Source organism: Cupriavidus yeoncheonensis, assembly GCF_905397275.1.
GTDB classification, from domain to species: domain Bacteria; phylum Pseudomonadota; class Gammaproteobacteria; order Burkholderiales; family Burkholderiaceae; genus Cupriavidus; species Cupriavidus yeoncheonensis.
The window spans coordinates 170979-228417 of the sequence record NZ_CAJPUY010000002.1; the positions used below are offsets into that span (position 1 = coordinate 170979).

The 57439-nt window shown below is 65.7% G+C and carries 49 protein-coding genes, 1 tRNA gene and 1 pseudogene (2 of these 51 only partly in view); 22 read left to right on the forward strand and 29 right to left on the reverse strand.

Annotated features, from left to right (window positions below; genetic code table 11):
• On the forward strand, positions 1 to 4 hold the end of the coding sequence (locus tag KHO22_RS03030; protein WP_211945625.1) for an NAD(P)-dependent oxidoreductase. Its footprint begins 887 nt before the window's first position; the window shows 4 of its 891 coding nt (coding positions 888-891); its start codon lies off the left edge, out of view; it ends in the stop codon at positions 2 to 4.
• 9 nt (positions 5 to 13) lie between these two features.
• Here KHO22_RS03030 and KHO22_RS03035 read toward each other — a convergent pair whose 3' ends face one another.
• A complete protein-coding gene (locus KHO22_RS03035; RefSeq protein WP_211945626.1) occupies positions 14 to 919 on the reverse strand; it encodes an alpha/beta hydrolase in 906 nt (301 codons plus the stop codon).
• 90 nt (positions 920 to 1009) lie between these two features.
• Here KHO22_RS03035 and KHO22_RS03040 point away from each other — a divergent pair, with 90 nt between their 5' ends.
• From KHO22_RS03040 to cls, 8 genes are all read left to right on the forward strand, one after another.
• Positions 1010 to 1372 (forward strand): HNH endonuclease family protein, encoded by a 363-nt coding sequence (locus KHO22_RS03040; protein ID WP_211945627.1) that lies wholly within the window; start codon positions 1010 to 1012, stop codon positions 1370 to 1372.
• Between the two features lie 81 nt (positions 1373 to 1453).
• Positions 1454 to 1538, forward strand: a tRNA-Leu gene (locus KHO22_RS03045).
• 228 nt (positions 1539 to 1766) lie between these two features.
• Positions 1767 to 2555, forward strand: a complete 789-nt coding sequence (locus tag KHO22_RS03050; protein ID WP_211945628.1) for a class I SAM-dependent methyltransferase — start codon at positions 1767 to 1769, stop codon at positions 2553 to 2555.
• A 130-nt stretch (positions 2556 to 2685) separates the two neighbouring features.
• Complete coding sequence (loiP, locus tag KHO22_RS03055; RefSeq protein ID WP_211945629.1) at positions 2686 to 3435, forward strand: metalloprotease LoiP; 750 nt, start codon at positions 2686 to 2688, stop codon at positions 3433 to 3435.
• Between the two features lie 280 nt (positions 3436 to 3715).
• Positions 3716 to 5410, forward strand: coding sequence for an aspartate-alanine antiporter (gene aspT, locus KHO22_RS03060; protein WP_211945630.1), 1695 nt, complete (start codon positions 3716 to 3718; stop codon positions 5408 to 5410).
• A 108-nt stretch (positions 5411 to 5518) separates the two neighbouring features.
• Positions 5519 to 7204: an aspartate-alanine antiporter gene (gene aspT, locus KHO22_RS03065; protein ID WP_211945631.1), complete on the forward strand. Its 1686-nt coding sequence runs from the start codon at positions 5519 to 5521 to the stop codon at positions 7202 to 7204.
• A 101-nt stretch (positions 7205 to 7305) separates the two neighbouring features.
• Entirely contained in the window at positions 7306 to 8931 is a 1626-nt protein-coding gene (locus KHO22_RS03070) for a bifunctional aspartate transaminase/aspartate 4-decarboxylase (RefSeq protein ID WP_211945632.1), read from the forward strand.
• Between the two features lie 141 nt (positions 8932 to 9072).
• Positions 9073 to 10542 carry a cardiolipin synthase gene (gene cls / locus KHO22_RS03075; protein ID WP_211945633.1) on the forward strand — a complete coding sequence of 490 codons (1470 nt, stop codon included), beginning with the start codon at positions 9073 to 9075 and terminating at the stop codon, positions 10540 to 10542.
• Positions 10543 to 10593: 51 nt separating this feature from the next.
• On the opposite strand, the gene hutG is transcribed toward cls, so the two are convergent.
• From hutG to KHO22_RS03130, 11 genes are all read right to left on the reverse strand, one after another.
• Positions 10594 to 11406, reverse strand: coding sequence for an N-formylglutamate deformylase (hutG, locus tag KHO22_RS03080; protein WP_211945634.1), 813 nt, complete (start codon positions 11404 to 11406; stop codon positions 10594 to 10596).
• A gap of 51 nt (positions 11407 to 11457) precedes the next feature.
• On the reverse strand, positions 11458 to 12864 hold the full coding sequence (locus KHO22_RS03085) for a formimidoylglutamate deiminase (protein ID WP_211945635.1): 1407 nt from the start codon (positions 12862 to 12864) through the stop codon (positions 11458 to 11460).
• Positions 12865 to 12868: 4 nt separating this feature from the next.
• On the reverse strand, positions 12869 to 14140 hold the full coding sequence (hutI, locus tag KHO22_RS03090; RefSeq protein ID WP_211945636.1) for an imidazolonepropionase: 1272 nt from the start codon (positions 14138 to 14140) through the stop codon (positions 12869 to 12871).
• On the reverse strand, positions 14137 to 14730 hold the full coding sequence (locus KHO22_RS03095) for a HutD/Ves family protein (RefSeq protein WP_211945637.1): 594 nt from the start codon (positions 14728 to 14730) through the stop codon (positions 14137 to 14139). The genes hutI and KHO22_RS03095 overlap by 4 nt, the downstream gene beginning before the upstream one ends.
• Positions 14727 to 16427, reverse strand: a complete 1701-nt coding sequence (gene hutU, locus KHO22_RS03100; RefSeq protein WP_211945638.1) for a urocanate hydratase — start codon at positions 16425 to 16427, stop codon at positions 14727 to 14729. Before hutU ends, KHO22_RS03095 begins: the two co-directional genes overlap by 4 nt.
• A 63-nt stretch (positions 16428 to 16490) precedes the next feature.
• Positions 16491 to 18071, reverse strand: a complete 1581-nt coding sequence (gene hutH / locus KHO22_RS03105; RefSeq protein ID WP_211945639.1) for a histidine ammonia-lyase — start codon at positions 18069 to 18071, stop codon at positions 16491 to 16493.
• Between the two features lie 90 nt (positions 18072 to 18161).
• Positions 18162 to 18929, reverse strand: coding sequence for a histidine utilization repressor (hutC, locus tag KHO22_RS03110; protein WP_211945640.1), 768 nt, complete (start codon positions 18927 to 18929; stop codon positions 18162 to 18164).
• Between the two features lie 5 nt (positions 18930 to 18934).
• Positions 18935 to 19714 (reverse strand): ABC transporter ATP-binding protein, encoded by a 780-nt coding sequence (locus tag KHO22_RS03115; protein ID WP_211945641.1) that lies wholly within the window; start codon positions 19712 to 19714, stop codon positions 18935 to 18937.
• Positions 19714 to 20568 carry an ABC transporter permease gene (locus KHO22_RS03120; protein ID WP_211945642.1) on the reverse strand — a complete coding sequence of 285 codons (855 nt, stop codon included), beginning with the start codon at positions 20566 to 20568 and terminating at the stop codon, positions 19714 to 19716. Before KHO22_RS03120 ends, KHO22_RS03115 begins: the two co-directional genes overlap by 1 nt.
• Before the next feature lie 16 nt (positions 20569 to 20584).
• A complete protein-coding gene (locus tag KHO22_RS03125; RefSeq protein ID WP_211945643.1) occupies positions 20585 to 21562 on the reverse strand; it encodes an ABC transporter substrate-binding protein in 978 nt (325 codons plus the stop codon).
• A gap of 312 nt (positions 21563 to 21874) precedes the next feature.
• Positions 21875 to 22852, reverse strand: coding sequence for an NAD-dependent epimerase/dehydratase family protein (locus tag KHO22_RS03130; protein ID WP_211945644.1), 978 nt, complete (start codon positions 22850 to 22852; stop codon positions 21875 to 21877).
• A 9-nt stretch (positions 22853 to 22861) separates the two neighbouring features.
• On the opposite strand from KHO22_RS03130, the gene KHO22_RS03135 reads away from it, so the two are divergent.
• Together KHO22_RS03135 and KHO22_RS03140 are read left to right on the forward strand one after the other, a co-directional pair.
• Complete coding sequence (locus KHO22_RS03135) at positions 22862 to 23926, forward strand: CDP-6-deoxy-delta-3,4-glucoseen reductase (protein WP_211945645.1); 1065 nt, start codon at positions 22862 to 22864, stop codon at positions 23924 to 23926.
• Positions 23927 to 24246: 320 nt separating this feature from the next.
• Positions 24247 to 25434: an acetylornithine transaminase gene (locus KHO22_RS03140; protein ID WP_211945646.1), complete on the forward strand. Its 1188-nt coding sequence runs from the start codon at positions 24247 to 24249 to the stop codon at positions 25432 to 25434.
• Between the two features lie 61 nt (positions 25435 to 25495).
• Here the strand turns inward: KHO22_RS03140 and KHO22_RS03145 are convergent, their stop codons facing one another.
• From KHO22_RS03145 to ltrA, 8 genes and pseudogenes are all read right to left on the reverse strand, one after another.
• On the reverse strand, positions 25496 to 26212 hold the full coding sequence (locus KHO22_RS03145) for an ABC transporter ATP-binding protein (RefSeq protein WP_211945647.1): 717 nt from the start codon (positions 26210 to 26212) through the stop codon (positions 25496 to 25498).
• 17 nt (positions 26213 to 26229) lie between these two features.
• Complete coding sequence (locus tag KHO22_RS03150) at positions 26230 to 27006, reverse strand: ABC transporter ATP-binding protein (protein ID WP_211945648.1); 777 nt, start codon at positions 27004 to 27006, stop codon at positions 26230 to 26232.
• Positions 27007 to 27019: 13 nt separating this feature from the next.
• Entirely contained in the window at positions 27020 to 28177 is a 1158-nt protein-coding gene (locus KHO22_RS03155; protein ID WP_211945649.1) for an ABC transporter permease subunit, read from the reverse strand.
• A gap of 11 nt (positions 28178 to 28188) precedes the next feature.
• Positions 28189 to 29124: a branched-chain amino acid ABC transporter permease gene (locus KHO22_RS03160; RefSeq protein ID WP_211945650.1), complete on the reverse strand. Its 936-nt coding sequence runs from the start codon at positions 29122 to 29124 to the stop codon at positions 28189 to 28191.
• A gap of 212 nt (positions 29125 to 29336) precedes the next feature.
• Positions 29337 to 30539 (reverse strand): branched-chain amino acid ABC transporter substrate-binding protein, encoded by a 1203-nt coding sequence (locus tag KHO22_RS03165; protein WP_211945651.1) that lies wholly within the window; start codon positions 30537 to 30539, stop codon positions 29337 to 29339.
• A gap of 611 nt (positions 30540 to 31150) precedes the next feature.
• Complete coding sequence (gene ispH, locus KHO22_RS03170; RefSeq protein ID WP_211945652.1) at positions 31151 to 32125, reverse strand: 4-hydroxy-3-methylbut-2-enyl diphosphate reductase; 975 nt, start codon at positions 32123 to 32125, stop codon at positions 31151 to 31153.
• 28 nt (positions 32126 to 32153) lie between these two features.
• The gene (locus KHO22_RS03175) at positions 32154 to 32642 is read right to left on the reverse strand and encodes an FKBP-type peptidyl-prolyl cis-trans isomerase (RefSeq protein WP_211945653.1); all 489 of its coding nucleotides are present in this window, start codon (positions 32640 to 32642) and stop codon (positions 32154 to 32156) included.
• Between the two features lie 109 nt (positions 32643 to 32751).
• A pseudogene (gene ltrA, locus KHO22_RS03180) lies at positions 32752 to 34454 on the reverse strand (group II intron reverse transcriptase/maturase).
• A gap of 1175 nt (positions 34455 to 35629) precedes the next feature.
• Between ltrA and radC the strand changes: the two are divergent.
• The 4 genes from radC (at position 35630) to nadB (ending at position 38720) form a co-directional block, all read left to right on the forward strand.
• Entirely contained in the window at positions 35630 to 36316 is a 687-nt protein-coding gene (gene radC / locus KHO22_RS03185; RefSeq protein WP_211945654.1) for a RadC family protein, read from the forward strand.
• A gap of 178 nt (positions 36317 to 36494) precedes the next feature.
• Positions 36495 to 36728: a 50S ribosomal protein L28 gene (gene rpmB, locus KHO22_RS03190; RefSeq protein WP_006575661.1), complete on the forward strand. Its 234-nt coding sequence runs from the start codon at positions 36495 to 36497 to the stop codon at positions 36726 to 36728.
• A 27-nt stretch (positions 36729 to 36755) separates the two neighbouring features.
• Positions 36756 to 36926, forward strand: a complete 171-nt coding sequence (rpmG, locus tag KHO22_RS03195; RefSeq protein WP_010814980.1) for a 50S ribosomal protein L33 — start codon at positions 36756 to 36758, stop codon at positions 36924 to 36926.
• Between the two features lie 207 nt (positions 36927 to 37133).
• Positions 37134 to 38720, forward strand: a complete 1587-nt coding sequence (gene nadB / locus KHO22_RS03200; protein WP_211945655.1) for an L-aspartate oxidase — start codon at positions 37134 to 37136, stop codon at positions 38718 to 38720.
• An 86-nt stretch (positions 38721 to 38806) separates the two neighbouring features.
• Here nadB and nadC read toward each other — a convergent pair whose 3' ends face one another.
• The 6 genes from nadC to purN all read right to left on the reverse strand — a co-directional run bounded on the left by nadC (position 38807) and on the right by purN (position 46041).
• The gene (gene nadC / locus KHO22_RS03205) at positions 38807 to 39670 is read right to left on the reverse strand and encodes a carboxylating nicotinate-nucleotide diphosphorylase (protein WP_211945656.1); all 864 of its coding nucleotides are present in this window, start codon (positions 39668 to 39670) and stop codon (positions 38807 to 38809) included.
• Complete coding sequence (gene nadA / locus KHO22_RS03210) at positions 39667 to 40821, reverse strand: quinolinate synthase NadA (protein WP_211945657.1); 1155 nt, start codon at positions 40819 to 40821, stop codon at positions 39667 to 39669. Before nadA ends, nadC begins: the two co-directional genes overlap by 4 nt.
• A 132-nt stretch (positions 40822 to 40953) precedes the next feature.
• Entirely contained in the window at positions 40954 to 42144 is a 1191-nt protein-coding gene (locus KHO22_RS03215) for a DesA family fatty acid desaturase (RefSeq protein ID WP_211945658.1), read from the reverse strand.
• Positions 42145 to 42506: 362 nt separating this feature from the next.
• Positions 42507 to 43883 carry a mechanosensitive ion channel family protein gene (locus tag KHO22_RS03220; RefSeq protein WP_211945659.1) on the reverse strand — a complete coding sequence of 459 codons (1377 nt, stop codon included), beginning with the start codon at positions 43881 to 43883 and terminating at the stop codon, positions 42507 to 42509.
• A 74-nt stretch (positions 43884 to 43957) separates the two neighbouring features.
• On the reverse strand, positions 43958 to 45379 hold the full coding sequence (locus KHO22_RS03225) for an RsmB/NOP family class I SAM-dependent RNA methyltransferase (RefSeq protein ID WP_211945660.1): 1422 nt from the start codon (positions 45377 to 45379) through the stop codon (positions 43958 to 43960).
• Positions 45376 to 46041: a phosphoribosylglycinamide formyltransferase gene (purN, locus tag KHO22_RS03230; protein ID WP_211945661.1), complete on the reverse strand. Its 666-nt coding sequence runs from the start codon at positions 46039 to 46041 to the stop codon at positions 45376 to 45378. The genes KHO22_RS03225 and purN overlap by 4 nt, the downstream gene beginning before the upstream one ends.
• Positions 46042 to 46278: 237 nt before the next feature.
• On the opposite strand from purN, the gene KHO22_RS03235 reads away from it, so the two are divergent.
• Positions 46279 to 46938: a response regulator gene (locus KHO22_RS03235; RefSeq protein WP_211945662.1), complete on the forward strand. Its 660-nt coding sequence runs from the start codon at positions 46279 to 46281 to the stop codon at positions 46936 to 46938.
• A 27-nt stretch (positions 46939 to 46965) separates the two neighbouring features.
• On the opposite strand, the gene KHO22_RS03240 is transcribed toward KHO22_RS03235, so the two are convergent.
• Complete coding sequence (locus KHO22_RS03240) at positions 46966 to 48771, reverse strand: hybrid sensor histidine kinase/response regulator (RefSeq protein ID WP_211945663.1); 1806 nt, start codon at positions 48769 to 48771, stop codon at positions 46966 to 46968.
• Between the two features lie 218 nt (positions 48772 to 48989).
• Here KHO22_RS03240 and KHO22_RS03245 point away from each other — a divergent pair, with 218 nt between their 5' ends.
• The 6 genes from KHO22_RS03245 (at position 48990) to dut (ending at position 56419) form a co-directional block, all read left to right on the forward strand.
• Positions 48990 to 49997: a bifunctional riboflavin kinase/FAD synthetase gene (locus KHO22_RS03245; protein ID WP_211945664.1), complete on the forward strand. Its 1008-nt coding sequence runs from the start codon at positions 48990 to 48992 to the stop codon at positions 49995 to 49997.
• 133 nt (positions 49998 to 50130) lie between these two features.
• Entirely contained in the window at positions 50131 to 53022 is a 2892-nt protein-coding gene (gene ileS, locus KHO22_RS03250; protein WP_211945665.1) for an isoleucine--tRNA ligase, read from the forward strand.
• A complete protein-coding gene (lspA, locus tag KHO22_RS03255) occupies positions 53022 to 53555 on the forward strand; it encodes a signal peptidase II (protein ID WP_211945666.1) in 534 nt (177 codons plus the stop codon). Before ileS ends, lspA begins: the two co-directional genes overlap by 1 nt.
• A gap of 78 nt (positions 53556 to 53633) precedes the next feature.
• Positions 53634 to 54836, forward strand: coding sequence for a bifunctional phosphopantothenoylcysteine decarboxylase/phosphopantothenate--cysteine ligase CoaBC (gene coaBC / locus KHO22_RS03260; RefSeq protein ID WP_211945667.1), 1203 nt, complete (start codon positions 53634 to 53636; stop codon positions 54834 to 54836).
• A gap of 6 nt (positions 54837 to 54842) precedes the next feature.
• A complete protein-coding gene (locus KHO22_RS03265; RefSeq protein WP_211945668.1) occupies positions 54843 to 55868 on the forward strand; it encodes an LLM class flavin-dependent oxidoreductase in 1026 nt (341 codons plus the stop codon).
• A 50-nt stretch (positions 55869 to 55918) separates the two neighbouring features.
• A complete protein-coding gene (dut, locus tag KHO22_RS03270) occupies positions 55919 to 56419 on the forward strand; it encodes a dUTP diphosphatase (protein ID WP_211945669.1) in 501 nt (166 codons plus the stop codon).
• A 12-nt stretch (positions 56420 to 56431) separates the two neighbouring features.
• On the opposite strand, the gene KHO22_RS03275 is transcribed toward dut, so the two are convergent.
• Together KHO22_RS03275 and KHO22_RS03280 are read right to left on the reverse strand one after the other, a co-directional pair.
• Positions 56432 to 57280 carry a VOC family protein gene (locus tag KHO22_RS03275; protein WP_211945670.1) on the reverse strand — a complete coding sequence of 283 codons (849 nt, stop codon included), beginning with the start codon at positions 57278 to 57280 and terminating at the stop codon, positions 56432 to 56434.
• Positions 57280 to 57439, reverse strand: partial view of a tripartite tricarboxylate transporter substrate binding protein gene (locus tag KHO22_RS03280; protein WP_211945671.1) — the end only. The gene runs 851 nt beyond the window's last position; 160 of the gene's 1011 nt are visible here — the last part of the coding sequence; the start codon falls outside the window, past its right edge; it ends in the stop codon at positions 57280 to 57282. The genes KHO22_RS03275 and KHO22_RS03280 overlap by 1 nt, the downstream gene beginning before the upstream one ends.

The window sequence follows — 57439 nt, forward strand, 5'->3', positions numbered from 1 at the left end:
TTGAGCGTGGCAGCTATGTCCTGACGCCCGTCAGCGCCAGGACGGCCCGCAGCAGCGTGCTGTCGGGATTGGCCAGGTCGTCCATCACGTTGAAATGGTGGCGGCCCGGCAGCGGCACATCCTGCGCCGCATTGGCCGGCCACGCGGCGCGGATCAGGGCGTTCTGGCGGTGGTATTCGGCGGCTTCCAGTTCGCCCACGGCCGTCACCAGCGGCGCATGCGTCGCGGGCTGCATGAACGCCGGCGACAGGCGCGCTACGTCGGCCTCCGACAGGCGCAGGTCGCGCTGCAGGAATTCGGCGCGGCGCAGCGGCTCCAGGTCATACAGGCCGCTGATCGCCAGGCCGCCCTTGACCAGGTCGTCCGGCAGGTCGGGGCCCACCTGCGGCCACAGCGCCGCCATCAGCATGGCCACCAGGTGGCCGCCAACCGAATGGCCCGCCACGAAGATGCGCGAATGGTCATGGCCCAGCCGCTCCGATTGCCGGTAGAGCCACGCCAGGCTGCCCACCACCTGGCGCACGATCGCCGGCACCGTCACGGACGGGCACAGCGAATAGTTCACGACCGCCACGGACACGCCCAGCCGCGGCAGCTCGCTGGCCACGAAACTGTGGTCGCGCTTGTCCAGCGCGCGGAAATAGCCCCCGTGCACGAATACCAGCAGTGGCGGGCGCTCGCCGGCGCCCGGAAAGTAGTCCAGCCGCTCGTCCTGCGCGCGGGCCGAACCCGGTGCCGCGTAGCTGAGATCCTCCTGGTAGCCGCCGCGCGCGCGCACCTGCGCCGACAGCGTCGCCCAGCGCGCCATGTGCTCGGCGTTGTCGGGCACGCGCGCACGGTTGTTGTATTCTCGCTCGTAGAAGGCCGGGTCCTGCGAAGGCAACCGGGCCAGGCTGGCCAGGGAGGATTGTGCGGGCATGGCGTGCTCGGCGTGGGTGGCAAACCACCATCGTAGCCCCGGCCCGGCCCGCGCGGATATCCGTGCCAATACCACTCACCGGACCCCGCCATGGTCGTCAAACGCAGTCTCCGGAGCGGCCGGGGCGACCAGCTCGGCCCGCCAGACCCGGTGCCGGACGCGGCCGCGGGCCGCTGCCCGCTCTGCGGCCGGGAACTCGTGGAAGGCCCGAGCACCGACCTGCACCATCCGGTGCCGCGCAGCCACGGCGGCCGCGAAGCCGTACCGATGCACCGCGTCTGCCACCAGAAGATCCACTCGGTCTTCACCGAGGCCGAGCTGGCGGGCGGCTTCCACGACTGGGAAGCGCTGCGGCACCACCCGGCCATGGCCGACTTCATCCGCTGGATCGCCCGCAAACCGCCTGAATACTACGATCGCAGCCGCCACACCAACGCCCGCCGGGGCCGCTGAGCGCACCTGCAGGTTGTCGACAGGGGCGATTTCCGGCATAATTCGCGGCTCAGCGCGGTGCCGGCTCCGGCGCCCACACCTGCCCGGGTGGTGAAACAGGTAGACGCAGGGGACTCAAAATCCCCCGCCGCAAGGCGTGTCGGTTCGAGTCCGACCCCGGGCACCATCAATACCGATCAACCCTTTGATTGACAAAGGATTTCCGGATCGGCCCTCTCAGCTCTCATTGAAATGCCCCGCGCGCATGCATGGCTGCGCGCACGCGCCAAAAGGATTAGCCGTTCTGAGGCCTTCCGCACAAATGTCATCAGCCTTTGGGATGAAGCGGCCCGTCATTGTTACTAAGCTCGAACATCCGGAACCCTTCCACACCGGTACCCAGACAGGAGGCAACATGACGACAGCAGCCACTTCTCCACGCTCCGTGCTGGCGCAACGATTCAAGCAACGGCTGAAGCCCTTGATGCCGGCGTGGGTGCTGAAGTTCCACCGCGACCGTGTGATCCGCAGGGAAGGCTCGCTGTACGATGGCAAGTCACTGGGCGAGGTGTTCACCCATGTGTACGAAACCGGCGCCTGGGGCGTGGCCGAAGACCAGTCCGGGTTCTACAGCGGCAGCAGTTCCCATGATCCGAAGATCGTCGAACCCTATGTCGAGGCGGTGACGGCGTACCTCACGGCCATGCCGGAGCGGCCTTCCGTCGTCGATCTGGGCTGTGGCGACTTCAATGTCGGCAAGCGCCTTCGCGCCGTTTGCGGACGCTACATCGGCTGCGATGTCGTGGACGCGGCGGTCCAGTCGAACCGGACGCGGTTCGCCGATCTCGACGTGGACTTCCGCTGCGTCGACATCACGACCGACCCGCTGCCCCCGGGCGATATCGTATTCCTGCGCCAGGTGCTCGATCATCTGGACAACGCGCGCATTGCCACCGTGCTGTCGAAGCTGGGCCCGTACAAGGTGCTGGTGCTGACCGAGTACCTGCCGCAGAGCGCGAACTTCACGCCCAATCTCGACAAGACGATCGGCTCGCACCTGCGCCTGTTCGGGGCGCAACCGAGCGGGCTCGTGCTGACCGCGCCGCCGTTCAACCTGAAGGTACGGTCCGCGCGGATTCTCTGCGAGGTGCCAGACAGCGGTGGCGTCATCCGCACAATCGCCTACGAACTGCCGGGACAGTGAGCGCCATCGCCGGGAGCCGTCCCGGCGCATGCGCGAGACGGCCCTCCCCTTGTCGGACGGAATCCACTGGCGCATCCGCTCCCGGTTTTCCTATGCTATGCATTGGTCAATCTCGCCCTGGAGCCCAGCCATGACCCGATTCGCGCGATATGCCGTCCCTGCCGTTGCCTGCATTGCCCTGGCAGGTTGCGCCAACATGAACATGGACAGCATGACGCAAGCCGGCGGCAGCCTGTTCTCGGCCGCCTCGCTGACCGACGCCAACGTCAAGACCCTGTCCGACCAGTCCTGCGCGGAAATGGACAAGAAAAACACCGTTGCGGCGGCCGACAGCCCCTACACCAAGCGGCTCGCCAACGTGATGAGCGGCCTCGGCAACACCGGCCTGCCGCTCGACGCCAAGGTGTACATGACCAAGGACGTGAATGCCTGGGCCATGGCCAACGGCTGCGTGCGCGTCTACAGCGGCCTGATGGACCTGATGAGCGACGATGAAGTCCGCGGCGTGGTGGGCCACGAGATCGGCCACGTTGCGCTGGGCCATACCAAGCACGCCATGCAGGTGGCATACAGCACGGCGGCCGCGCGCGGCCTGCTTGGTTCGCTGGGCAGTCCGACCCTTACCGCGCTGACATCGTCGCAACTCGCCGACCTGGGCGAGCAGTTCGTCAATGCGCAGTTCTCGCAACGGCAGGAAAGCGCCGCCGACGACTATTCGTTCGACCTGCTCACCAAGAACGGCGCCAACCGGCAGGCGCTGGCGTCCGCATTCCGCAAGCTGGCGACACTCGATGGTGGCCAGTCCAGCATGCTCAGCAGCCACCCTGGATCGCTGGAACGCGCCAAGCACATCGACGCGCGGCTCGCCGGCGGCAAGTAGCGCGCCGCGCTGCCATTGCGGCGCCGCACCCAATCGGGGGAGGCGCAACTGGCTTGCCGCGTGCCGCCGCGCGGCGGCCACTGACCGCGTTTAATTATTTAATTCACGGACAAAAGCTTTCAGTACGCCGGTTGCAACCCGACAGTGATAATCCATCACGCTGCATCCCCTTGCGGATGCTGATGCGTTCCGGCCCGCAGGGCCACGCGTTTCGGGCGGCCCTGCGCGACGGCACGTATCCGCGCCACGCCGCACGCCCCAAGGATATCGCTGCCGCGACATGGAATTGCTATCAGGCCTGCTTGCCTCGCAACCGGAGATTGCGCTCTTCCTCGCGCTCGCAGTCGGCCACGCCATTGGCGCGATCCGGTTCGGCCCGTTCCAGCTCGGCGGCATCTGCGGCACGCTGATCGCTTCGCTCGTGATCGGGCAAAGCGGCGCGCGCCTCGATGCCGACGTCAAGAACGTCGCGTTCGCCGTGTTCATCTTCGCGCTGGGCTTTACTGGCGGGCCGCAGTTCTTCGCCAATGTCGGGCGCGAATGGCGCATCGGCCTGCTCTCGCTCGTGGAAGTCTTCGTGCTGCTGGGCTTGCTGGCCATCGCCGTGCCGTTGCTGGGGCTCGACCAGGGCACGGCCGCCGGCCTGCTCGCCGGCGCCGCGACCGAGTCGGCCGTCATCGGCACCGCATCCGAAGCGATTGCGCGGCTGGGCATCTCGTCGGAACAGATACGCGTACTGCAGACCAATATCGTCACGGCGTACAGCGTGACCTATCTGTTCGGCCTGGTTTCGATCGTGCTGTTCACGAGCCAGTTGGCGCCATGGCTGCTGCGCGTGAACCTGCGCGAATCGGCCGAGAACCTATGGCACAAGCTCGGTGGCGAGAACGACCTGGGCGAAGGCCAGAGCAGCGCGCTGCCGCTGCTGGTCGGACGCGTCCTGCGCGTGGAAGGTGTGGCCGGCAAGACGGTGCTCGATACCGAGAAGCTGGTCGCGCTGGGCGTGACGATCCGCCGAGTACGGCGCGACGGGACCACGTTCCGTCCGGCACCTGAGGAGATCCTGCGAACCGGTGACGTGGTGCTCGCGGTCGGCCGGCGTGATGCCATGGTGGCCTTTGCCGGCCGGGTCGGCCCCGAACTCCCCGAAGAGCCCGGCATGGAAGCCGTGCAGTGCGAGCAGGACGTCCTGCTCACGCGGCGCGAAGTTGGCGGCCTGACCCTTGCACGGCTGCGCCAGATGGCCGATGTCGGCATGGGCCGCGGCGTCTATGTCCAGCGCATCGCGCGCATGCAGCACAGCGTTCCGACGCTGCCGGAAACCGTGCTCAGGCGTGGCGATGTACTGACGCTGACCGGGCCGCAGGAAGCCGTGCAGCGGGTCGTACCCGAACTCGGCTACGCGGTCACGCCGACCATCAAGACGGACTTCGTATTCCTGGGCATCGGCGTGTTGCTGGGCATGCTGATTGGCGGATTCAGCGTCAAGCTCGGCCAGGCCGATCTTACGCTGGGCACCGGTGGCGGCTGTCTCGTGTCGGGCCTGATGTTCGGCTGGCTGCGCGCGCGCTTGCCGCTGTTCGGCTCGCTACCCTCTTCTGCCGCCGAGATCCTGAAGGACTTCGGCCTGGCCACGTTCATCGCCGCCGTGGGCCTGTCCGCCGGCCCCGACGCCATCAAGCTCATCCGCGAATACGGCCTGATCCTGCCGGTGGCGGGCATCCTGGTCTCGGTGGTGCCGGCCGGGATCTCGCTGCTCATCGGTCACCGCTTGCTGAAGCTCGACACGCCGATCCTGCTCGGCGCCGTTGCCGGACAGCACTGCAGCACGCCGACGATCATGGCGCTGACCACGGCCGCCGGCAACGGCACCCCGGTGATCGGCTACACCATCACGTACGCGATTTCCAATGTCCTGCTGCCGCTGCTGGGCCCCATATCGGTGGCCATGGCAGGGGCGCTGGCAAGGCACTGACCCGACACGGTACGCAGATACCGCGCGCGAGGATTGTCCCTGCAACACCCGGCAGCAGCTTGTCGAAAACGTCGTCTCAACTCGCATCGATTGCTTCAGGAGGGCACCATGGAATGGTTGCATGTCATCTTCCAGAAATCACCGGAATCAGCGCTATTCCTGTCGCTGGCGGTCGGCTACGCCATAGGCAAGATCACCTTCGGGCGCTTCCAGCTCGGTGGCGTGGCCGGCTCGCTGCTGGCCGCGGTGCTGATCAGCCAGGTCGGGGTCCAGATCGACAATGGCGTCAAGGCGGTGATGTTTGCCATCTTCATCTACGCGGTGGGTTACGAAAGCGGTCCGCAGTTCTTCAACTCACTGAACCGCAGTGCGCTGCGCGAGATCGCCATGTCGGTCTTCATGGCGGTATGCGGCCTGGCCACGGTGGTGATACTGGCCAAGGTCTTTGATCTCGACAAGGGCATTGCCGCCGGCCTCGCCGCGGGTGGCATGACGCAGTCGGCCATCATCGGCACGGCGGGCGACGCGATCACCAAGCTCGGACTATCGGCCGAGGAGGTGAAGCGGCTGCAGGCGAACGTGGCGATCGGCTATGCCGTGACCTATGTGTTCGGCTCGCTTGGCGCCATCATCGTCTGCGTGAACATCTTGCCGCGTTTCATGGGCGCGGACCTCAAGACGGACGCCAAGAAGATGGAACTCAAGCTGCATGGCGGACTGCCGGAGCTCGGCCCGGGCCAGCGAGGCGCGCTGCCGCGCCTGGTGGGGCGCTTGTTCCGCGTCGCCGGCGCGGCCGGCAAGACGGTCTCGCAGATCGAGATCGGCGGCGAGGACCTGGTCACGGTGGAGAAGATCCAGCGCGGCGGCAAGGCGCTCGAGGTCAAGCAGGACGTGGTGCTGAAGGACGGCGACCTGGTCCTGCTGGTGGGCCGCCGCGACGCCATGGTGCCTACCGCCGCCCTGATCGGCGAGGAAGTCGCCGACGCGGAAGGCATGGGCGTCGTCATGCAGACGCGCAAGGTCGTCTTCACTGCCAAGGGCATGAACAACAAGTCCGTGGCGGAAATCGTCGAGATCGTGGGGCGTGACATGCGCCACGGTGTCTACATCGAGCACCTCGAGCGCTATGACCACCCGCTGCCGCTGCTGCCGGATCTGAAACTGCAGCACGGCGATGTGATTACGCTCTACGGCACTCCCGCCGATACCAAGCGCGCCGTCGAGATGGCCGGCTATGAGCTGGTACCCAGCGAGAAGACGGACTTTGTCTACTTCGGCGCCGGTGTCCTGGTCGGCCTGCTCATTGGCCTGCTGGTATGGCGGGTCGGCGGCATTCCCCTGACCCTGGGCTCGGGCGGCGGCGCGCTGCTTTCCGGCCTGGTCTTCGGCTGGGCCCGGTCCAAGCACAAGATGTTCGGCGCGATGCCGACCGCCGCCTGCCAGCTGCTCAAGGACTTCGGCCTGGCGTCCTTCGTGGCCATCGTCGGCATCAACTCGGGCCTGCAGGCTGCCACCACGTTGAAGCAACAGGGCCTGACCATATTCATCCTGGGTGCCGTCGTCACGCTGCTGCCCCTGTTCCTGACCATGCTGTTCGGCCGCTATGTACTCAAGTACGACAACGCCGCAGTGCTGGCCGGCGCGCTGTCCGGATCGCGCAGCGCCAACCCCGCGTTCGGCGGGATTCTCGACAAGGCGGAGAGCCCCGTGCCGACCGTCCCCTTCGCCATCACCTACGCCATTGCCAATGTCCTGCTGACGCTGCTTGGCCCGCTCATCGTCGGGCTGGTCTAGCTGGCGCAACAACCTTTGCTTCTTTCCTCGCTGCGCGGGCCATCGCCGACACACCCGGCCCGCCAGCCTCAACCTGACACGCCTCTCAACAGGAGCAAGCCATGACCAAACCGGATATGTCCAAGCTGGCCAGCCTTTCGCCGTTTGAACTGAAGGATGAACTGATCAAGCTCGCCAGCAGCGATGCCGACCGCCTGATGCTGAATGCCGGCCGCGGCAACCCCAACTTCCTTGCCACCATCCCGCGCCATGGTTTCTGGCAGCTTGGCCTGTTCGCCATGCGCGAGTCCGAGCGTTCCTTCTCCTACATGCCGGAAGGCGTGGGCGGCTTCCCGCGCCGGGAAGGCATCGAAGAGCGCTTTGACCTGTTCGCGCGCGAATTCGCGCACGTGCCGGGCGTAGCGTTCCTGGCCGGCGCCGTCTCCTATGTGCGCGACCAGCTCGGCCTGAACGCTGGCGCCTTCCTGTATGAAATGTGCGAAGGCATCCTCGCCTGCAACTACCCGGTGCCGGACCGCATGCTGAAGCTGTCCGAAATCATCGTCGGCCAGTACATCCGCAAGGAAATGATCGGCAAGCACCCGTTCATCGGCGAGTTCGACCTGTACGCCGTCGAAGGCGGCACGGCCGCGATGACGTACCTGTTCAACTCGATCCGCGAAAACCACCTGCTCAAGGCCGGCGACACGATCGCGCTGGGCATGCCGATCTTCACGCCCTACATCGAGATCCCCGAGCTGAACGACTACAAGCTGGTCGAGCTGTCGGTCGATGCCGACCCCGACCAGCGCTGGCAGTACTCGAACAAGGAACTCGACAAGCTGCGCGACCCGAAGGTCAAGGCTTTCTTCCTCGTCAACCCGAGCAACCCGCCCTCGGTGCGCATGAGCGATGAAAGCCTGGAGTACCTGGCGTCGATCGTCGAAGAGCGCCCGGACCTGATCATCCTGACCGACGATGTGTACGGCACCTTCGCCGACAACTTCGTCTCGCTGTTCGCCATGTGCCCGAAGAACACCATCCTGGTGTACTCGTTCTCCAAGTACTTCGGCGCCACGGGCTGGCGGCTGGGCGTGATTGCCACGCACCGCGACAACGTCTTCGACGAAAAGATCGCCCAGCTGCCGGAGGCCGCGCGCAAGGAACTGCACGAGCGCTATCACTCCATCACCACGGAGCCGGACAAGCTCAAGTTCATCGACCGCATTGTGGCTGACAGCCGCACGGTGGCGCTGAACCACACGGCCGGCCTGTCCACGCCGCAGCAGGTGCAGATGGTGCTGTTCTCGCTGTTCTCGCTGATGGACACGCCGGACAACTACAAGGCCGCGATGAAGCGCCTGATCCGCAGCCGCAAGGCCGCGCTGTACCGCGAGATCGGGATTGCGCCGGAGGCCGACGACCCGAACGTCGTCGACTACTACACGCTGCTCGATATCGAGGTGCTGGGCGGCAAGGCGATCGGCCCCGACTTCGTGAAATGGGTGATGGCCTCGGTGGAGCCCAACGAGCTGCTGTTCCACCTGGCCGAGGATGCCGGCGTGGTGCTGCTGCCCGGCCGCGGCTTCGGCACGCGCCACCCGTCGGGCCGCGTCTCGCTGGCCAACCTGAACGAATCGGACTACGCGAAGATCGGCCGTTCGATCCGCAAGCTGTTCGAGGAGTATGTGGAAAAGTACAACGCCGCCACCGGCAGCAAGGCCAACAAGAACGTGGTGAAGAAGTAGTCGTCGCACTGGCCGGCATCGCGAGGTGCCGGCCACGGTTGCCCGCGTGTGGCCACATGTGGCCGCGTGTGGCCGCGGACAGCCGGCTCTGGTATGGTCGGGGACGATTCCGCCGCCATACCCGAATACCCGAGCCCTGGCATGCCGCTTCCGCCGTTCCTGTCTTCGCTGCCCGACCCCGCCCTGTGGTGGGGGCCGCTGTTCACGCTGAGCGAATGGGCAATCCGCCTGACCATGCTGGTCTATGTACCGCAGCGGCGCGCGCCGGCGGCCGCGCGCACGTGGCTGCTGCTGGTGTTCTTCCTGCCCTGGCTCGGCCTGCTGCTCTATGCGCTGTTCGGGCGCATCTACTATCCGAAGTCGCGCAGCCTGAAGCTGGCTCGCATCAACCGGGGGATCGAACAGCTACGCACGCGCATCAGCCATGAACTTCCCCAGGGCCCGCTGCCCGATGCGCTGTGCCAGGCGGGCGCCGGCCTGATCGAGCGCGTCGGCTCGTTCGCACCGATGCGCGGCAACACGGTCACGCTGATGGACCGCTACGACGAGGTCGTGGCCGCGATGGTGGCCGACATCGACGCTGCGGCGCAGTCGGTGCACATCCTCATGTACATCTATGCCGCCGACGCTACCGGCCGCACGATCACCGACGCGGTGCTGCGCGCCGCGCGCCGTGGCGTGCGCTGCAGCGTGCTGCTCGATGCGCTGGGCGCGCGCGGCGGCCTGAAGGCCTATACGGACGAATTGCGGCATGCCGGCGTGCAGGTGGTGCCGGCGCTGCCGGTGCAATCGCTGTCCGCGGTGCTCAAGGGCAAGAGCGCGCGCTTCGACCTGCGCAACCACCGCAAGATCGTGGTGCTCGATGGCCGCGTCGGCTATATCGGCTCGCAGAATATCGTCGATGCAGAATCGATGCCGGGCCTGCCCAACGAAGAACTGGTGGCGCGCGTCACCGGTCCGGCGGTGTCTCAGTTGCAGGCCGTCTTCCTGGCGGACCGCTACCTGGAAACCAGCGACAGGGATCTTGGCGCGGCGGATTTCCCGCCGCTGGCGCCGGACGGCCCGAGCATCGCGCAGATGCTGCCGAGCGGACCCGGCTACGGTACGCAGAACGCGCAGATGGTGCTGGTCTCGATGATCCACAACGCCATGCGCCGCGTGGTCATCACCACGCCCTACTTCGTGCCGGATGAATCGTTCCTGCAGGCGCTGCACGTGGCCTGCTACCGCGGCGTGGAGGTCCACCTGGTGCTGTCGCAGCGCATCGACCAGCGCTTCACGCAGTCGGCGCAGGAAGCCTATTTCGGCGTCCTGCTGGAGTTCGGCGTGCAGATCCATCTATACCGCGCCGCCTTCCTGCATGCCAAGCATGTGACCATCGATGACACGGTGGCCATGGTGGGTTCGACCAATATGGACATCCGCTCGTTCGCGCTCAATGCCGAGGCGGCGCTGGTGATCTACGACCGCGAGGTCGTGAAGAAGATGGTGCGGATCCAGCAGCGCTACCTGGCGGACAGCGATACCGTGGTACGGGAAAAATGGGCCGCGCGTCCGTTGCGGACGCGGACGTGGCAGAACCTGTGCAGGTTGGCGGATTCGTTGCTGTAGCGGCAAGGGGCCGGCCTTTCCCGCCAGCCCCAGCCCTGCAAGTCGCGCCGCTCAGCGCCCTTCCACAAACCCCAGCACCGCCACCAGCATCTGCTTCAGCGACGGCTGCAGCGCCGAGGCCTTCGCTTCGTCATACGCGAACGGATACGACTCGCTCATATACGCCGACTGCGCGAGTTCAAGCTGCACGGCATGCACGCCGTCGCGCGGCTGCCCGTAGTTGCGCGTGATATAGCCGCCCTTGAAGCGACCGTTCAGCACGGCGGTATGGCCCGGCACGTCTTGCGCAATCTCCAGTAGTTCGTCGGCCAGCACCTGGTCGCAGCTGTCGCCATTGGCCGTGCCGAGGTTGAAGTCCGGCAGCTTGCCCTCAAAGAAGCGCGGCAGCGCCGAGCGGATCGAATGCGCGTCCCACAGCGCCACGGTGCCGTGCTGCTGGCGCAGGCGCGCCAGTTCTTCGGCCAGCGCGGCATGGTAGGGCCGCCATACGGCATCACGGCGCGCGCCGATCTCGGCTTCGTCAGGGCCCGCGCCGTTGGCGTACAGCGGCGTCTTGTCGAAGGTGTCGACCGGGCACAGGCCAGTGGTGTCCTGGCCGGGATACAGGTTGGCGTTGTCGGGCGGACGGTTCAGGTCCACCACATAGCGCGAATGCGTGGCCGCCAGCACGGAGGCGCCAAGTTCGCGCGCGAAGTCGTACAGGCGTTCCAGGTGCCAGTCGGTATCGGGCACGGTACGCGCTTCGGCGGTCAGCCGCTGCGACACGGTGGCCGGCAGGTGGGTGCCGACGTGCGGCATCGATACCAGCAGCGGGCGGGTGCCGCGATGCAGGGTAAAGGCGGGGATATCGGTAGAAAAGGACATGGTCTGTGTGATGCTGGGCAGCACGCCGCGCCAGGGCGGCGGCTGCCGGTTTCAGTCGCCCAGCAGGCTCGCGCGCGCGGCCACGAACAGCCGGCCGGCTTCCGCCTGCAGCGGATGCGCGCCATGCTGCACGCGGCAACGGCCGGCCGTGCGGACTTCCGCTAGTGTCTCATGACCGTGGTTGGCAAAGACGTGCGTGGCCAGCGCCTGCGCGCCATCGAGCCCCGCCAGTGCCGGATGCGCGCTATCGAGCACGACGAAATCGGCCTGCTGGCCCGGTGCCAGCCCCGCCACCGCACGGCCAGAGGCGCGCGCGCCGCCGGCCACGGCTTCGAGGTACAAGTGGTCCGCGACCTGCATGTGCGACTCGGACGCCAGCACATTGCGCTGCTGCAGCGCCAGCCGCTGGCCGTACTCGAACATGCGCAGTTCCTCCGCCACGCTGACGCTCGCATGGCTGTCCGAGCCGATGCCCCATGCGCCGTGCTGGGCCAGGTAGGGCGCAGCCTCGAACACACCGTCGCCGAGGTTGGCCTCGGTGGTCGGGCAGATGCCGGCCACCGCGCCGCTGTGCGCGAGGCGCCGGCGCTCGTCCCAATCCATATGGGTCGCATGCACCAGGCACCAGCGGGCATCGACCTCGGCGTGGTCGAGCAGCCACTCGACCGGGCGGATGCCGGTCCAGGCGATACAGTCGTCCACCTCGCGCTGCTGCTCGGCGATGTGGATATGCACCGGAGCGGTCGGATCCATCGCATGCAGGCCGGCCAGCGCGTGCGCCAGGCTCTGCTGCGGCACCGCGCGCAGCGAATGCGGGGCCAGCCCGAGGCGGGCGCCGTGCTCCCTGCAGGCCGGTGCCAGCCGCTCGAGCAGCTTCAGCATGGCGTCGGTGTCGTGCAGGAAGCGGCGCTGTTCCGCCATCGGCGGCTTGTCGCCGAAGCCGGCGGTCTGGTACAGCACGGGCAGCAGCGTCATGCCGATGCCGGCACGTGCGGCCGCGCGCAGCAGGCGCAGCGACATCTCGGCCGCGTCGGCATAGGGCTTGCCGTCGATGTCATGGTGCACGTAGTGGAACTCGCACACGCTGGTATAGCCCGAGCGCAGCATCTCGATGTAGAGCTGCGTGGCGATGGCCTCCAGCGTGCCGGGCGACAGGCGCAGCGCAAAGCGGTACATCTGCGTGCGCCAGCTCCAGAACGAGTCGGCCCCGGCGGGGTCTGCGCCCTGCGCCACGCTGCGGTACTCGGTCAGGCCGGCAAAGCCGCGCTGGAATGCGTGCGAATGCAGGTTCGGCATGCCGGGCAAGACCGGGCCGGCCGCGCGCGGCACGTCGGCCGCGGCTGACGCGCCCGCCTGCACCGAGGTCAGGCGGCCATCGGCGTCCCATGCCAGCAGCACGTCGCGAGCCCAGCCGGTGGGCAGCAATGCGTGAGGCGCAAGAATGCGTGCTTCGTTCATGCTCTCATGCCCTCCCGCCATGCTGCGACGGCGCCGGATGGATGCGTCCCTGCCGCACCACCGCGGCAGCCGGATTGCGGCCGAACCAGTAGGCCAGTTCCGCCGGGGAATCGACGCGCCAGAGCACAAAGTCCGCCGGGCGGCCCGTTGCGAGCAAGCCATGCCGGTCGGCTGCGCCGAGTGCGCGCGCCGCGTGCCCGGTCACGCCGGCGAGCGCCTCGGGCACTGTCAGGCGGAATAGCGTGCAGGCCATATTCATCATCAGCAGTAGCGATGTGACCGGTGACGTACCGGGATTGTGATCGGTGGATATCGCCATCGGCACGCCATGGCGGCGCAGCAGCGCGATCGGCGGCAGCTTCGTGTCACGCAGGAAATAGTAGGCGCCCGGCAGCAGCACCGCCACCGTGCCCGCGGCAGCCATGGCGACCACGCCGGCTTCGTCCAGGTGCTCCAGGTGGTCCGCCGACAGGGCGCGATGGCGCGCGGCCAGCGCGGCGCCGCCAAGGTTGCTCAGCTGCTCCGCGTGCAGCTTGACCCGCAGGCCATGACGGGCGGCGGCGTCAAACACCCGCTCGGTCTGCGCCAGCGAGAAGCCGACCGATTCGCAGAAGGCGTCGACGGCATCGACCAGTCCTTCTTCGGCGAGAGCCGGCAGCATGGTGTTGCACACCAGCTCGATGTAATCGTCGGCGCGTCCCGCATACTCCGGCGGCAGCGCGTGCGCGCCGAGGAACGTCGTGTGCACCGACACGCCGAAGGCTTCGCCGAGCCGGCGCGCCACGCGTAGTTGCCGGCGCTCGGCCTCCAGTTCCAGGCCGTAGCCGGACTTGATCTCGATGGCCGTCACGCCTTCGGCCAGCAGCGGCGCGAGGCGGGCGGCGGCCTGCGCGAATAGCGTGTCTTCATCCGCTGCACGCGTAGCGCGCACCGACGATACGATGCCGCCGCCCGCGCGCGCGATCTCTTCATAGCTGGCGCCGGCCAGGCGCAGCGCGAATTCATCGGCACGCTGGCCGCCGTAGACCAGGTGCGTATGGCAATCGACCAGGCCCGGCGTGATCCACGCCCCGCCCGCGTCATGGCGTGGCAGGCCGCGATAGTCGGCGGGCAGTTCCGCTTCGGGGCCGAGCCAGGCGATGCGGCCCTGCTCCACCACCAGCGCCCCGTCGCGCACGGCGCGCTCCGGGTCGGCATCGGGCAGCAGGTGACAGCGGTGCCAGACCCCGTCGGCGGATCGGGCTTCGGACAGTCCCGGAGCAAATGGCGCGGTCATTGGTCAGTCTCCGTTTGCAGCGTGATGCACAGGCACAGCGAATCATCGTCGAGCGGCGCCAGCGCATGGAATGCCGCGGTGACGCCGGCGGGGTACCAGACGCCCTCGTTGGCGCTCAGGGGCTCCATCAGGCTCGCGCCGGGATCGCGCCAGGCGCCCCTGAGCACGAACAGCGCCACGGCGTCCTCGCCCGAGCTGAACGAGAAGCCGTGCCGCATGGCGTGAACCTGCGCGCGGCACACGCCGCGGCGCGACATCACGTTGAAGTCGCGCGTCGTGCCGGCAATGAGGGTGGCGTCCACCGCCACGTCGCCGGAAAACGCGAACGGTGCGCCGACGGTATCGAGGCGATGGTTGAAGCTGCCGTCGGCGGCTCGAAGTTGCACACCTGCGCCGTCGAGCAGCACGATCTGCCGGTCGATGCCCGCGAACGCCGAGAACGGCCCGTCCGCGGAGATGTCGGCGACGCTGATGCGCCACGCAAAGTCATCGAGTCCCGCATCGGGTGGCCACACGGCGACCTCGCGCGTGGTGCCGCCGCCGTTCTTCCACGGCGTGGGCGAAAGGGTGTCGAGTGCGAAGCGGGTCATGCGCGGTCCACCATCGGCAGGTTGAGGCCCTTCTCGCGTGCACAGTCGATGGCGAGGTCATAACCGGCATCGGCATGGCGCATCACGCCAGTGGCCGGGTCGTTCCACAGCACGCGCTCGATGCGCTTCGCCGCGGCGTCGGTGCCGTCGCAAACGATCACTACGCCGGAATGCTGCGAGAAGCCCATGCCGACGCCGCCGCCATGGTGCAGGCTGACCCACGTTGCGCCGCCCGCGGTGTTCAGCAGCGCGTTAAGCAACGGCCAGTCGGACACGGCGTCGGAGCCGTCGCGCATCGCTTCGGTCTCGCGGTTGGGCGAGGCAACGGAGCCGCAGTCGAGGTGGTCGCGGCCGATCACGATGGGGGCTTTCAGCTCGCCCGACTTCACCATCTCGTTGAACGCCAGGCCCGCGCGGTGGCGCTCGTCCAGCCCCACCCAGCAGATGCGCGCGGGCAGGCCCTGGAAGGCGATGCGGTCATGCGCCATGTCGAGCCAGCGGTGCAGGGCCTTGTCCTCGGGGAACAGCTCCTTCATCTTGGCATCGGTCTTGTAGATATCCTCGGGATCGCCAGACAGCGCAACCCAGCGGAACGGTCCCTTGCCGCGGCAGAACAGCGGACGGATATACGCGGGCACGAAGCCCGGGAAGTCGAAGGCATTCTTCACACCCTCGTCGAACGCGACCTGGCGGATGTTGTTGCCGTAGTCCACGGTGGGTACGCCCATCTGCTGGAAGGCGAGCATCGCCTGCACATGCTTCACGATCGACGGGCGCGCGGCCGACTCCACCGACTTCGGATCCTGCTGGCGCGCCTGCTCCCATTGCACGACGGTCCAGCCCTGCGGCAGGTAGCCGTTGACGAGGTCATGCGCCGAGGTCTGGTCGGTGACGATGTCCGGACGCATGCCGCCCGCCTGCGCGCGCTTGACGAGTTCGGGCACGATGTCGGCGGCATTGCCGAGCAGGCCTACCGAGATCGCTTCCTTCTTCTGCGTGGCCTCGGCGATCATCGCCAGCGCTTCGTCGAGCGTGGTGGCCTTCTTGTCGAGATAGCGCGTGCGCAGGCGGAAATCGATGCGAGATTCCTGGCACTCGATCGCCAGCACGCACGCACCGGCCAGCACGCCGGCCAGCGGCTGCGCGCCGCCCATGCCGCCCAGGCCCGCGGTCAGGATCCACTTGCCGCAGAGGTCGCCGTGGTAGTGCTGGCGGCCCGCTTCGACAAAGGTCTCGTAGGTGCCCTGCACGATGCCCTGCGTGCCGATGTAGATCCACGAGCCCGCGGTCATCTGGCCATACATCATCAGGCCCGCGCGATCGAGTTCGTTGAACTTGTCCCAGGTGGCCCAGTGCGGCACCAGGTTGGAGTTGGCGATCAGCACGCGCGGCGCGTCCGGGTGCGTGCGGAACACGCCCACCGGCTTGCCCGACTGCACCAGCAGCGACTCGTCCTCGCCCAGGCGGCGCAGGCTGTCGAGGATGGCGTCGAAGCATTCCCAGTTGCGCGCGGCCTTGCCGATGCCGCCGTAGACCACGAGGTCCTGCGGGCGCTCGGCCACGTCCGGGTCCAGGTTGTTCTGGATCATGCGGTAGGCCGCTTCGATCAGCCAGTTCTTGCAATGCAGCTGCGTGCCGCGCGGCGCGCGGATCTCGCGCCGGCCGCGCTGGAGGAATTGGGATTCGCTGGCGTTCATGTGTGTTCTCTCCTTGCTGCGATACCTGATGATGGAGGTCCGGTCCTTGCGAGACTCAGGGACTCAGGCGCTCATGGCGTTGGTCGGCAGGATGTCGCGGACGGCAGCCGGCCAGCCCGCGCCGGCATCGCCCTGCACCACCCACTGCTTCATCGCTTCGATATCCGGTGCCAGGTAGCGGTCCGCTTCCACGAACGCCACGCGCGCGCGGATGCGGGCCAGTTCGCTTTCGATCAGCGGCGACGACTTCAGCGGCCGGTGGAACTCGATGCCTTGCGCGGCCGCCATCGCTTCGATGCCGACCACCACCGCGGTATTGGCGGCCATGTCGCCCAGCCGGCGTGCGCCGTACGTGGCCATCGACACATGATCCTCCTGGTTGGCCGAAGTCGGCAGGCTGTCCACGCTGGACGGATGCGCGAGCGACTTGTTCTCCGACGCCAGCGCCGCCGCCGTCACCTGCGCGATCATGAAGCCCGAGTTCAGGCCGCCATCGTGCACCAGGAACGGCGGCAGGCCCGACAGCCCGGTGTCCAGCAACAGCGCCAGCCGGCGCTCGGAAATCGCGCCGATCTCGGCGATCGCCAGCGCGATGATGTCGGCGGCGAAAGCCACCGGCTCGGCGTGGAAGTTGCCGCCGGACACCACGTCGCCCTGCTCCGGGAATACCAGCGGGTTGTCCGATGCGGCATTGGCTTCGATCTGCAGGACGCGCGCGGCGTGCTGCAGATTGTCGAGGCAGGCGCCCATCACCTGCGGCTGGCAGCGGATCGAATACGGGTCCTGCACGCGGCCACACGTCTTGTGCGAATCGACGATCTCGCTGCCGTCGAGCATGGCGCGCACGGCAGCGGCCACCGCGATCTGGCCGGCCTGGCCGCGCGCGTCATGGATGCGGGCGTCGAACGGCTTGACCGAACCCTTGATCGCTTCCAGCGACAGCGCGCCGGCCACCAAGCCGGCCGCGAAGGTGTCTTCGGCGGCGAACAGGCCCGCCAGCGCCAGCGCGGTCGATACCTGCGTGCCGTTGAGCAGCGCCAGGCCTTCCTTGGGGCCCAGTTCGAACGCGCACAGGCCGGCACGCGCCAGCCCTTCGGCGGCCGGCACGCGGCGGCCATCGACCAGCACGTCGCCGACGCCGATCAGCGTGCACGACATATGGGCCAGCGGCGCCAGGTCGCCCGAGGCGCCGACGGAACCCTTGGCCGGGATGCACGGCGTCACGCCGTGGTTGGCCAGCGCCAGCAGCGCTTCGATGATTTCCGGCCGCACGCCCGAATGGCCGCGCGCGAGGCTCACCGCCTTGATGGCGAGGATCAGGCGCACCGTGTCCTCGGCGAGGTCCGGGCCCGTGCCGACGCTGTGCGACAGCACCAGGTTGCGTTGCAGCGTGGCCAGCTTGTCATTGGGGATGCGCGTCTGCGCAAGCTTGCCGAAGCCGGTGTTGATGCCGTAGACCACGGCGTCGGCGTCGATGATGTCCTGCACGGTGGCCTGTGCGGCACGCACGCCGGCCCAGGCCGAGTCGGCCATTTCCACGCGCACTTCGCCGCGATAGATGCGGCGCAGGTCGGCCAGGGTGACCTGGCCCGGATTCAGGGTCAACGGGGGGCGGGAGGCTGGTACGGTTTGGCTGGCGGTCATGAGTCGATCCTGTCTTGTATGTTCCTGTCTATACAGCTTAGAACAAAATTAGGGTGAGTTGGCTGACTTCCGGTGGAAATCAGGCGGAAATCAGCCGAAGGCGGGATTGCCGTCGGCGCGGAAGCGGCTGCCGAGGCGGTAGCGGTTGCCCGGGTGCAGGCAACGCACGAAGGTCACCGGCACACCGTTGGTCCAGGTGCGGCGGGTCAGCATCAGGCAAGGTTGCGTCGGCGGCATTTCCAGTTGCGCGGCCTGGTCGGGCGTTGCGGAAATGGCGTCGACCACATGCTCGACCTGGTCATAGGGCACATTGCGCAGCAGGTACTCGCCGGGCTTGATGCCGCTGAAATCCTGGCTGATGAAATCCGGCGCCACACGCGGGTTGACGTAACGGTCTTCCAGCTGCACCGGCACCCCGTCCTCGCGGTGCACGCAGACGGAATGGAACACCGACTCGCCGGTGCGCAGCTCCAGCGCCGCGGCCACTTCGATCGAGGCCGCCACGCGTTCCACCAGGATCACGTCGCAGGCATAGTCATGCCCGCGCATGCGGATCTCGTCCTGCAGGTTGACCACGCTGAGCAGCGTGGACTGCGGCTTGTGCTCGGCCACGAAGGTGCCCACGCCGGCCACGCGCACCACCCTGCCCTGCTCGGACAGCTCGCGCAGCGCGCGGTTGACGGTCATGCGCGACACGCCGAAGCGGGTCACCAGCTCCTGCTCCGACGGCACCCGGTCGCCCGGCTGCCACGCGCCGCTCTGGATCTGGCGCGCGATGTACTCCTTCACCTGCTGGTAGAGCGCGGTGGGAGAGTTCGTGGCGGAAGTGGCTGGCCCCTGGCCTGCGGCGTGGTTCATGGCTTTCAGTGCTCGGCCGCGGCCATGGCCTCGGCGCGGATCTCCTCGGTCAGCCGCGCCTTGAGCGCGGAAAACTCCGGCGACGTCTTGATCGTGTAATGGCGCGGATGCGGAAAATCCACCGCGATCTCGCTCTTGATCCGACCCGGCCTGGCGGAGAACACCGCCACCCGGTTGGCCATGAAGATGGCCTCGTCGATATCGTGGGTCACGAATAATACCGTCTTGCGCGAAGCTTCCCAGATGCCGAGCAGCAATTCCTGCATCAGCACGCGGGTCTGGTTGTCGAGCGCGCCGAACGGCTCGTCGAGCAGCAGGATCTTGGGATCGTTGGCCAGCGCGCGCGCAATCGCGGTGCGCTGCTGCATGCCGCCAGAGAGCTGCTTCGGGTAGTGATGCTCGAAACCGCGCAAACCCACGCGCTGGATGAAGAAATCGCTGCGCTCGCGCTGCTCGGCCTCGCTCATGCCGCGCTCGCGCAGGCCGAAGCGCACGTTCTGCTCGATCGTCAACCACGGGAACAGCGTGTAGGACTGGAACACCATGCCGCGGTCCGCGCCCGGGCCGCTGACCGGCTGGCCGTCGAGCAGCACGGTGCCACTGGAGGGCGTGTCGAGGCCGGCCACGATGCGCAGCAGCGTGGACTTGCCGCAGCCCGACGGGCCCAGGATGGTGACGAAGTCGTTGTCGCGCACCTCGAAATCGACCGGCAGCAGCGCCTGGGTCTGGCCGCCGCGCGGGTTGGTGAAGGTGCGCGAGACCTGCTGGATGGACAGTGCGCTCATCAGATCGAACTCCACGGGAACAGGCGCTGGTTGGCCTGCTTGAAGACGAGGTCCGACACCAGCCCGATGCAGCCGATGACGATGATGCCGAAGATGATCTGGCCGGTATTCAGCAGCGCCTGGCTGTCGGTGATCATGTGGCCGATGCCCGAGGACGAGCCGATCAGTTCCGCGACGATCACGTAGGTCCAGGCCCAGCCCAACACCAGGCGCAGGATCTCGGCAATCTCCGGCGCCGCGCCCGGGATCAGCACGCGCTTGACGATGCCGCGGCTGTTGGCGCCGAGCGTATAGGCGGCTTCCACCAGGTCCTTGCGCGCACCGCCCACGGCGACGGCCACCATCAGCACGATCTGGAAGAACGAGCCGATGAAGATCACCAGCAGCTTCTGCGTCTCGCCGATGCCGGCCCACAGGATCAGCAGCGGAATGAAGGCCGAGGCCGGCAGATAGCGGCAGAACGAGACGAACGGTTCGAAGAACGCTTCGGCCGCCTTGTACGCGCCCATCAGGATGCCCAGCGGCACCGCGAGCACCGCCGCCAGCACGAAGCCGCCGAGCACGCGCCACACGGTCATGCCGATATCGCCGATGAAGTTGTACTGCGCGAACAGGGTCATGCCCTCACGCGCCATGGTCAGCGGATCGGCCAGGAAAGTGCGCGGCACGAAGCCACCCAGCGTTACCACGGCCCATACCGCGAAGAACAGCACGAAGAAGGACAGGCCCAGCACCCAGCGCGCCTGCGGCGACACCGGCACCAGCGGCGACAGCCACGGATGCCGGCGGCGCGCCGGCGCCGTCCTGGCGGCCATGGCGACCGGCGCCGGGGAACTCACTTGAACTTGCGCCATGACATCGGCCCCTTGCTTACTTGAGGAAGCGTGCGTCGTACAGCGCGGTGACGTCCGGCACCTGGCGGATCACGCCGATGTCGAGCAGCACGCCGGCGGCTTCCTTGCTGAAGCTGGCCAGCTCGCCCGAGAAGAACTTGCGGTTGGCCTCGCGGTCCTGCCAGCGCAGGTAGGCCGACGACCTGGCGAACTGCTCGCCGGTCTGCTTGACCGCCGCGCCCATGATTTCGTTGGACTTCTCGGGCTCCTTGCGGATCATCTCGAGCGCCTCGAAGTAGCTGTCGACCAGCGCCTGCGCGGCCCTGGGATTGTCCTTGAGCCACTTGGGCGCGCAGCCGAGCGTATCGGTCACCATCGGGTAGTCAAGCGTGGTGGCCAGGATCTTGCCCTTGTCCGGGTTCTGGCGAACCGTGGAAAGATACGGCTCGTAGGTCATGGCGCCGTCATTCTGGCCGGCTACGAAGGCCTGCGCGGCCGCCTGCGGCGACAGCGTGGTGGTCTTCACGTCCTTGAGCGTCATGCCGTTCTTCTTCAGCATCCAGGCCAGGCCGAAGTACGGCGCGGTACCGGGTGCATCGACGCCGATGGTCTTGCCCTTCAGGTCGGCAAAGCCCTTGACGTCGGCCCGCACGGCGAGGCCGTCGGCACCGTAGGACTTGTCGAGCTGCACGATCTGCGTGATCGGCACGCCGTTGGCGTTCCATGCGACGTGCGTTTCCACGGTGGTGGCTGCGCACTGGATGGCGCCAGAGGCCAGCGCAAGATGGCGGTCCTTCTGCGGAATCATCTTGATGTCGACGTCGACGCCGTGCTTCCTGAAGATTCCCGCCTTGTCGGCCAGCGTCAGCGGCGCGAAGCCGGTCCACCCGCTCATGCCGAGCGTGACCTGCGTGCTCTGGGCGTGAGCCGCCCCGGCCACGGCAACGGCTGCCATCAGCGACGCACGGGCCACGCGCATGGCGGCCTGACCTGCAATCCGGCTCTGAATCCTCATCGGTTAGCTCCTTTGGTTTGTCCGTCCAGCGGCGGCGCCATGCTTGTGGCACTGCTCGGTTTCGGGAGATTTTACAAGCCTGTATATACAAGTCAACGTAGTACTTGCCCGAAGCATTGGCCGGTTCCGGGCGGCCAATCTGGCACTTTCGCGGGGAATTTGCGCGTGAAGTGCACGATGAAGCAGCGTCCAGCCGTCAAAGTGGATGCACCGCATCAGGGCAAGGAGCCGTTTGCTGTATAGACAGGAACCGACGCGCCGGCAGGAACGCAAGCACCGTGCCGGAAACAGCACGGCGCTTGTGTCTTACGTTCAGGCGTCGAAGAAGGAGGAGACAGTGGGATAGCGCAGCCGCAGGCGCAACTCGCGCTTCAGGCGCTGGTTGTCGAGGCGGCGCGATTCGCTCATGAAGCTCAGCAGCGTGGGATCGATCACTTCACGCGCCTGCTGGCGCGTGATGCGCGGCGGCCGCGGCAGGCCACGGCGATCGGCCACCAGATCGAAGTAATCGGCCATGCGCAGCTCGGTGTCGTCGCTCGCATGCACCACGCGCTGGGGTCGTCCGCGGAACAGTGCCGCCACCATGGTGCGCGCGAGGTCGTCGGCGTGGATGTGGCTGGTGTAGACGTCGTCCTGCGGCGCCAGCGCCGGGGTGCCGCGCTTCAGGCGCGCCAGCGGCAGGCGGTCCTCGGCATAGATGCCCGGAATGCGCACGATGCTGGCGCGCCAGTTGCCGGCGCGGCCGAACTCGCGCACGGTGCGCTCGGCCGCCACGCGGCGACGCGCACGCGCCGTCTGCGGGCGCACGCGGGCGAATTCGGCCACGCGCGCGCCGGCGCGGTCGCCATAGACGCCCGATGTGCTGGCATAGACGAAGGCCGGACGGGCCCTGCGCCGCTCGGGTAGAATGACGGGCTTGCCGGCGTGCGCCCGGGCGCGGCGCCATGCGGTGCGGCGCAGGGTGGCGAGCAAGGCGCGTGTGCGCGGATCGCCCTCTCCCGCTCCGGGCGGCGGCGCCAGGTCCAGCACGCGGCCGGCCAGGCCGCGCAGGCGTGCAAGCGTGGCGGGCCGGTCCAGGTCCGCGACCAGCGGCACGGCGCCGGCGGCACGCAGTTCGGCCCGGCGCGCCGGCTGCGACGTCACGGCGAAGACACGCATGCGCGCCGACAGGATTCGCAGGCAGCGCGTCCCCACATCCCCGCACCCCATGATCAGCAGGCGCGGGCGGCCCAGGCGAACGGCAGGGCCCGGGCGGCGCGATGGCTGCAGCTTCGGAAGAATTTCGCTCATAGATCGATTATGGCTTATCAAGTAACCGTCATGCCCAGCGGCCACAAGTTCGAAGTGGCTGCCGATGAAACCATCCTGGGCGCTGCCCTGCGCCACAGCATCGGCCTGCCCTACGGCTGCAAGAACGGTGCATGCGGCTCGTGCAAGGGCCGCGTGCTGGAAGGCACGATCGTACAGGGCGACCACGCCCCGGCCGCGCTGACCGACCAGGAAAAGACCGAGGGCCGGGCGCTGTTCTGCTGCGCCAACGCCGGCTCGGACATCACCATCGAAAGCCGCGAGGTCCACGGCGCGGGCGACATCCCCATCAAGAAGGTGCCGTGCCGCGTCACCTCGCTGGAACGCCTGGCCGACGACGTGATCGCCATCAAGCTGCAACTGCCCGCCACCGAGCGCATGCAGTACCTGGCCGGCCAGTATGTGGAATTCCTGCTGCGCGACGGCAAGCGCCGCAGCTATTCGATCGCCACGCCGCCGCATGAGGACGGCCCGCTCGAACTGCATATCCGCCACATGCCCGGCGGCGCGTTCACCGACTACGTGTTCGGCGCCAAGGAAGGCGCGCCGGCCATGAAGGAACGCGACATCCTGCGCTTCGAAGGCCCGCTGGGCAGCTTCTTCCTGCGCGAGGACGCGGAGGCGCCGATCGTCCTGCTGGCCTCCGGCACGGGCTTCGCGCCGATCAAGGCCATCGTCGAGCACGCCGCCTACACTGGCATCACGCGCCCGATGACGCTGTACTGGGGCGGCCGCCGGCCGAAGGACCTGTACATGCACGCGCTGTGCGAACAGTGGGCGCGCGACCTGCCCAACTTCAGGTACGTGCCGGTCATCTCCGATGCGCTGCCGGAAGACAACTGGAGCGGGCGCACCGGCTTCGTCCACCAGGCCGTGATCGCGGACCACCCGGACCTGTCCGGCCACGAGGTCTACGCTTGCGGCGCCCCGGTGATGATCAACGCGGCCCGCACCGACTTCACGAAGCAGTGCAAGCTGCATGAGGACGCGTTCTTCGCCGACTCGTTCACGTCCGAGGCCGACATGCACCCGGCCGGCTCCGCACCGGCGGCCTGAGCCGGGTCGCCCAGGCCGTTCCGTCAGCGCAACAATGCCCCCGACTGCCAAAATTCGTTTTGACACCCGGGGCCATGCGCCTTATATTTGCCCGCATGAACACCGCCATGATCCGACGCAGCTTCCGAAGCTTCCGTACGTTGCTCCCCACCGGGGTGCCGCGCGGCTGACCGTCGACAGCGTCTGTTCAGGTCAAAAAGCCACGGGCAACCCCCGTGGCTTTTTGCTTTGGGCTTCGCCCTTCCGGGTTTCGCCCTGCTTGCCCGGTTCGTCATTTCGCCATCCCGTCTAACGATTCACGCCGACCCCTGGAGTCCGCCATGGCATTTGCTGAGTATCCCGTTCAATCCCTGATGTACATCACCAACCGCCCCGAGCTCGTCTTTACCGAGGGCAAGGGCTCCTGGCTGACGGACCACAACGGCAAGCGATACCTGGACTTCGTGCAAGGCTGGGCAGTGAACTGCCTCGGCCACTCCAACCAGGGCATGGTCGACGCCGTGGTCGCGCAGGCTGGCAAGCTGATCAACCCGAGCCCGGCGTTCTACAACGAGCCGATGATCAAGCTGGCCAGGCAGCTCACCGACAACAGCTGCTTCGACAAGGTCTTCTTCGCCAACAGCGGCGCCGAAGCCAACGAAGGCGCGATCAAGCTGGCGCGCAAATGGGGCCGCAAGCACAAGAACGGCGCCTTCGAGATCATCACCATGGACCACAGCTTCCATGGCCGCACGCTCGCCACCATGAGCGCGTCGGGCAAGGCCGGCTGGGACACCATCTTCGCGCCGCAGGTGTCGGGTTTCCCGAAGGCGGATCTGAACGACCTGGCCTCGGTGGAGAAGCTCATCACCGACAAGACGGTCGGCATCATGCTGGAGCCGGTGCAGGGCGAAGGCGGCGTGATCCCCGCCACGCGCGAGTTCATGCAGGGCCTGCGCGCGCTGGCCGACAAGCACAAGCTGCTGCTCATCGTCGACGAAGTGCAGACGGGTTGCGGCCGCTGCGGCACCCTCTTCGCCTATCAGTTGTCGGGCGTGGAGCCGGACATCATGACGCTGGGCAAGGGTATCGGCGGCGGCGTGCCGCTGTCGGCGCTGCTGTGCAAGGCCGAAGTCGCCAGCTTCGAAGCCGGCGACCAGGGCGGCACCTATAACGGCAACCCGCTGATGACGGCCGTCGGCAGCTCGGTGATCGAACAGCTGACCGCTCCCGGCTTCCTGGACGAGGTCAACGCCAAGGGCGAGTACCTGAAGGAACAGCTGCTGGCGCTGTGCAGTGAATTCGGCCTCGAGGGGGAACGTGGGGAAGGCCTGCTGCGCGCGCTGCAGCTCGGCAAGGACATCGGCCCGCAACTGGTCGAGGAAGCCCGCGACATGGGACCGGAGGGCATGCTGCTGAACGCGCCGCGTGCCAACCTGCTGCGCTTCATGCCGGCACTGAACGTGACGCGTGAAGAGATCGACCAGATGATCGGCATGCTGCGCACGCTGTTGAAGAAGCTGGCCTGATATTGCGCTTCAAAACAAAAAGCCCCGCTTTCGCGGGGCTTTTTTGTTGCTCGGGAGCGCTTTACTCGCCCAGGTACGCAGCCCGCACCTTCGGGTCGTCCAGCATCTGCTTGGCCTCGCCGCTCATCGTGATCAGGCCCGACTCCATCACGTAGCCACGGTGCGCGGCCTGCAGCGCCAGGCGCGCGTTCTGCTCCACCAGCAGCACGGTCACGCCCTGTGACGAGATGTCGCGCACGACCTCGAAGATCTTCTCGACCATGATCGGCGACAGGCCCATCGACGGCTCGTCCAGCAGCAGCACCTTGGGCTGGCTCATCAGCGCACGCGCCATGGCCAGCATCTGCTGCTCGCCGCCGGACATGGTGCCCGCGAGCTGATTGGCCCGCTCCTTCAGGCGCGGGAAGATGCCGAACATGCGCTCGACGTCGGCCTGGATGCCGGCGTCGTCATTGCGCGTGTAGGCACCCATCTGCAGGTTTTCGGTGATGGTCATGCGCGCGAACACGCCGCGGCCTTCCGGCACCATCGCCAGGCCCTGCTTGAGCAGCGCGTAGCTGGGCACGCCCTTGATGGACTTGCCCATGTATTCCACGTCGCCGCCGGCCCAGCCCTGCAGGCCGGTGATGGCCTTCATGGTAGTGGTCTTGCCGGCGCCGTTGGCGCCGATCAGCGTCACCAGCTCGCCATCCTTGATGTCGAGGTCGATGCCCTTGACGGCCTGGATGCCGCCGTAGGCCACCTTCAGGCCCGAGATCTTCAGTACTGTCTGTGTCATTGCTTGTCCTCCGGCCATCAGTGCGCCGATGCGCCGAGGTAGGCCTCGATCACCGCGGGGTTGCTCTGCACGTCCTGTGGCAGGCCCTGGGCAATCACCTTGCCGTAGTCCAGCACCGTCATGCGGTTGCACAGGCCCATCACCAGCTTCACGTCGTGCTCGATCAGCAGGATGGTCTTGCCGTCATTGCGGATCTTGTCGAGCAGGCCGCGCAGCTCGACCTTCTCGGTCGCGTTCATGCCTGCCGCCGGTTCATCGAGCGCAAGCAGCTTGGGCTCGGTGGCGAGCGCACGGGCGATCTCGAGCCGGCGCTGGTGCCCGTACGAGAGATTGCGCGACGTGAAGTTGGCGTATTTACCGATACCGACATAGTCGAGCAGGTCGTGCGCCATGTCCTCGATGTTCTCTTCTTCCCGGCGCACCGACGGCGGGCGGAACACCGCGCCGAAGAGGCCGGCCTTGGTGCGCACGTGGCGGCCCACCATCACGTTTTCCAGCGCGGTCATATCGCCAAACAGGCGAATGTTCTGGAACGTGCGGGCGATACCGGTCTTGGCCACTTCATGCACCGCGGTCGGCTGGTACGGCTTGCCGCCCAGCACGAACTCGCCGGAATCCGGCGTGTACAGACCTGTGATCACGTTGAAGAACGTCGTCTTGCCGGCGCCGTTCGGGCCGATCAGGCCGTAGATCTCGCCCGGCTTGATCTGCAGGCCCACATCGGACAGCGCCTGCAGGCCGCCGAAACGCTTGTTGACCCCCTGTACGGACAGGAGGAAATTGTCATTGCTCATGTTGTCCTCCTGGTCAGAAACGGCCCACGCTGCCCGCGCGGCGTGCCACGGGGCGGTCTTCCTTGCGCGGCGACGGCCAGATGCCCGCAGGGCGATACAGCATGACGCCGACCAGGGCCAGGCCGAACAGCAGCTGGCGCAGGACTTCCGCATCGACGACGACCTTGCCGAGAATCAAGTGTTGCACCGGCTCGGCCACGACGCGCAGCAGTTCCTGGAAACCGACCAGCAGGATGCCGCCCAGAATCACGCCCGGGATGTGGCCCATACCGCCCAGCACGACGATCGCCAGGATGTAGATCGACTCCCACAGCACGAACGATTCCGGCGAGACGAAGCCCTGGAATGCACCGAACACCGCGCCCGAAGCGCCACCGAACGACGCACCCATGGCAAAGGCCAGCAGCTTGATGTTGCGGGTGTTGATGCCCATGGCCTTGGCGGCGATCTCGTCCTCGCGGATGGCCACGAACGCGCGGCCGATGCGCGAGTTCTGCAGCCGCAGGCAGATGAACACGATCACGATGACCAGGAACACCAGCAGGTAGTAGTACATGAACACCGGCGTGAACTTGAGGCCGAAGATCTCATGGGACTTCGAGAAGTCGAAGCCGAAGATATGGACCGGGTCCACCGCCGTGATCCCCTTCGGCCCGTTGGTGATGTTCAACGGGCGGTCGAGGTTGTTCATGAAGATGCGGATGATCTCGCCAAAGCCCAGGGTCACGATGGCGAGATAGTCGCCACGCAGCTTGAGCGTCGGCGCTCCCAGCAGCACGCCGAAGGTGGCCGCCACCATGACCGCGATCGGCAACACGAACCACATCGAAAGATGCAGGCCGTGGGGAAACAACTGATGGATCCACTCGAACTGGTTGGACAGGTGGGGCGAGCCCAGCAAGGCCATCAGGTAGGCGCCGACGGCGTAGAACGCGATATAGCCGAGATCGAGCAGGCCGGCAAAGCCCACCACGATGTTCAGGCCCAGCGCCAGCATGATGTAGATCAGCGCAAAGTCGAGCACGCGCACCCAGTAGTTGCCGCCCAGCGTCTGCACGATGAACGGCGCGCACAGTGCTACCACCAGGAAGCCCATGAGCGCGGCCAGGGTCTTGGCCGGAACACGGGAAGGCGCAGCAACGGCCGCCGTGGATGGAATCGGAGTATTCATGGATTCGCTCCTCAAGCGCGTTCGGCCACCCGCTCGCCCATGATGCCGGACGGACGGAACACAAGTACGGTAATCAGCACGATAAAGGCAAACACGTCCTGATAGTTCGAGCCGAACACCCCGTTGGTCAGGTCGCCGATATAGCCGGCGCCCAGGGCCTCGATCAGGCCCAGCAGCATGCCGCCAACCATGGCGCCAGCCAGGTTGCCGATGCCGCCCAGCACCGCGGCGGTGAACGCCTTCAGGCCGGGGATAAAGCCCATGTAGAAGTGGGCGTTGCCATAGTTGGTGGCCATCATCACGCCAGCCAGCGCGGCGAGCGTGGCGCCGATCATGAAGGTGGCCGAGATGACGAAGTTGGGGTTCACACCCATCAGGCCCGCCACCTTCTGGTTCTCGGCGGTGGCGCGCATCGCGCGGCCGAGCTTGGTGCGGTTGACCAGGGCAAGCAGGCCGGCCATGACCATCACGGCCATGCCGATGATCACCATTTCCTTGCCGGTGATGGTGGCGCCGGTCGAGCCGATGTCAATCGGTTCGGAAGGCAGCAGTTGCGGGAAGGTCAGCGGATTGCGCGACCAGATCAGCATGCCCATCGTCTGGAGGATGATGGAAACGCCGATCGCGGTAATCAGCGGCGCCAGTCGGGGCGCATTTCGCAAGGGCCGGTAGGCGACCCGTTCAATCGTATAGGCCAGTACTGCACAGACCGGCATGGCGACGAGGGTGGCGAGCACCAGCGTCAGCCATTCGGGCAGGCCGGGGGCAAACTTCTGCAAGCCCAAAATCGTTGACAAAGCGGTCAATGCGCCAATCATCAGGACGTCGCCGTGGGCGAAGTTGATGATGCCCAGAATGCCGTAGACCATGGTGTAACCCAGTGCTATCAGCGCATAGATGCTGCCAAGCACCAGACCGTTCACGATCTGCTGGATAAAGATATCCATGAAAACTCCTGCTTCAGTCCCGAACCTTGCGGCATGGTGTGGATGCCGGGGGGACCATAGTGTGTGAGGGGTAACGTTGCTGAGGTTGGTTTGCTGGTAAGCGGCCCGCCATGCTCCATCCAGGGTAAGGATGCTTCTACATTAGGCGAGGCTAAAAAGAACGGCACCGCAAAATACTCACGGTGCCGTTCGGATGGGCCGGTAAGCCCGGATTACATCTTCACGACGTCGAGGACGGACTTCTTCTTGTCCTTGTACTCGTACAGCGTGATGGTGCCTTCCTTCATGTCGCCCTTCTCGTCGAAGGCGATGTTGCCGATCACGCCCTTGTAGTTGGTCTTGGGCATTTCGGCCAGGATGGCAGCCGGCTCGACCGAGTTGGCGCGCTTCATGGCGTCCACGACGACCATCACGGCGTCATACGTGAACGGTGCATAGATCTGCACCGGGGCGTTGAAGCGAGCCTGGTAGCGCTTCTCGAAGTCGGCGCCGGTCTCCATCTTCGACAGGGCCAGGCCTGCCTCGGAACAGATGATGTTGGACACGGCATCGCCGGCCAGCTCGGCCACCTTGTCGGTACAGACGCCGTCGCCGCCAACGATCTTGGACGAAATGCCCAGTTCCTTGGCCTGCTTGGCGAACGGGCCGCCGGTGGCGTCCATGCCGCCGTACATGATGACGTCAGGCTTCTTGCCCTTGATCTTGGTCAGAATGGCCTTGAAGTCGGTGGCCTTGTCGTTGGTGGCTTCGCGGGCCACCACGTTCACGCCAGCCGCCTTGGCGGTCTTCTCGAACTCGTCGGCCAGGCCCTTGCCGTAGGCGGTGGCATCGTCGACGATGGCCACGCTCTTGGCATGCAGGCTCTTGGCGGCGTAGTTGGCCAGTGCCGGACCCTGCTGGGCATCGGTGGCGACCACGCGGTAGGTCGTCTTGAAGCCCTGCTTGGTGTAGTCCGGGTTGGTCGACGACGGCGAAATCTGGACGATGCCGGCATCGCTGTAGATCTTCGAGGCCGGGATCGACACGCCCGAGTTCAGGTGGCCGACCACAGCCGCAACCTTGGCGTCGACCAGCTTCTGCGCCACGGCGGTGCCGGTTTTCGGATCGCCGGCATCATCTTCACCGACCAGTTCCAGCTTGATCTTCTTGCCACCGATCTCCAGGCCGGTCTTGTTGACTTCTTCCACGGCAAGGCGGGCGCCGTTTTCGTTGTCCTTGCCAAGGTGGGCGATACCGCCGGTCAGCGGTGCCGCGTGGCCGATCTTGACGACAACTTCACCGCCGCCGGCGGCCGGAGCGGTAGCCGCCGGAGCCGATGCCGACGGTTCAGCCGGCTTTTCTTCTTTCTTGCCGCAAGCTGCAACGAGCGCCACTGCGGCCGCAATCGGCAGAATCTTGGCAAACGAGATTTGCATGAGTGATCTCCTAGGGATTCACAAAACGGGGATTTGCGACGCCTCCCGGGCGTCTCCCCGTACCGCCTTTGTTTAGTTTCAATTTGAAACGCGCGCATTGTATCCCCTTTCTTCGGCGATGCAATACGCGACGCAACAACCTGGACGAATTACCCGCCAATTGAGCTAGGGAATTTCCCCAATGCACAGATTGGGGCAATTCCCGATCGCCCGGTGGCGTCATCGCCATTGCTTACAAGATCCGTGCCTGCTTCCTCTCTCCCATTGAAATACACGCGCCCGGTGCCACGCATAATCCATCCGTATTAATTAGGCGTTTCATTTCAAAACCCCTGCACCGCTATCTAATGTGCAGAATGTAGCGCCGCACCATAATAGGGAAAACCCCAGTCACGGGGATTACCCTGATTTGTCTGCTTGCCTCGACAGGTAAGTAATGACTGCACCTTGAAGGGGCGTATTTCTCGATTGGATCGGGAGATTATCGTTGTGACGACAAAAGCATCCGACTGATCGGAGCGGAATGTCCGTACGCCCGCGCACATAAAACGCGGACAGCAGGAAGGCGAAGACGAGGAGCGGGGCGCCGCAGAACGCGGCGCCAGGGAGGTTCAGGCGGTAACGCCGACCGGGAGCGTGGCCTGCAGCCCGCGCGGAAGCGGGAACGCCATGTTTTCTTCGATGCCCTGCAGGGCGCGGACGTGGCCGGCGCCGAGTTCGCGCAGGCGCGCAACGATGGACTGCGCAAGTTCCTCGGGCGCCGAAGCCCCCGCGGTCAGGCCGATGCGTCGCTTGCCGGCGACCCATTCCGGGCGCACCTGCTCCGGCGCATCGACCATATAGGCCGGCACGCCCAGGCGCGCGGCCAGCTCGCGCAGCCGGTTCGAATTGGAGCTATTGGGGCTGCCCACCACGATCACGACGTCAACCTGGGGCGCCATGAACTTGACGGCGTCCTGGCGATTCTGCGTGGCATAGCAGATGTCCTGCTTCTTGGGCTCCCGGATCAGCGGGAAGCGCGCCTTGAGCGCCGCCACGATCTCGAGCGTCTCGTCCACGGACAGCGTGGTCTGCGTCACGTATGCGAGGCGCGCGGGATCGGCCACGAGCAGCCCGGCGACGTCAGCCACCGACTCGACCAGCAGCATGCCGCCTTCGGCCTGCCCCATCGTGCCCTCGACCTCCGGATGCCCGCGGTGGCCGATCATCACGATCTCGCAGCCCTCCGTGCGCATCTTGCCCACTTCCACATGGACCTTGGTCACCAGCGGGCAAGTCGCGTCGAACACATTGAGGCCGCGCGCGGCGGCGTCGGCGCGGACGTCCTTGGACACCCCGTGGGCACTGAAGATGACGGTGGCGCCGGCGGGCACTTCATCCAGCTCGTGCACGAACACGGCACCCTTGCGGCGCAGGTCCGCCACGACATAGGCGTTATGGACGATCTCGTGACGCACGTAGATCGGCGCCCCGAAGCGCGCCAGCGCGCGCTCGACGATCTCGATGGCGCGGTCGACGCCGGCGCAGAAGCCGCGCGGCTGCGCCATCAGGATCTCGGCATCGGGTGCGGTAGTCAGGTCAGGCATGCTGCAATGTCAGGACAGGTGAGCGCAATCAGAGGATCCCGATCAGCTGCACGTCGAACAGGATGGTCTGCCCGGCCAGCGGATGGTTGAAATCGAACAGCGCCGCAGTGTCGCCGATCTCCTTGAGGACGCCGGCGTACTTGCCACCACCAGGCGCGTTGAACTCCACCAGGTCGCCCGGGCTGTAGTCCTCCTCGAACGAGCTGTTCTCGCGCAGCGTGGCCAGCGAGACCCATTGAAGCAGTTCCGGGTTGCGCGGGCCGAACGCCTGCTCGGGCGCGAGGCGATAGGTCATGCGCTCGCCCTCGGGCATGCCGAGCAGCGCCTGCTCCAGGGTCGGGGCGAACTGCCCCTGGCCAAGCAGCAGCGTGGCGGGCTTGTCCTCGAACGTGCTCACGACTTCGGTGCCGTTTTCGAGAGAGAGACTGTAATGGAGGGTCAGGAAAGAATCAGCCTGGACCATCTTGCGGCCAGCTGCGCCGCCGTCGGCTTCCGACGCAAAAGTTTGCAAATTCATGGGTGATCAACCGGTGTAGGGTAGGAGCAGGCCATCGCTGGCCCACTCCCCCCTAAGAACCGTACGTGCGGGTTTCCCCGCATACGGCTCAAGCCTTCTCAAAATACCATCAAATCGATGGCACCGGCTTAACAACAGAGAGCCCGTGGCTATGTACTTGGACGTGACAGTTCGGATGCAGCAGCACTCGGTTCCTCAGAGCGTCCGAGCCACCACGCACGCGGTACTCGATGTGATGGTCATGCCACCCCGTCTCCTTGGTCATCTTGCACTGACACAGAGCACACAAGCCCCGCTGGGACATGTACAGCTTGATCCACTGCTTGCGGTGCGCCATGCTGTCCAGCAGCCGCTCCTGTCGCAATGTTTCGCCATACACCTCCTGCGCCGGGTCGAAGGGGTTGAACTCCCCTTTGACCTTCTTGTGCCGTTGGATGGGCGTGCTCGGAGCGAGTACAACTCAACCCATACCTCACTATCGACATCTTTCACTACTGTGGTTCCGAACACCCAGTTGCGCTGACCGACTGAGGCGAAGTACTTCTGCCGCACCCAATCGGCCTTCTTTCCGGGATGTCGCCGCTTGGCCCACCGCCACAGAGCACGAAAAATGTCGTGCCCCAGACGGTTGAAAGCCGCCTTCGCCACTACAGCGCGGTGATACTGCGCCCAACCTCGTAGCATCGGGTTCAGCAGTCGAATCAGCTCTGACTGTTTCACCGTCTTGTTGGCACTGATGACATCCTTCACCTTGCGATAGAACGTCTGCACGTTCTTCTTGCTCGGCTTGATGAGCAGCGTTCCGGAGTACTTCCGGAAATTCCACCCAAGGAAGTCAAAGCCGTCAGCTATGTTGACGATCCGCGTTTTCTCCGTGGATAGCGTCAGCCCCCGTACTGCTAGGAACTGCTCCACCCACGGCTTCACTTCGTTTTCTAGGATCTCAGGCGTGTTACCCGTGATCACGAAGTCGTCCGCATAGCGCACAACGTTCACCTTCAGCTTTCGCGTGTTGGCGACCCCCAGCCTCTTCTCGAAGGAAGCAACCAGTTGTCGTTCCAACCCGTTCAGCGCCACGTTTGCCAGTGTCGGGGAGATGATTCCTCCCTGCGGCGTTCCGGCTTCGGTCGCCTGAAACTGGCCCTGAAATACCACGCCAGCTTTCAACCACTTCCGCAGGATGGCTCGGTCCATCGGGACGTTGCGCTCCAGCCAGTCGTGACTGATATGGTCAAAGCAGCCCTTGATATCCGCCTCCAGTACCCATTGGGCTGAGTGCCCCCTGGACAGGTTGACGAATAGCTGTGACATGGCATCCGCCGTAGAACGATTGATCCGGAACCCGTAAGAGTTCGGATCGCTCGTCCCTTCGGACACCGGTTCCAGCGCCAGCAGGTGCAATGCCTGCATGGCTCGATCCAACATGGTCGGAATGCCTAGTGGGCGCTCCTTCCCGTTGGCCTTAGGGATGAAGACCCGCCGCAAAGGCAGGGGCCTGTACCCTCGGCGCTTCAACCGCCCGATGGCTTCCCACCGGACTTCAGGCGAGTCCCACAGTACGCGATCGACGCCTGCCGTTCGCTTACCTTGGTTCTCCGTCACTCGCTTCACCGCCGATGCCTTGGCGGAAAACGAGCGGGTCAGAGACCGTTGCAAGGCTTTCACCCTGCGCCAGTCCCCTTCCTGTGTTGCCTTCGCAATTCGAATCTGCATTGCCCGGACGTTCCGTTCCACTCGGCGCCAGTTGATGGCATCCCAGCGTTGCGGTGCGCCGGAGAGCGCAGATTCATCCTCGCGGATCAATGCTTCCATGCTGCTCTCCTATCTTGAGGTCTTCCCCAAAACACAGAGACAACATGCCCCCTGAGGGGCATATTGCCCCTCAGGGGAAGAAATTTCGGTTTCAAGCGGGTTAGCCAGTCGTCCTGCGACGAAAGACCAGTTGGAAGTCTGCCCGCTTTCGCGTGAGGTGATGTTTCAACCCCTATCCGGGCCATTACAGCCCGGCGTTCGCTTCCTCCAACCTCCCATACCCGCACAGCCAACAGCGTTCCTTGCGGTTCGCCTGCCTGAGCCACACTGCGCTCGGGCAGCCATACGGGCTTACCACGTTCCCTGCACGCTACAAGACCGGGTTAGGGTCTGCCTATTCGCCGATGGTCTAGTGACGACGTGCTCCGAATGTTGAGCGGAGCAACCGACCAAATACCGTTTTGGTTAGTGCCTGTCAGCAGCTTTGGCACCGCAATACTCACGACGTTTATCAGCAGTTCACTTCCGTTACCCATACCAGCCAGCCTAGCTCCTCGACCCCGTTGCTGCTCGGAGCCTCTGCCTGAGAACCTCACGGTCCCCCTGCACCCTTGCGGGGGCTACATTGTCAGGAGAGCTTCATACCCCACCGTTACCAGTGACGCATGTCTCCCTAGGCTACTGCTAGTCGCATAGCAGGTTCTCTATCAAAGCGCCCTCGCGGACGTGTTTGACCGAACCATAGCGCGCAGAGCTTTCGCTCCGCCCGAACCCTACCTGCCGATCCACACTGGACCGGAAATGCAAATGCTCCGCCTTGTGGGCAGATGACATTCGCCCACTTGGCGTTTGGCGGCCGACGTGGCCGCGCTCAAACTTGGTGCCAAACTTCGGCATGTAAAACAACAATCTGCTCTCGAAAGAGCAGACTGAGCCACACCCGAGGGCGTGGTTCGCGCCATTGGGCGGGCACTGGCGGGTAGGCCAGTACTGCAAGCAACACTTCTCAGACAACTCTGAAAAGTAAGCAGGCGCTAGCGTCGTGAGCTATGGTGGGCTTCGTTTCACTAGCAGGTGGGAGTACTCTCCCAGGGTCGATGCGTCTAACGTGACGCGGACGGACACGAGTGTGCGTGTCGCACCAACAACCCGTATTGTATTCGACTGGGCTGCCGGCCGCCCTGCCCATCCACGCCTGCCTGACCCGGACTCACCCGTTCAGAGACTGCCGAGACATGAGCATCACAAACTGGCCCGCCTGCGAGCGGCCGCGAGAAAAGCTGCAGGAGAGCGGCGCCGCCGCCCTGTCCGACGCCGAGCTGCTGGCCGTGTTCTTGCGCGTTGGCGCGACCGGCAAGAGCGCGGTGGAGCTGGCGCGCGACCTGATGGTCCGCTTTGGCTCGCTGACCCGCCTGTTTTCGGCCGATGCGCGCACCGTCCTGGACATCCGGGGCATGGGCGAGGCCAAGTACACCCAGCTACAGGCCGTGCCCGAACTTGCGCGCCGCATGCTGGCCGAGTCACTGCAGCTGCCGTGCGGCCTGGACTCGCCCGCCGCGGTACGCAGCTATCTGCGCCTGACGCTGGCCCCGCTCGCGCACGAGGTCTTCATCTGCCTGTTCCTCGATACACGCAACCGCATGATCGCAACCGAAGAGCTGTTTCGGGGCACGCTGACCCAGACCGCGGTCTATCCGCGGGAAGTGGCGCGCCGGGCGCTGGCGCATAATGCGGCCAGCGTCATCGTTGCGCACAACCACCCTTCCGGCTCTTGCACGCCGAGCCAGAGCGACGTGCAGATGACCCGCATGCTGGGCCGCGCGCTGGAACTGATCGACGTACGGCTGCTCGACCACTTCGTCGTCGCGGGCACCCAGGTCCACTCCTTTGCCGAGCATGGCCAACTGAAGACCGTCACGTGATGCCCACGGCACGACAGGCCGGTATACGACGCCAAAGTGCCGAAGGCATTGATTCGGCGATGGTTTCCGGTCTATAATGCCCGTTTTGCTGAAGTCTCATCCGCTGCAGTCCGGGCCCGCGCGCCTTTTGTTGATTGTTGCGAACATTGTCCACGAATAGAAGAGTTAGGAGTGCTTCATGGCACGCGTCTGTCAAGTGACCGGGAAAGCGCCGATGGTCGGCAACAACGTTTCCCACGCAAACAACAAGACCAAGCGCCGCTTTCTGCCCAACCTGCAGAATCGTCGCTTCTTTGTTGAATCGGAAAACCGCTGGGTGAGCCTGCGCGTCTCGAACGCCGGTCTGCGCCTGATCGACAAGAAGGGCATCGATTCCGTGCTGGCCGATCTGCGCGCCCGCGGCGAAGTCTGAGTCTGAAGTCGGAATTAGGAGAGCAACATGGCATCCAAAGGCGGACGCGACAAGATCAAGCTGGAATCGACTGCAGGTACGGGTCATTTCTACACCACCACCAAGAACAAGCGCACCATGCCGGAAAAGATGGAGATCATGAAGTTTGATCCCGTCGCCCGCAAGCACGTCGCTTACAAGGAAACCAAGATCAAGTAATTGATCCAGGTTCCGGCCGGAAAGCCCCGCAACTGCGGGGCTTTTTGTTTTATGGCGCCAGCACGGCTTGTGATGTGCTGCATGGTTCATTCACAGTGCGATTGAAGCCCGCGCCTGCGACGGCGCTGATGCATGAGGGCACCCCCGGGTGTAGACTTTCGAGCTTTCCTCCCAATGCCGCGCCCTCGCGCGGGCACCTCCTGCACCATGAACTTCGACGTCGCCATCGTAGGCAGCGGGCTGGCCGGTCTCACGGTCGCGCTGCAACTGGCCGACACCCACCGGGTTGTCATCCTCAGCAAGCGCGCCATGACGCAAGGCGCAAGCGATTGGGCCCAGGGGGGCATCGCCGCGGTGCTCGACTCAGGCGACAGCCATGACGAGCACACGCAGGACACGCTCGTCGCCGGCGCAGGCCTTTGCGATGAGGAGGCAACGCGCTTCATCGTGGAGCACGGGCGGGAAGCCATCCAGTGGCTGATCGATCGCGGCGTGCCGTTCACCAAGGACGAGCAGGCCGAACTCGGCTATCACCTGACCCGCGAGGGCGGACACAGCCGGCGCCGCATCATCCATGCCGCCGACGCGACCGGCCATGCCGTCGTCAGCACCCTGTCGGAGCAGGCGCGCCAGCATCCGAACATCACGATCCTCGAAGACCAGTTCGCCGTCGACCTGATCACCTCGCGCAAGCTCGGCTTGCCAGGCAACCGCTGCTACGGCCTGTACGTGCTCGACGACAGCACCGAAGAGGTTCGGACCATCACCGCGACGCACACGGTGCTGGCCGCGGGCGGTGCCGGCAAGGTCTACCTGTACACCACCAACCCGGACACGGCCACTGGCGACGGCATTGCGATGGCGTGGCGCGCAGGCTGCAGGGTGTCGAACATGGAGTTCATCCAGTTTCATCCGACCTGCCTGTACCACCCCTATGCCAAGTCCTTCCTGATCTCGGAAGCCGTACGCGGCGAAGGCGGGCTGCTGAAGCTGCCGGACGGTACCCGCTTCATGCCCGAACACGATGAACGCGCCGAACTGGCACCGCGTGACGTCGTGGCGCGCGCGATCGATTTCGAAATGAAGAAGCGCGGCCTGGATTGCGTCTACCTCGACATCACGCACCAGCCCGAGGCCTTCCTCAAGGAGCATTTCCCCACCATCCATGCGCGCTGCCAGGAGTTGGGCATCGACATCACGCGCGAGCCGATCCCTGTGGTCCCGGCCGCGCACTACACGTGCGGCGGCGTGGTGACCGACACCGCGGGTCGCACCGATATCGGCAACCTGTACGCCGTCGGCGAGACCGCCTGCACGGGCCTGCACGGCGCCAACCGGCTGGCATCGAATTCCCTGCTCGAGTGCATGGTGATCGGCCGCGCCGCCGCCACCGACATTGCAGGCCAGGACAAGGCCGGATTGCCGGACCTCCCGCTGCCGGCCTGGGATGAGAGCCGCGTCTCCGACGCTGACGAGGAAGTCGTGGTCTCGCACAACTGGGATGAACTGCGCCGCATGATGTGGAACTATGTCGGCATCGTGCGCACGAGCAAGCGGCTGGAGCGCGCGCAGCACCGCATCCGCCTGTTGCGCGAAGAGATCGCGGAGTACTACGCGAACTTCCGCGTCACGCGCGACCTGCTCGAACTGCGCAACCTGGTCGAGGTCGCGTCATTGATCGTGGATAGCGCGTATTCGCGCCACGAAAGCCGCGGGCTGCATTTCAGCCGCGACTATCCGGAAACCCTGCCCAAGGCGCTGCCCACCGTGATGCAGCCCGCGCGCAAGCGCTGACAGCCAGCGCCTACCCTACGAGCAGAGAGCAGCAAGCAAAACGGCCCGCATCGAGCGGGCCGTTCTCGTTCTTGCGCAGCCGACGATCAGACGATAATGCGCAGCGAGTAATCGGTGGCGCGCACATCCTTGGTGAGCGCGCCCACCGAGATACGGTCCACGCCGGTCTCGGCAAAGGTGCGGATGGTCTCGGCATTGACGCCACCCGATACCTCCAGCAGCGCACGGCCGGCATTGATGCGCACGGCATCATGCATCATCGGCACCGTAAAATTGTCGATCAGGATCGACGTGGCGCCGGCAGCCAGCGCCTCTTCCAGTTCGGCCAGCGACTCCACCTCGACCTGGATCGTCGCATCGACGCCAAGCGCCAGCGCGGCCCGCATTGCAGACGTGATGCTGCCAGCCGCGGCAATGTGGTTTTCCTTGATCAGGATGCCGTCATAGAGCGCCAGCCGCTGGTTCTCGCCGCCCCCCACCCTGACCGCGTACTTCTGCGCCAGCCGCAGGCCCGGCAGCGTCTTGCGGGTGTCCAGCACGCGCGCTCGCGTGCCGGCGATCAGGTCGGCATAGCGGCGCGTGGCCGTCGCCACGCCAGACAGCAGTTGCAGGAAATTCAGCGCCGGCCGCTCGGCGGTCAGCAGCGCGCGCGCCGGCCCGGTGATTTCGCAGACGACCGAATCGGGAGCCATGCGGGCACCCTCTTCCTGCTTCCACGTCACTGCCAGCCGCTCGTCGACTGCCTTCATGCAGGCGGCGAACCACGGCTGGCCGCACAGCACGGCCTGCTCGCGCACGATCACCCGCGCCAGCGCCTGCTTGTCAGCCGGCACCAGCAGACCGGTCAGGTCACCAGTGCCAACGTCTTCGGCAATCGCCGCGCCGACATTGGCTTCCAGTGCCGTCTTCAGCGCCGGACCATAGCTATCGAAAACGGAATTCACGCTCATGCCGGACCGATTCCCTGGAACAAGGCCTGCTCCTTCGCCAGGTCGGCCGCAGGGCGGACATTGGCCTTCTGCTGCGCGGCGAAATCCAGCATGCGGTCGATGCAGACCACCGCCTGGCGGCCCGTGGCCGGATCCACATGGATCTCGTTGCGGCCGGTCTCGAGCACTTCCGCCAGGTTCGACAGCGCATTCATCGCCATCCACGGGCAGTGAGCGCAGCTCTTGCACGTGGCGCTGTTGCCCGCAGTCGGCGCTTCGATAAAGCGCTTGCCCGGGGCCGCCATCCGCATCTTGTGCAGGATGCCGTTGTCCGTCGCCACGATGAATTCGGTCGCGTCCAGTTCCTGCGCGGCCGCGATCATCTGAGACGTGGATCCGACCACGTCCGCCTGCGCCACCACGTTGGCCGGCGACTCCGGATGCACCAGGATCTTGGCCTTGGGAAACTCGCGGCGCAGCAGGTCCAGCTCGACGCCCTTGAACTCGTCGTGCACGAGGCAGGAACCCTGCCACAGCAGCATGTCGGCACCAGTCTGCTTCTGGATATAGCCGCCGAGGTGCTTGTCCGGTGCCCACAGGATCTTCTCGCCGCGCGCATGCAGGTGCTCGACGATCTTCAGGCCGATGCTCGATGTCACCATCCAGTCGGCGCGGGCCTTCACCGCTGCGCTGGTGTTGGCGTACACGACCACAGTGCGATCCGGATGGGCGTCGCAGAAGGCCGCGAACTCGTCGGCCGGGCATCCCAGGTCCAGCGAGCAGGTCGCGTCCAGGTCCGGCATCAGGATGGTCTTTTCCGGGCTCAGGATCTTGGCGGTCTCGCCCATGAAGCGAACGCCGGCCACCACCAGGGTCTGGGCAGAATGGTCACGGCCGAAGCGGGCCATTTCCAGCGAGTCCGAGACACATCCGCCGGTTTCCTCGGCCAGGTCCTGCAGGTCGGCGTCCACGTAATAGTGCGCGACCAGCACGGCGTTGCGCTCTTTCAGCAACCGCCTGATGCGCGCCTTGAGGGCCTGCCGTTCGTCGGGAGAAAGCACGGGCGGCACCTTGGCCCAGGCATGGGCCACGCAGCTACCGCCGGCGGCATTGTCGGCATCCGCCAGGTTCGGCTTTTCGAACTCGACGGTCTTGATCGATTCTGGGGTCATCTCCGGTACTCCTCTTGGCCCCTCAGGCATGCAACTTCATGCGGGTGGCCAGAACATGGGGGAGTTTATCTAAAACAAAAGCCCCGCCATGGGCGGGGCCTTGTGTAGCCATTCGGGCGCGGGCCGATTGTATCAGGCGTAGCGGCGCAGGCGCAGCGAAAAATCGTGCAGCGCCTGGATACCGCTGGCCTCGGCACGATGGCACCAGGCCTGCAGCTGCTGCAGCAGCTGCTCGCGCGTCAGGTTCGAACGGCCCCAGATGGCGGCCAGTTCACGTCGCATTTCCACGAAGGTGTTCAGCGACTTGCTCTGTTCAACAATGCTGGCCAACTGCTGGCGCTGTGGCGCGGCCAGCTTGGCCTCGTCGCGGTGGAACCACTTGCTGGCCGGCTTGAGGTTGCGATACTCGGCGCCACGGCCTTCCTTGAGTTGCTCCAGTTCCTGGCGGAACGCGCTCTTCACAGCCTTGGCATAGCGCGCCATCACGTCGTAGCGATTGGCGATGATGGCTTCCAGCGTATTGTCGTCGACCGGACGCGCTTCGACGAGTCGAGCCTTGGGCGGCGTCTTCTTCACCTTGGCCAGGCCCACGGCCTGCATGGCGCGGATGTAGCCCCAACCCACATCGAACTCGTACCATTTGATCGAGAACTTGGCCGAAGTCGGATAGGTGTGGTGGTTGTTATGCAGCTCTTCACCACCGATGATCAGGCCCCACGGCGAGACATTGGTCGAAGCGTCCTCGCAATCGTAGTTGCGATAGCCCCACCAGTGGCCCAGGCCGTTGATGATGCCGGCCGCGTGGATCGGGATCCACAGCATCTGCACCGCCCACACCGTCATGCCGATCACGCCGAACAGCGCCAGGTTGATGATCAGCATCAGGCCGACGCCCTGCCAGCCAAAGCGCGAGTACACATTGCGCTCCACCCAGTCATTGGGGCAGCCATGGCCGAACTTGGCGACGGTTTCCTTGTTCTTGGCTTCCTCGCGATACAGCTCGGCGCCTTCCAGCAGCACCTTGCGGATACCGCGGGTCTGCGGGCTGTGCGGATCGTCCTCGGTCTCGCACTTGGCGTGATGCTTGCGGTGGATGGCAGTCCACTCGCGGGTAACCATGCCCGTGGTCAGCCACAGCCAGAAGCGGAAGAAATGCTGGGCAATCGGGTGCAGGTCCAGCGATCGGTGCGCCATGCAACGATGCAGGAAGATGGTGACCCCGGCGATGGTGATATGCGTCACCACCAGCGTGTAGATCACGATCTCCCACCAGGACCAGTTGGCAAGGCCATTCGCGGCCCAGTCAAGAATAGTGTCGAACAAACTCTGTTCTCCGTCGGTTAAACAGGGGCTTTCCTTTGCGGCTGCCCCGGCGCCGTGCACAACGCGCAGAAAAAAGACTGCAAATCTACTGATTGCGAAATGATCTGGCGTCCGCCACGGACCCGCCATCTGGTGGCGGGAACCCCTGGCGCGCAGTTCCGGCGCCGGCTATTGGCAGGCGGGACAGGCACGAGCCGCTGCAATCTGGCGGCTGTCGGTGTGGGGGCGGGATGCTCGCAACCCGCGACAACCCGATATTCTACCGGATCGCGCAAGCCTGAGTCATACGCTTTTTCCCGGAGTTTGACGAGGTGTGGCGATTTTTGTTCCCTTGTGCTGCCCTCGCCTGTTTTCCGATGCAGTCATGCCGATTTCGCCACTTCAACGGGTGATGTGGAAACATCATCGAGTGGTTGCAATGACGCGGAGGCGCTCAGCACGCGGACTTCCCGTTGCGGATACGGAATCGAAATGTGGTGCTCGCGCAGCGTGCGCCAGATCGCCCGGTTCATGGCCGACTGAACGCCGAGCTTGCCGTTCTGCGGATCGGCAATATAGACGGCGACCTCGTATTCGATACCACTGTCAGCGAACATCACCAGGAATGCCGCCGGCGCCGGGTCCTGCAGCACGCGCGGCAGTTCGCGTACGCATTCGGCGAGCAGCATGATCACGGTTTCGGGGTCGGCAGCATAGTCGGCCTGCACGCGCGTCGCGACGCGGACATTGGTGTTCGAAAACGAGTGGTTCTGCACCGATTGCGCGACCAACTGCTCGTTGGGCACCAAGGTTTCGCCGTCGCCGTTGCGCACCACCGTGTAGCGGGTGCGGATCTGCGAGACGGTGCCGGAGTACTTGTCCACGGTGATCTGGTCACCCAGCTTGACCGAGCGATCGAGCAGGATGATGAACCCGGAAATGTAGTTGCTGGCGATCTTTTGCAGGCCAAGACCCAGGCCGACGCCGAGCGCGCCGCCGAACACGGACAGCACCGTCAGATCGATGCCGACGAGCGACAGGCTCAGCAGCAACGAGACCAGCAGCAGCAACGCCTTCGAAATGCGGGTCAGGACGACCTTCAGGTTCACGTCGAGACTGGCCGAGCGCATCAGGCGCTCTTCCAGCCACGAGCCGAACCACATCGCAACCAGCACCGTCAACAGGATCCACACCACCGCCATGAGGATGTCGGCCAGGCTCACCTTCTGCTTGCCGAGCGAGAAGCGCATGGTTTCCATCCACACCGTCACGTCGGACAGCAGGCCGAGTACATAGAGCGCCATGGCCACCCAGACCAGCGTGGTCAGCACCTTCTCGACCAGCAGCAGCATGCCGTGCAACTGGCCGCTGCCGGACAGCACGCGCCGCAGGATGTAAAAGGTGAAGTACAGCGAAGTGATGCCGAATAGCGGCACCAGCGCCAGCCGCAGCACGCTGATTGCCATCATGGGCTCCAGCGCGAAGCGAGCTGCCATCACCAGCAGCCAGCCAAACAGCGGGAACATGGCCCGCTCCAGGCTGGCGGCGGCGAAACGCAGCGAGAAGCTTGAAGATGCGTGATGATGCTCGAGCCGCTTGACGATAAAGCGCGCGAGCGGCCAGGCTGCCAGCAGGCAGCCGGCCAGCACGCCAAGCTGCCAGATGAAGCCAGGGCCGCCCGCATCCCGGATCAGGTCGTCGAGCATCCTGCCGAATGTCGTGTGCGTGGCCGTCAGGTCGGCCAGTGGGTTTCCGCTCATGGAGAATCTGCCTGGATACCCTGTTGCCGCGCCGGCCGCCGCGCGTACTGCGCGGCCGGCCGGTGGGGAGGGAATTACTGCGTACGCTCCAGGACCGCGGCAAAGAAGCCATCGGTCTGGTGCTGGTGGGGATACAGCGCGAACATGCCGCCTTCTGTCGGCAACTCGGGCACGTCGATCTTCTGCTCGGCCAAGACCTCTGCCGCCGGAACCAGACGGAAATTCGGATGGGAAGCCAGGAAGTTGCGCACGATCGCCTCGTTTTCGGCTTCCAGCACGCTGCACGTGGCATAGACTACGCGGCCTCCGCCCTTGAGCAGGCGCGCTGCCGCATCAAGGATCGCGCTCTGCTTGGCCGTCAGCTCCAGCACCGATTCAGGGCTCTGGCGCCATTTCAGGTCCGGATTGCGCCGCAGCGTGCCAAGGCCGCTGCAAGGCGCATCGACGAGCACGCGGTCGATCTTCCCGGCCAGGCGCTTGACCTTGGCGTCACGTTCGGAATCGATGAGCACCGGGTGCACGTTCGACAGCCCGCTGCGCGCCAGGCGCGGCTTGAGATTGGCGAGACGCTTTTCCGATACATCGAAGGCGTACAGACGGCCGGTCGAACGCATGGCCACGCCGAGCGCCAGCGTCTTGCCGCCGGCGCCAGCGCAGAAGTCGACCACCATCTCGCCGCGCTTGGGGGCGACCAGGCTGCACAGAAGCTGGCTGCCCTCGTCCTGAACCTCCACCAGGCCATTCACGAACAGCGGCAGCTTGTTCAGCGCCGGCTTGCCTTGCATCCGGATGCCGGCCGGTGCCATCGGCGTGGGCTCGGCGCGCAGGCCCGCCTCTTCCAGCTCGGTCAGGACGGCTTCGCGGGTGGCCTTCCCGAGGTTCACGCGCAGGTCCAGCGGAGCCGGGCGCAACCAGGCATCCCCAAGGGCGGATGCAAACGCTTCACCGTGGCGTGCCGCCAAGTTGTCAAACAGCCACTCAGGCAGGTTGGCGCGTACGCGCGGTGACAGGCTGGAACGCTCGATCGTGGTCAGGCGATCGAGCCACTCGGCCTCGTCGGGATGCAGGAAAGGCGTGAGCATATCGCGCCCAAGGGTTGCCGCCAGGCCCAGCAGCGCCAGGCGGCGCGACGCCGCGCCGCTGCCGCTTTCGGCAAACTGGCCGAACTCCACGCGCCGGCGCAGTACCGCGTAGATCGCCTCGGCGATGATGCCGCGTTCGCGATGGCCGAGCTTGCTGTTCTCGCGGAAGTAATGGCTCACCACGGCATCGGCCGGGCGCGCGAACAGCATGACCTTGCCAAGCAGCCTGTCGATATGCTGGATATGCGAAGCGTGAAGTCCGCCCGATGCCCGTACCTGCTGACCGTCCGCCCCTGGGGCGCCCTGGGCCGAACGCGCCCCTGGCGCCTTGCGGATGGGACTGGACTTGCGGGCCCGCGAAGGTTGGCGGGAATCCTTGGACGCCGGACGCGCCCCTGTCTGATGACGACTCATGGCTTTGCTCCTGCCGCCGGTACACCGGCGGAGATGGCCATAAGCAGTTGCGGCTCGGCCGGATTGACGTGAACGACCCCGTTCTGGACCTGCAGGCGTCCTTCGACGAACCACCGGACTGCACGGGGATAAATCAAATGCTCGCAATCGAGCAGGCGGACGGCGAGGCTCTCAGGCGTATCGAGAGGCAATACATCAAGAGCCGCCTGAATCACAATGGGGCCGTGATCGAGTTCAGGCGTGACGAAATGCACGGTGGCGCCGTGCAGCTTCACGCCGGCGTCGAGTGCCTGCTTGTGGGTATTCAGGCCCGGGAAGCAAGGCAGCAGCGACGGATGGATATTGAGCAAGCGACCGGCATAACGATCGACGAAGCCGGTGGTAAGGATGCGCATGAAGCCCGCGAGCACGACAAGGTCGGGCGCGTAGCCATCGATAGCCTCGGCCAACGCCGCATCGAAGCTGGCGCGATCGGGATGCTGGCGGTGATCGACCACGCTGGTGGCGATACCGTGGTCCTTTGCGAACTGCAGTCCGGCCGCTTCCGGCCGGTTGGAAATTACCGCGGCGATGCGCGCCGGCCACCCGCCGGCCGCGCAGGCCTGGACGATGGCTTCCATATTGGAGCCCCGCCCTGAAATCAGGATAACGATTTTTTTCATCGCGCAATTCTACCAAGGGCAGACACCAAACTCCGGCAAAGCTAATACATTAGGCGCTTAATTCACGACAATCGGCGTCGGGACATGCAACCGGCACGCGACAGCGAGGCCCCAAACCCCCATTTGATGGATTGTGACGCTTCGCACCCTCTGATAGAGTGGGCCCTACGTCCACGCTCCAGTTTTGTGCCAGCTGGTGACAACAAGGACGAAACGGGAAATTAGACGGGAATTAGCATGTCGAACGCTGCACCGACGTTGTTGGTGGTCGATGATCATCCTATGGCCTTGTCAGGCACTACCGCATTCCTGACGGAGGTGATGCCAGATGTTGCAGTCCATGCCGCCGGCAGCGCCAGGGAAGCGCTGACCAGCCTTCAGCAGGGCCTGCGCCCGGATATCGTGCTGCTTGATATCTGGCTGAACGATGGCACCGGCTTCGATGCCATGCAGTCCTTCAAGACCGTCATCCCGGGCGCCCGCTTCATTTTCATGTCGGCCGAAGCCACGCCCGAAATCGTCGGGCGCGCCCGCGCCTTGTCAGCCTGCGGATTTGTGGGCAAGCACCTGGACGCCCACGCATTCACCTCCGCCGTACGCAAAGTGCTCGCCGGCGATACCTCGTTTCCGAGCGATGAAGCGCTCAGCGGCCGCGCCCAGTCCTTCGGGCCGGCCCACGGCATCCCGGTCACGCCTGCCGAGCTTGGCCTGACGCCGCGCCAGGGCTCGGTGCTTGCGCTGGTCCTGGAAGGACTGCCGAACAAGGTGATCGCACGCCGACTCGGGCTGACAGAGAACACCGTCAAGGAACACGTCTCGGCCATCCTGCAGCGGCTCGGTGTCCGGACGCGCATGCAGGTCATGTCACGCATGGAACGCTTCCGCCTGCGTCAGTAAGCGCGCGTCTCCGCACCGCGCCGGCTTTCAGCCCGCAGTGCGCAGCCAGCGGCGCAGCAGTATCCGTAGTGAGGCCGGGTCCACGGGCTTCGACAGCACAAAATATCCCGCCTCTTCCGCTGCCGCCAGCGCGGCGGATTTCAGATCTCCCGTGAGCAGGGCGCTGCGCGCCTGCGGCTGGGTGTTTTGCCAGCGTTCCAGCAAATCCAGGCCATTTTCACTGCCGGGCAACCGCAGATCGCAGAAGATGATGTCCGGCCGCAAGCCCTTGGCAAACAACTTGTCGGCTTCCGCGCCATGCGCGGCGCAGGCGACACGGATCCCCCAGGCCTCCATCAGCGCGATCCAGGCCTTGCGGATCTGGGAATCGTCATCGACCACCAGCACCGTGCCTTGCAGCTTGTCGGGCTTGGAATCCTCGGCGGCGGCCATGGCGCGCATTTCACGCACGCTGGCTACTGTCTCAGCCGGCACCGGGGGCAGCGCGAACCAGAAAACCGAGCCCTTGCCGGGCACGGAACGCACGCCATACGTGCCGCGCATCAGGCGCACGCATTCCTTGAAGATGGCCAGCCCAAGCCCCAAGCCTTGCGACGGGTCGCGCTGCGGGTTATGGACCTGGTAGTACGGCGAAAAGATGTCAGGCAAGTGATCGGGCAGGATACCGGCCCCCGTGTCCCATACCTCCAACCGCACGTGCTTGCGGCGCTGGCGCGCGGTGATCAGCACGCCGCCACGCTTCGTATAGCGCAATGCGTTCTGCACCAGGTTGAACAGCGCGCGGCGCAGCAGGACCGGCTCGGCCATGGCGTAGAGCTCGTCCGGCACACGCGGCGTCAGCGTCAGGCCGCTTTCGCGCGCGTCAGCGGCGAACTGGCTCATTACGTCGCGGATCAACGCGCTCAGTTCGCACGGTTCAAGCGTGGGCAGGACCTTGCGGCCCTCCAGCTTGGACAGGTCGAGCAAGGAGCGGAACAGCAAGTCGATGGTCTGCGTACCGGCTGCCACCTGCTCGACGAGCGGATGGAGCACCGTAGACTGGTTGCGCGCGCGCAACGCTTCCACCAGCATCACCAGCGCGTGCACCGGCTGCCGCAGGTCGTGGCTCGCCGCCGCCAGAAAGCGCGATTTTTCCTCGCTCGCATGGAGGGCGCGCTCCTTTTCTTCCTGGAACTGCTTGGCCAGGCGGCGGCTGTCGCCCTCGAGCTGGATCGCCCTGACCAGCGTGCCCTGCAGGCCAAGCGCGTGGCGGCCCAGCATCAGCGCGTAGATGATCAGCAGCAACTGTACGTAGATGCCGTGCCCCGGGAAGGCAACTTCGGCCAGCAGCAGGTTCGGGACCAGGACGGGCACGCCGGCATAGATCAGGTTCGACGGCACCGGCGCTTGCGATACCGCTCCGCCCGCCAGCACGCCCAGACTGAGCAGGTACAGCACGCTCGAGAAGACCGCGGAGCCCGTGTACATATGGAGCAGCGCCGAACTGCCCCACGTCAGCCCGGTCAGGAAAGCCACCCCGCGCATATGGCCCCACCACTTGCGCGTGTGCGCGGAACGGCTCATGGAGGCGCTGTCGCGCTGGTAGCCCAGGTAGAACCACAGGCCCCCGCCGGCCAGCAACAGCATCACCGCGCCCCAGCCGAGCAGCGCGGCATGGTCGGCCGAATCCCAGAAGGCGAAGATAGTCAGCGCCGGCAGCAGCACCGCCGCCACCGTGCCCGACGGCGACGCCTTGTGGACGATCGCCATCAGCTTGGCGCGCGTCTCGGTATCAAGCTGGGCGCCGGCAGGCGGCAGGAATCGCGGCAACAGCCGGTTGAGAAGCGCGTTCAAGTGAATGAGTGGATCGAGGCTTGGACACGCCGGCAGCCAATGCGCCGCGCGTCTGGGTGGCGCCTATCATGCCGCCTTTTGCCGCATCGCGCCACGACGACAGGGCGGTTGCGCCACAAAAACCGCGGGGCTGGCCGGATCGTAGGCGCCCGGAAAGGGCAATCGGACCCATTCGCCTTATAATGCCCGCTTTACCCGAATCATTTCCCGCCGTCCCCGTGAAAGTCTTCCGCGGCCTGCCCAACGCCGAGAGCCGGGCGCCTTGCGCGCTCACCATCGGCAATTTCGACGGTGTGCATCGCGGCCACCAGTCGCTGCTTGCGCGCGCGCGCGCGGCGGCCGATGCGCGCGGCCTGCCGCTGTGCGTGATGACGTTCGAGCCGCATCCGCGCGAGTTCTTCACGCCGGACAAGGCCCCGACCCGCATCGCCCTGCTGCGCGACAAGCTCGAGAGCCTGCGCCGCAACGGCGTGGACCGCGTGGTGGTGGAGCACTTCAACGCCCACTTTGCCGGCCAGTCGCCGCAGGCGTTCGTCGAGAACGTGCTGTGGCATGGCTTGCACGCACGCTGGGTGCTGGTCGGTGACGACTTCCGCTTCGGGGCCAAGCGCGCCGGCGATTTCACCTACCTGCAGGACGCGGGCCAGCGCTTCGGCTTCGACGTTGAGCAGATGGGCTCGGTGTCCGAGGGCGGCATCCGCATCTCCAGCTCGGCCGTGCGCCAAGCGCTGGCCGAGGGCGACCTCGAACACGCGCGTCGACTGCTCGGCCATGGCTATGCGATCAGCGGCCACGTGATCCACGGCCGCAAGCTGGGCCGCGACCTGGGCTTTCCGACGCTGAACCTGCGCATTTCGCACAAGCGTCCCGCGGTCAACGGCATTTTCGTCGTGCAGGTGCACGGCATTGCCGATCATCCGCTGCCCGGCGTGGCCAGCATCGGCGTGCGCCCGACCATCGAGGATGCCGGCCGCGTGCTGCTGGAAGTCCACCTGTTCGACGTCAACCAGAATCTGTATGGCAAGCTGATCCGGGTGGAGTTCATGAAGAAGCTGCGCGACGAGGCGCGCTTCGACAACCTGGAAGACCTGACCGCGGCCATCGCCAAGGACAGCGCCGACGCGCGCGGCTTCTTCGGCCTGACCTCGCCGGACGCCTCCACCGGCCAAGCCGAGGGCACCGGCGGCCGCGACTTCGCCACCTCCGCCACCGACCGAATTAGCTAGCGGCCCGGCACCCCACGGTGCCGGTTCGCGTTCCGCCCCATCCAGTCTTTCCTGCGCGCACGCCCAAGTGCGACCCATGCGTGGCCAAATCAGCGGCCCGGTGCGCGCCAAACGAATTGCCCCGAGAATCGACATGTCCAACGACAAACGCGCCAAGCCCGAGAAAAGCAAATATCCGGTCAACCTGCTGGACACCACCTTCCCGATGCGCGGCGACCTGCCCAAGCGTGAACCGCAGTGGGTCAAGCAGTGGCAGGACAAGCAGCTCTACAAGAAGATCCGCGCGGCTCGCAAGGGTGCCAGGAAGTTCGTGCTGCATGATGGCCCGCCGTATGCCAACGGCGACATCCACATCGGCCACGCGGTCAACAAGGTCCTCAAGGACATGATCGTCAAGGCGCGCGGGCTGACCGGCCTGGACGCCGTCTACGTGCCGGGCTGGGATTGCCACGGCATGCCGATCGAGATCCAGATCGAGAAGCAGTTCGGCAAGGGCCTGCCGGTGCAGGAAGTCCAGGCCAAGGCACGCGCCTACGCCACCGAGCAGATCAAGCGCCAGATGGTGGACTTCGAGCGCCTGGGCGTGCTCGGCGACTGGGACCACCCCTACCTGACCATGAACTACAGCAACGAGGCCGACGAAATCCGCGCCCTCGCCAAGATCATGGAAAAGGGCTACGTGTTCCGCGGCCTGAAACCGGTGAACTGGTGCTTCGACTGCGGTTCGGCGCTGGCCGAGGCCGAGGTCGAGTACAAGGACAAGGTCGACCTGTCGATCGACGTGGGCTTCCCGTTCGCCGAGACCGACAAGCTGGCGCACGCCTTCAAGGTTTCGATCGACCAGATCAACGCCAAGCCGGGCTGGATCGTGATCTGGACCACGACGCCCTGGACGATCCCGAGCAACCAGGCGCTCAACGTGCATCCGGAAGTCGAATACGCGCTGGTCGACACGCCGCGCGGCTACCTGATCCTGGCGACCGAGCGGGTCGAGGAACAGCTCAAGGTCTACGAACTGGAAGGCAAGGTCGTGGCGACCAGCACCGGCGCCGCACTGTCGGAGATCCGCTTCCACCACCCGCTGGCGAAGATGGACGCCGGCTATGACCGCCTGTCGCCGATCTACCTCGGCGACTACGTGACCACCGACACCGGCTCGGGCATCGTGCACTCGGCCCCGGCCTATGGCGTGGAAGACTTCCAGTCGTGCAAGGCGCACGGCATGAGCGACCACGACATCATCAGCCCGGTAATGGGCAACGGCGTGTACGCGGGCACGCTGCCGCTGTTCGGCGGCCTGTCGATCTGGGATGCGAACCCGAAGATCGTCGAGGTCCTGAAGGCGTCCGGCAACCTGTTCAATTCGCACAAGTACACCCACAGCTACATGCACTGCTGGCGCCACAAGACGCCGATCATCTACCGCGCCACCTCGCAGTGGTTCGCGGGCATGGACGTGGATCCGGTCGAGCAGGACGGCCAGCCGGTGCCCACGCTGCGCGAAACCGCGCTGGCCGGCATCGAGGCCACCGAGTTCTTCCCGTCCTGGGGCAAGCAGCGCCTGCACAACATGATCGCCAACCGCCCGGACTGGACGCTGTCGCGCCAGCGCCAGTGGGGCGTGCCGATGGCCTTCTTCCTCCACAAGGAAACCGGCGCGCTGCACCCGCGCACGCCGGAGCTGCTGGAAGAGGTGGCCAAGCGCGTCGAGCAGCACGGCATCGAGGCGTGGCAGGCACTGGACCCGAAGGAACTGCTCGGCGCCGAGGCCGACCAGTACGAGAAGAACCGCGACACGCTCGACGTGTGGTTCGATTCGGGCACCACGCACTGGACCGTGATCCGTGGCTCGCACCGCGACGACCTGTACGACCCGTCGGCCGATGAAGCCGATGGCCGTCTGGCGGACCTGTATCTGGAAGGCTCGGACCAGCACCGCGGCTGGTTCCATTCGTCGCTGCTGACCGCGTCGATGCTGTATGGCAAGCCGCCATACAAGGCGCTGCTGACGCACGGCTTCACCGTCGACGGCGAAGGCCGCAAGATGTCGAAGTCGGTCGGCAACACCGTGTCGCCGCAGGACATCGCGAACAAGATGGGCGCCGAGATCATCCGCCTGTGGGTGGCCTCGACCGACTACTCGGGCGAGCTGTCGATCTCCGACGAGATCCTCAAACGCGTGGTGGAAAGCTATCGGCGCATCCGCAATACGCTGCGCTTCCTGCTGTCGAACCTGTCCGACTACGACCACGCCAGGCACGCACTGCCGGCTTCGGAATGGCTGGAGATCGACCGCTACGCCGTGGCACTGTCCGAGCGCCTGCAGAAGGAAGTGCTGTCGCACTACGACTCATACGAGTTCCACCCGGTGGTGGCCAAGCTGCAGACCTTCTGCTCGGAAGACCTGGGTGGCTTCTACCTGGACGTGCTGAAGGACCGCCTCTACACTACCGCGCCGGACTCGAAGGCCCGTCGCGCGGCGCAGAACGCGCTGTACCACATCACGCAGGCCATGCTGCACTGGATGGCACCGTTCCTCTCGTTCACTGCCGAGGAAGCCTGGCAGGTGTTCGCGCACGGCACCGGCCACACCGACACCATCTTCACGAGCACGTACTACACGCTGCCGGAAGTGGATGAGGCCGACGATCTGCTGCAGAAATGGCATACCCTGCGCGAAGTCCGGGCGGAAGTCACGAAGCAGCTCGAGGCGGTACGTGTGGAAGGCGCCATCGGCTCCTCGCTGCAGGCTGAAGTCACCATCCAGGCCGGCGGCCCGGTGCTGGCCGCGCTGCAGAGCCTGGGCGACGACCTGCGCTTCGTGCTGCTGACCTCCGCGGCCACGGTCGAGCACGCGCCCGAGGCGGGCGACCTGCTGGTCACCGTGGCAGCTTCGGAGCATGCGAAGTGCGAACGCTGCTGGCACTACCGCGCCGACGTTGGCCAGAATCCCGACCATCCGACCCTTTGCGGCCGCTGCGACAGCAACCTGTTCGGCGCCGGTGAACACAGGAGCCATGCCTGATGGCATCGTCCACGACCCGTTCCGCCCGCCCGGCACGCCGCAACAACAACAAGGCCTCGGGCAACACCACGCCGCTGCTGTGGATGGCGTTCGCCCTGCTGGTAGTGGTGCTGGACCAGTTCTTCAAGATCGTCATCGTGCGTACGTTCACGTACGGCGAATCGCGCCCGGTAACGCGCTTCTTCAACCTGGTCCTGGTGTACAACAAGGGCGCGGCGTTCAGCTTCCTGGCTGATGCCGGTGGCTGGCAGCGCTGGTTCTTCACCGGGCTCGGGCTCGTGGTCGGCGCGTTCATCGTCTGGCTGCTGTACCGCCATACGGGCCAGCGTCTGTTCTGCTTCGCCGTGTCGCTGATCCTGGGCGGCGCCGTGGGCAACGTGGTCGATCGCGTGGTCTACGGGCACGTGGTCGACTTCCTCGATTTCTACGTGCGCAACTACCACTGGCCGGCGTTCAACGTCGCCGACTGCGCCATCACCGTGGGCGCGGTACTGCTGATCGTCGACGAGCTGCGGCGCGTTCGTCGGCACTGAGCCGGCACCGAGCCGCCTCCGGCAGCCCCCGCGGGCTGCCGGTATCATGCCGAAACCCCTTTCTCTGACGAGTCCCACATGGATTTGCGCGGCAAGCACATCGTTCTCGGCCTGACCGGCGGCATCGCCTGCTACAAGTCCGCCGAGCTGGTCCGCCTGCTGACCAAGGCAGGCGCCACAGTACAGGTGGCCATGACCGAGGCGGCGACCCACTTCATCACGCCGGTCACCATGCAAGCCTTGTCGGGGCGCCCGGTGTTCCTGTCGCAGTGGGATGCGCGGGTCGACAACAACATGGCGCACATCGACCTCTCGCGCGAGGCCGACGCCATCGTGATCGCGCCCGCATCGACCGATTTCCTGGCCAAGCTGGCCAATGGCCTGTGCGATGACCTGCTCACCACGCTGTGCATCGCGCGCGACTGCCCGCTGCTCGTGGCACCGGCCATGAACCGCCAGATGTGGGCCGCCGCGCCCACGCAGCGCAACGCGGCGCAGTTGCGGGCGGATGGTGTCGCGATCCTGGGCCCGGGCAGTGGCGACCAGGCTTGCGGCGAAGTCGGCGACGGCCGCATGCTGGAACCGGAAGAACTGGTCGATGACATCATTGCCTTCTTCCAGCCCAAGCCGCTGGCCGGCAAGCGTGTATTGATCACCGCGGGCCCGACCTTCGAGGCCATCGACCCGGTGCGCGGCATCACCAATCTTTCGTCGGGCAAGATGGGCTTTTCGATCGCCCGCGCCGCGCGCGAAGCCGGCGCCGAGGTGCTGCTGGTCGCTGGCCCGACCAGCCTGCCCACGCCGCGTGGCGTGGTGCGCACCGATGTGCGCAGCGCTCAGCAGATGCATGACACGGTTCTGGCCCAGTTGCGCGACGTGAACGTCTTCATCGCGGTCGCGGCCGTGGCCGACTGGCGCCCTGCCGAGGTAGCGCAGCAGAAGCTCAAGAAGGCCAACGATACCGATACGCCAACCCTGCAGTTCGTGCAGAACCCGGACATCCTGGCAGCCGTCGCCGCGCGCGCCGATGCGCCCTACTGCGTCGGCTTTGCCGCGGAGAGCGAGAACCTGGAGCAGTACGGCGAGCAGAAGCGCCAGCGCAAGGGCGTGCCGCTGCTGGTGGGCAATATCGGCCACCATACCTTCGGCCTCGACGACAACGAGATTGTGCTGTTCGATGCCGCCGGCATGACCCGGCTGCCGCGCGCCGACAAGCTGACCCTGGCGCGCCAGCTCGTGGCGGCCATCGGCCAGCGCCTGCCGGGCCGCGGCCAACCCTGACGCATCATGACCGCGAACCGACCCCGGCTGCGCCTGTCCGTGCTCGACCAGAGCCCGGTGATCGCCGGCCACACCGCGCGTGACGCGCTGGCCGCCACCGTAGAACTGGCGCAGATGGCCGACGCGCTTGGCTACACGCGCTACTGGTGCGCCGAGCACCACGGCCTGCGCGGCGTCTGCAATCCGGCGCCCGAAGTCATGCTGGCTCGCCTCGGCAGCGTCACGCAGCGCATCCGGCTGGGCTCGGGCGGCGTCATGCTGCCCTACTACAGCCCGTTCAAGGTTGCCGAGCAGTTCCGCATGCTCGAAGGCCTGTTCCCGAACCGCATCGACCTTGGCGTGGGCCGCGCGCCCGGCGGCGATATGCGCACGGCGCAGGCCGTGGCAATGGGCCAGTACGACCGTGGCGCGCAGTTCGAGGAGCAGGTGCGCGACCTGTCCTGCCTGCTGCGTGGCGACGTGCCGCCCGGTCACCTGGCCGAGGGCGTGCTGCTGCAGCCCGTGGTGGATACGAAGCCCGAACTGTGGATACTGGGCTCCAGCGACTACGGCGGCGCGCTGGCCGCGCGCCTGGGGCTGCGGTTCGCGTTTGCGCATTTCATCAACGCGCACACGGGCCATCATGTCGCACGGCAATACCGCGAGGACTTCCAGCCCGGCTATGAGGCACGGCCCTACAGCGCCGCCGCGATCTTCGTGATCTGCGCCGACACCGATGCCGAAGCGGCCGAACTGGAACGCGCCGTGGACCTGCGCCGGCTGCAGATGGCCTATGGCGTCAACGCGCCGATCCCGTCGCTGGAACAGGCTCACAGCCACGTTGCGACCGAGCGCGACCAGCTGATCATCGAGCGCGAGCGCCCGCGCACGATCTGCGGCACGCCCGAACGCGTGACGGAGCGCATGCTGGCCCTGCGCGAGCAGTTCGCCGCGGACGAGCTGGTCGTGCTGAGCGTGACCGCGACCTACGCTGCCCGGCTGCGCACGTACGAACTGCTGGCCGAGGCGTTTGAACTGAATTCCGAAAACTGAAACCGGCAGGGCAAGCCGCCTTGCCGGAGATTCGCCAAACCGATCCCGAAATGAGCCAAGAACTGAACCCGTCCGTCGAAATCAAGGTGCTGGATTCCCGCCTGAACGAGTGGGGCCTGCCCGCCTACCAGAGCGACATGGCTGCCGCCATCGACCTGCACGCCTGCGTCGACGCGCCGGTGTCGATCGCACCGGGCACCCCCGCGCAGCTGGTGCCGGCCGGCATCGCCGTGCATATGGGCAACCCGTACATGGCAGCGACCATCGTGCCGCGCTCGGGGCTGGGCCACAAGAAGGGACTGGTGCTGGGCAATTCGATCGGCGTGATCGACGCCGACTACCAGGGCCAGATCATGGTCAGCGTGTGGAACCGCAACGCTCCCGGCACCGAGCCCATCGTGATCCAGCCCGGCGAGCGCATCGCGCAGATGATGTTCGTGCCCGTGCTGCGCCCGGTGTTCACGACGGTGGAAGAATTCTCGGAAAACAGCGAGCGCGGTGCCGGCGGTTTCGGCTCGACCGGCGTGCACCACGCCAAGGCCAGCGCCTGAACCTGCCGTGCTTCAGCCCTGTTGTTCGAACAGCAGGGCTACACCGCCGGCGGCGCTCGCCGGAATCAGGGTCTCCTGCGGCCCGAGGTCCTGGGCAGGAATGCCAGCCGCGCGCCAGATCTGGCGCGCTTCTGCCAGCGCGCCCGTGCGCAGGCGGATCGCCGCATAGCCGGGCACATCGCGCTGGATGTGCGAGGTGCCGGTTGCCGCCGCCAGGGCCTGGGGCGTACTGATGACCAGCGTGGCATCATCCACCGCGAGACTGCAGATGTGGTCGCTCAGCTGCGTCATCTCGCCGCCGGTCAGCTCCGCATAGGCGCGGCCGGTCGCATCCACCAGCGCCGGCGCCACCACCATGAACATCGACGCAATACCCTGCGCGCCATTGGCGTGCCGGATCCATTCCGGCCGCCAGAGCAGTTCGGGCGTGCGGTGTTCGCAGACGAAGTAGCGCGCGCCTGGCGCATCGTCCAGCGCCGTGACGCGAAACGTGGCAGCGTGCTCGCTGCCATCGTCGAGCACCACTGGTCTGGAAAACTCGATCGGCTCGGAGGTATGCCAGCCGCCCTCGCGCAGGCGGGCCGCCGTGCCGAAGGCGTCGGCGCTCTTGCATGACATGGCCGCACAGCCGCCGCCGCGCACCTGCGCGTCCCAGTAATACTGCCGGCTGGGGCTCGGTGCCGTGACATGGAGCAGCTCGACATAGTCGCGCGCCAGCATGATGCAGTGGTTCTGGGAACCCAGCGTGTGATAGCCGCGCGGCGTCAGCGTAAAGCCGAGCCGGCGCCAGGCCTCGGCGCCGGCATCGAGATCGGGGCAGACCACGACAGCGTGGTCGAACATTTCAGCTTTGCTGGCCATTACTCGAACTGGATATTGGCTTTGCGCGCCACGGCCTGCCACTTGTCGTGCTCATGGCGTACAAGGTTGCCAAGCTCGGCGGGACTGCCGCCGACGATCTCGAAGCCTTGCGCCGCCAGGGCATCGACCACGCGCGGCTGGTGCAGCGATTCCACCAGC

Bases quoted from the DNA above. Each gene is read 5' to 3' on its own strand.
- dut (WP_211945669.1), top strand. From the start codon at position 55,919: ATGAGCCAAGAACTGAACCCGTCCGTCGAAATCAAGGTGCTGGATTCC.
- KHO22_RS03140 (WP_211945646.1), top strand. From the start codon at position 24,247: ATGGCATTTGCTGAGTATCCCGTTCAATCCCTGATGTACATCACCAAC.
- KHO22_RS03220 (WP_211945659.1), bottom strand. From the start codon at position 43,883: ATGAGCGGAAACCCACTGGCCGACCTGACGGCCACGCACACGACATTC.
- KHO22_RS03275 (WP_211945670.1), bottom strand. From the start codon at position 57,280: ATGGCCAGCAAAGCTGAAATGTTCGACCACGCTGTCGTGGTCTGCCCC.
- cls (WP_211945633.1), top strand. From the start codon at position 9,073: ATGCCGCTTCCGCCGTTCCTGTCTTCGCTGCCCGACCCCGCCCTGTGG.
- KHO22_RS03150 (WP_211945648.1), bottom strand. From the start codon at position 27,006: ATGAGCAATGACAATTTCCTCCTGTCCGTACAGGGGGTCAACAAGCGT.
- radC (WP_211945654.1), top strand. From the start codon at position 35,630: ATGAGCATCACAAACTGGCCCGCCTGCGAGCGGCCGCGAGAAAAGCTG.
- KHO22_RS03070 (WP_211945632.1), top strand. From the start codon at position 7,306: ATGACCAAACCGGATATGTCCAAGCTGGCCAGCCTTTCGCCGTTTGAA.
- hutH (WP_211945639.1), bottom strand. From the start codon at position 18,071: ATGACCGCCAGCCAAACCGTACCAGCCTCCCGCCCCCCGTTGACCCTG.
- KHO22_RS03145 (WP_211945647.1), bottom strand. From the start codon at position 26,212: ATGACACAGACAGTACTGAAGATCTCGGGCCTGAAGGTGGCCTACGGC.
- KHO22_RS03175 (WP_211945653.1), bottom strand. From the start codon at position 32,642: ATGAATTTGCAAACTTTTGCGTCGGAAGCCGACGGCGGCGCAGCTGGC.
- nadB (WP_211945655.1), top strand. From the start codon at position 37,134: ATGAACTTCGACGTCGCCATCGTAGGCAGCGGGCTGGCCGGTCTCACG.
- ileS (WP_211945665.1), top strand. From the start codon at position 50,131: ATGTCCAACGACAAACGCGCCAAGCCCGAGAAAAGCAAATATCCGGTC.
- KHO22_RS03035 (WP_211945626.1), bottom strand. From the start codon at position 919: ATGCCCGCACAATCCTCCCTGGCCAGCCTGGCCCGGTTGCCTTCGCAG.
- KHO22_RS03265 (WP_211945668.1), top strand. From the start codon at position 54,843: ATGACCGCGAACCGACCCCGGCTGCGCCTGTCCGTGCTCGACCAGAGC.
- coaBC (WP_211945667.1), top strand. From the start codon at position 53,634: ATGGATTTGCGCGGCAAGCACATCGTTCTCGGCCTGACCGGCGGCATC.
- KHO22_RS03155 (WP_211945649.1), bottom strand. From the start codon at position 28,177: ATGAATACTCCGATTCCATCCACGGCGGCCGTTGCTGCGCCTTCCCGT.
- aspT (WP_211945631.1), top strand. From the start codon at position 5,519: ATGGAATGGTTGCATGTCATCTTCCAGAAATCACCGGAATCAGCGCTA.
- KHO22_RS03050 (WP_211945628.1), top strand. From the start codon at position 1,767: ATGACGACAGCAGCCACTTCTCCACGCTCCGTGCTGGCGCAACGATTC.
- KHO22_RS03225 (WP_211945660.1), bottom strand. From the start codon at position 45,379: ATGAGTCGTCATCAGACAGGGGCGCGTCCGGCGTCCAAGGATTCCCGC.
- hutC (WP_211945640.1), bottom strand. From the start codon at position 18,929: ATGAACCACGCCGCAGGCCAGGGGCCAGCCACTTCCGCCACGAACTCT.
- KHO22_RS03130 (WP_211945644.1), bottom strand. From the start codon at position 22,852: ATGAGCGAAATTCTTCCGAAGCTGCAGCCATCGCGCCGCCCGGGCCCT.
- hutI (WP_211945636.1), bottom strand. From the start codon at position 14,140: ATGACCGCGCCATTTGCTCCGGGACTGTCCGAAGCCCGATCCGCCGAC.
- KHO22_RS03040 (WP_211945627.1), top strand. From the start codon at position 1,010: ATGGTCGTCAAACGCAGTCTCCGGAGCGGCCGGGGCGACCAGCTCGGC.
- hutU (WP_211945638.1), bottom strand. From the start codon at position 16,427: ATGAACGCCAGCGAATCCCAATTCCTCCAGCGCGGCCGGCGCGAGATC.
- aspT (WP_211945630.1), top strand. From the start codon at position 3,716: ATGGAATTGCTATCAGGCCTGCTTGCCTCGCAACCGGAGATTGCGCTC.
- KHO22_RS03115 (WP_211945641.1), bottom strand. From the start codon at position 19,714: ATGAGCGCACTGTCCATCCAGCAGGTCTCGCGCACCTTCACCAACCCG.
- ispH (WP_211945652.1), bottom strand. From the start codon at position 32,125: ATGCCTGACCTGACTACCGCACCCGATGCCGAGATCCTGATGGCGCAG.
- KHO22_RS03125 (WP_211945643.1), bottom strand. From the start codon at position 21,562: ATGAGGATTCAGAGCCGGATTGCAGGTCAGGCCGCCATGCGCGTGGCC.
- KHO22_RS03135 (WP_211945645.1), top strand. From the start codon at position 22,862: ATGGCTTATCAAGTAACCGTCATGCCCAGCGGCCACAAGTTCGAAGTG.
- rpmB (WP_006575661.1), top strand. From the start codon at position 36,495: ATGGCACGCGTCTGTCAAGTGACCGGGAAAGCGCCGATGGTCGGCAAC.
- KHO22_RS03120 (WP_211945642.1), bottom strand. From the start codon at position 20,568: ATGGCGCAAGTTCAAGTGAGTTCCCCGGCGCCGGTCGCCATGGCCGCC.
- loiP (WP_211945629.1), top strand. From the start codon at position 2,686: ATGACCCGATTCGCGCGATATGCCGTCCCTGCCGTTGCCTGCATTGCC.
- lspA (WP_211945666.1), top strand. From the start codon at position 53,022: ATGGCATCGTCCACGACCCGTTCCGCCCGCCCGGCACGCCGCAACAAC.
- KHO22_RS03085 (WP_211945635.1), bottom strand. From the start codon at position 12,864: ATGAACGAAGCACGCATTCTTGCGCCTCACGCATTGCTGCCCACCGGC.
- nadC (WP_211945656.1), bottom strand. From the start codon at position 39,670: ATGAGCGTGAATTCCGTTTTCGATAGCTATGGTCCGGCGCTGAAGACG.
- KHO22_RS03095 (WP_211945637.1), bottom strand. From the start codon at position 14,730: ATGACCCGCTTCGCACTCGACACCCTTTCGCCCACGCCGTGGAAGAAC.
- KHO22_RS03165 (WP_211945651.1), bottom strand. From the start codon at position 30,539: ATGCAAATCTCGTTTGCCAAGATTCTGCCGATTGCGGCCGCAGTGGCG.
- KHO22_RS03235 (WP_211945662.1), top strand. From the start codon at position 46,279: ATGTCGAACGCTGCACCGACGTTGTTGGTGGTCGATGATCATCCTATG.
- KHO22_RS03160 (WP_211945650.1), bottom strand. From the start codon at position 29,124: ATGGATATCTTTATCCAGCAGATCGTGAACGGTCTGGTGCTTGGCAGC.
- rpmG (WP_010814980.1), top strand. From the start codon at position 36,756: ATGGCATCCAAAGGCGGACGCGACAAGATCAAGCTGGAATCGACTGCA.
- nadA (WP_211945657.1), bottom strand. From the start codon at position 40,821: ATGACCCCAGAATCGATCAAGACCGTCGAGTTCGAAAAGCCGAACCTG.
- purN (WP_211945661.1), bottom strand. From the start codon at position 46,041: ATGAAAAAAATCGTTATCCTGATTTCAGGGCGGGGCTCCAATATGGAA.
- hutG (WP_211945634.1), bottom strand. From the start codon at position 11,406: ATGTCCTTTTCTACCGATATCCCCGCCTTTACCCTGCATCGCGGCACC.